The organism is Leptospira andrefontaineae (genome assembly GCF_004770105.1).
Classification (GTDB): Bacteria; Spirochaetota; Leptospiria; order Leptospirales; family Leptospiraceae; genus Leptospira_B; species Leptospira_B andrefontaineae.
In genome coordinates, this window is sequence record NZ_RQEY01000008.1 from 1 (window position 1) to 54,893 (window position 54,893).

At 40.4% G+C, this 54,893-nt stretch carries 49 protein-coding genes; 31 read left to right on the plus strand and 18 right to left on the minus strand.

The genetic code is table 11. The annotated features are described in order from the left end of the window. On the plus strand, positions 1 to 1,666 hold a 1,666-nt coding region (locus EHO65_RS04580; protein ID WP_208743985.1), incomplete at its 5' end, for a TIGR04388 family protein. On the opposite strand, the gene EHO65_RS04585 is transcribed toward EHO65_RS04580, so the two are convergent. Continuing rightward, positions 1,557 to 2,318 carry an integrase core domain-containing protein gene (locus EHO65_RS04585; protein ID WP_208743987.1) on the minus strand — a complete coding sequence of 254 codons (762 nt, stop codon included), beginning with the start codon at positions 2,316 to 2,318 and terminating at the stop codon, positions 1,557 to 1,559. The two genes, EHO65_RS04580 and EHO65_RS04585, sit on opposite strands and share 110 nt — an antisense overlap. Positions 2,319 to 3,025: 707 nt before the next feature. Next, positions 3,026 to 3,865 (minus strand): rhomboid family intramembrane serine protease, encoded by an 840-nt coding sequence (locus tag EHO65_RS04590; RefSeq protein WP_135772999.1) that lies wholly within the window; start codon positions 3,863 to 3,865, stop codon positions 3,026 to 3,028. 97 nt (positions 3,866 to 3,962) lie between these two features. On the opposite strand from EHO65_RS04590, the gene EHO65_RS04595 reads away from it, so the two are divergent. From EHO65_RS04595 to EHO65_RS04640, 10 genes are all read left to right on the plus strand, one after another. Then, complete coding sequence (locus tag EHO65_RS04595) at positions 3,963 to 4,916, plus strand: MBL fold metallo-hydrolase (RefSeq protein ID WP_135773000.1); 954 nt, start codon at positions 3,963 to 3,965, stop codon at positions 4,914 to 4,916. After that, positions 4,913 to 7,369, plus strand: coding sequence for a penicillin-binding protein 1A (locus EHO65_RS04600; RefSeq protein ID WP_135773001.1), 2,457 nt, complete (start codon positions 4,913 to 4,915; stop codon positions 7,367 to 7,369). Before EHO65_RS04595 ends, EHO65_RS04600 begins: the two co-directional genes overlap by 4 nt. A 140-nt stretch (positions 7,370 to 7,509) precedes the next feature. After that, a complete protein-coding gene (gene odhB, locus EHO65_RS04605) occupies positions 7,510 to 8,763 on the plus strand; it encodes a 2-oxoglutarate dehydrogenase complex dihydrolipoyllysine-residue succinyltransferase (protein ID WP_135773002.1) in 1,254 nt (417 codons plus the stop codon). 15 nt (positions 8,764 to 8,778) lie between these two features. After that, complete coding sequence (gene lpdA, locus EHO65_RS04610; RefSeq protein ID WP_135773003.1) at positions 8,779 to 10,182, plus strand: dihydrolipoyl dehydrogenase; 1,404 nt, start codon at positions 8,779 to 8,781, stop codon at positions 10,180 to 10,182. An 18-nt stretch (positions 10,183 to 10,200) separates the two neighbouring features. Beyond that, entirely contained in the window at positions 10,201 to 12,978 is a 2,778-nt protein-coding gene (locus tag EHO65_RS04615; protein WP_135773004.1) for a 2-oxoglutarate dehydrogenase E1 component, read from the plus strand. Positions 12,979 to 12,997: 19 nt separating this feature from the next. Then, positions 12,998 to 13,390, plus strand: a complete 393-nt coding sequence (locus EHO65_RS04620) for a DUF6941 family protein (RefSeq protein WP_135773005.1) — start codon at positions 12,998 to 13,000, stop codon at positions 13,388 to 13,390. Between the two features lie 161 nt (positions 13,391 to 13,551). After that, positions 13,552 to 15,099 (plus strand): PAS domain S-box protein, encoded by a 1,548-nt coding sequence (locus tag EHO65_RS04625; RefSeq protein WP_135773006.1) that lies wholly within the window; start codon positions 13,552 to 13,554, stop codon positions 15,097 to 15,099. Between the two features lie 2 nt (positions 15,100 to 15,101). Beyond that, on the plus strand, positions 15,102 to 15,479 hold the full coding sequence (locus EHO65_RS04630) for a response regulator (RefSeq protein WP_135773007.1): 378 nt from the start codon (positions 15,102 to 15,104) through the stop codon (positions 15,477 to 15,479). A gap of 58 nt (positions 15,480 to 15,537) precedes the next feature. Next, positions 15,538 to 17,631, plus strand: coding sequence for an ATP-binding response regulator (locus EHO65_RS04635; protein ID WP_135773008.1), 2,094 nt, complete (start codon positions 15,538 to 15,540; stop codon positions 17,629 to 17,631). A gap of 136 nt (positions 17,632 to 17,767) precedes the next feature. Beyond that, entirely contained in the window at positions 17,768 to 19,990 is a 2,223-nt protein-coding gene (locus EHO65_RS04640) for a SpoIIE family protein phosphatase (RefSeq protein ID WP_135773009.1), read from the plus strand. 3 nt (positions 19,991 to 19,993) lie between these two features. On the opposite strand, the gene EHO65_RS04645 is transcribed toward EHO65_RS04640, so the two are convergent. Both EHO65_RS04645 and EHO65_RS04650 read right to left on the minus strand, forming a co-directional pair. Continuing rightward, positions 19,994 to 20,668 carry a hypothetical protein gene (locus tag EHO65_RS04645; RefSeq protein ID WP_135773010.1) on the minus strand — a complete coding sequence of 225 codons (675 nt, stop codon included), beginning with the start codon at positions 20,666 to 20,668 and terminating at the stop codon, positions 19,994 to 19,996. Next, positions 20,665 to 22,221, minus strand: a complete 1,557-nt coding sequence (locus tag EHO65_RS04650) for a Ppx/GppA phosphatase family protein (protein WP_135773011.1) — start codon at positions 22,219 to 22,221, stop codon at positions 20,665 to 20,667. Before EHO65_RS04650 ends, EHO65_RS04645 begins: the two co-directional genes overlap by 4 nt. A gap of 188 nt (positions 22,222 to 22,409) precedes the next feature. Here EHO65_RS04650 and EHO65_RS04655 point away from each other — a divergent pair, with 188 nt between their 5' ends. The 10 genes from EHO65_RS04655 to EHO65_RS04700 all read left to right on the plus strand — a co-directional run bounded on the left by EHO65_RS04655 (position 22,410) and on the right by EHO65_RS04700 (position 31,863). After that, positions 22,410 to 23,432 carry a rod shape-determining protein gene (locus EHO65_RS04655; protein ID WP_008595388.1) on the plus strand — a complete coding sequence of 341 codons (1,023 nt, stop codon included), beginning with the start codon at positions 22,410 to 22,412 and terminating at the stop codon, positions 23,430 to 23,432. A gap of 51 nt (positions 23,433 to 23,483) precedes the next feature. Continuing rightward, entirely contained in the window at positions 23,484 to 24,587 is a 1,104-nt protein-coding gene (gene mreC / locus EHO65_RS04660) for a rod shape-determining protein MreC (RefSeq protein ID WP_135773012.1), read from the plus strand. After that, a complete protein-coding gene (mreD, locus tag EHO65_RS04665) occupies positions 24,587 to 25,090 on the plus strand; it encodes a rod shape-determining protein MreD (protein WP_100708168.1) in 504 nt (167 codons plus the stop codon). The genes mreC and mreD overlap by 1 nt, the downstream gene beginning before the upstream one ends. Position 25,091: 1 nt before the next feature. Then, positions 25,092 to 27,032 carry a penicillin-binding protein 2 gene (mrdA, locus tag EHO65_RS04670; protein ID WP_135773013.1) on the plus strand — a complete coding sequence of 647 codons (1,941 nt, stop codon included), beginning with the start codon at positions 25,092 to 25,094 and terminating at the stop codon, positions 27,030 to 27,032. Continuing rightward, positions 27,029 to 28,549: a rod shape-determining protein RodA gene (gene rodA / locus EHO65_RS04675; RefSeq protein ID WP_135773014.1), complete on the plus strand. Its 1,521-nt coding sequence runs from the start codon at positions 27,029 to 27,031 to the stop codon at positions 28,547 to 28,549. Before mrdA ends, rodA begins: the two co-directional genes overlap by 4 nt. A gap of 63 nt (positions 28,550 to 28,612) precedes the next feature. Next, entirely contained in the window at positions 28,613 to 29,404 is a 792-nt protein-coding gene (locus EHO65_RS04680) for a hypothetical protein (RefSeq protein WP_135773015.1), read from the plus strand. A 12-nt stretch (positions 29,405 to 29,416) separates the two neighbouring features. Next, complete coding sequence (locus tag EHO65_RS04685) at positions 29,417 to 29,764, plus strand: DUF4180 domain-containing protein (RefSeq protein WP_135773016.1); 348 nt, start codon at positions 29,417 to 29,419, stop codon at positions 29,762 to 29,764. A gap of 16 nt (positions 29,765 to 29,780) precedes the next feature. Further along, complete coding sequence (locus EHO65_RS04690) at positions 29,781 to 30,329, plus strand: hypothetical protein (RefSeq protein ID WP_135773017.1); 549 nt, start codon at positions 29,781 to 29,783, stop codon at positions 30,327 to 30,329. A 172-nt stretch (positions 30,330 to 30,501) separates the two neighbouring features. Next, positions 30,502 to 31,587, plus strand: a complete 1,086-nt coding sequence (locus EHO65_RS04695; protein WP_135773040.1) for a hypothetical protein — start codon at positions 30,502 to 30,504, stop codon at positions 31,585 to 31,587. A 57-nt stretch (positions 31,588 to 31,644) separates the two neighbouring features. Next, positions 31,645 to 31,863 carry a hypothetical protein gene (locus EHO65_RS04700; RefSeq protein ID WP_135773018.1) on the plus strand — a complete coding sequence of 73 codons (219 nt, stop codon included), beginning with the start codon at positions 31,645 to 31,647 and terminating at the stop codon, positions 31,861 to 31,863. A 15-nt stretch (positions 31,864 to 31,878) separates the two neighbouring features. On the opposite strand, the gene EHO65_RS04705 is transcribed toward EHO65_RS04700, so the two are convergent. Then, positions 31,879 to 32,103, minus strand: a complete 225-nt coding sequence (locus EHO65_RS04705; RefSeq protein WP_008593840.1) for a DUF1858 domain-containing protein — start codon at positions 32,101 to 32,103, stop codon at positions 31,879 to 31,881. 66 nt (positions 32,104 to 32,169) lie between these two features. Here EHO65_RS04705 and EHO65_RS04710 point away from each other — a divergent pair, with 66 nt between their 5' ends. Beyond that, positions 32,170 to 32,571 carry a 6-carboxytetrahydropterin synthase gene (locus EHO65_RS04710; RefSeq protein WP_135773019.1) on the plus strand — a complete coding sequence of 134 codons (402 nt, stop codon included), beginning with the start codon at positions 32,170 to 32,172 and terminating at the stop codon, positions 32,569 to 32,571. On the opposite strand, the gene EHO65_RS04715 is transcribed toward EHO65_RS04710, so the two are convergent. Continuing rightward, a complete protein-coding gene (locus EHO65_RS04715; RefSeq protein WP_020768959.1) occupies positions 32,568 to 32,978 on the minus strand; it encodes a hypothetical protein in 411 nt (136 codons plus the stop codon). The two genes, EHO65_RS04710 and EHO65_RS04715, sit on opposite strands and share 4 nt — an antisense overlap. Positions 32,979 to 33,090: 112 nt before the next feature. Between EHO65_RS04715 and EHO65_RS04720 the strand changes: the two genes are divergently transcribed. Then, positions 33,091 to 35,055, plus strand: a complete 1,965-nt coding sequence (locus tag EHO65_RS04720; RefSeq protein WP_135773020.1) for an acetoacetate--CoA ligase — start codon at positions 33,091 to 33,093, stop codon at positions 35,053 to 35,055. A gap of 75 nt (positions 35,056 to 35,130) precedes the next feature. Here EHO65_RS04720 and EHO65_RS04725 read toward each other — a convergent pair whose 3' ends face one another. Genes EHO65_RS04725 through EHO65_RS04740 form a run of 4 tightly spaced genes read right to left on the minus strand, consistent with a single transcriptional unit; the run spans position 35,131 to position 37,400 of the window. Continuing rightward, positions 35,131 to 35,466 carry a hypothetical protein gene (locus tag EHO65_RS04725; protein ID WP_135773021.1) on the minus strand — a complete coding sequence of 112 codons (336 nt, stop codon included), beginning with the start codon at positions 35,464 to 35,466 and terminating at the stop codon, positions 35,131 to 35,133. Continuing rightward, on the minus strand, positions 35,463 to 35,996 hold the full coding sequence (locus EHO65_RS04730) for an RNA polymerase sigma factor (protein ID WP_135773022.1): 534 nt from the start codon (positions 35,994 to 35,996) through the stop codon (positions 35,463 to 35,465). The genes EHO65_RS04725 and EHO65_RS04730 overlap by 4 nt, the downstream gene beginning before the upstream one ends. Positions 35,997 to 36,001: 5 nt before the next feature. Beyond that, a complete protein-coding gene (locus EHO65_RS04735) occupies positions 36,002 to 36,631 on the minus strand; it encodes a Spy/CpxP family protein refolding chaperone (protein WP_135773023.1) in 630 nt (209 codons plus the stop codon). A gap of 31 nt (positions 36,632 to 36,662) precedes the next feature. Continuing rightward, entirely contained in the window at positions 36,663 to 37,400 is a 738-nt protein-coding gene (locus tag EHO65_RS04740) for an LIC10920 family plasminogen-binding lipoprotein (protein ID WP_135773024.1), read from the minus strand. 158 nt (positions 37,401 to 37,558) lie between these two features. On the opposite strand from EHO65_RS04740, the gene EHO65_RS04745 reads away from it, so the two are divergent. Beyond that, positions 37,559 to 38,398, plus strand: a complete 840-nt coding sequence (locus EHO65_RS04745; protein ID WP_135773025.1) for a substrate-binding periplasmic protein — start codon at positions 37,559 to 37,561, stop codon at positions 38,396 to 38,398. A gap of 18 nt (positions 38,399 to 38,416) precedes the next feature. Continuing rightward, positions 38,417 to 39,283 carry an MBL fold metallo-hydrolase gene (locus tag EHO65_RS04750; RefSeq protein WP_135773026.1) on the plus strand — a complete coding sequence of 289 codons (867 nt, stop codon included), beginning with the start codon at positions 38,417 to 38,419 and terminating at the stop codon, positions 39,281 to 39,283. On the opposite strand, the gene EHO65_RS04755 is transcribed toward EHO65_RS04750, so the two are convergent. Then, the gene (locus EHO65_RS04755) at positions 39,280 to 39,909 is read right to left on the minus strand and encodes a lytic transglycosylase domain-containing protein (RefSeq protein WP_135773027.1); all 630 of its coding nucleotides are present in this window, start codon (positions 39,907 to 39,909) and stop codon (positions 39,280 to 39,282) included. The two genes, EHO65_RS04750 and EHO65_RS04755, sit on opposite strands and share 4 nt — an antisense overlap. 716 nt (positions 39,910 to 40,625) lie before the next feature. Here EHO65_RS04755 and EHO65_RS04760 point away from each other — a divergent pair. Then, a complete protein-coding gene (locus tag EHO65_RS04760; protein ID WP_244243441.1) occupies positions 40,626 to 41,357 on the plus strand; it encodes a matrixin family metalloprotease in 732 nt (243 codons plus the stop codon). Between the two features lie 60 nt (positions 41,358 to 41,417). Here EHO65_RS04760 and EHO65_RS04765 read toward each other — a convergent pair whose 3' ends face one another. After that, on the minus strand, positions 41,418 to 42,911 hold the full coding sequence (locus EHO65_RS04765) for a leucyl aminopeptidase (RefSeq protein WP_135773028.1): 1,494 nt from the start codon (positions 42,909 to 42,911) through the stop codon (positions 41,418 to 41,420). After that, entirely contained in the window at positions 42,908 to 43,387 is a 480-nt protein-coding gene (gene bcp / locus EHO65_RS04770) for a thioredoxin-dependent thiol peroxidase (RefSeq protein WP_135773029.1), read from the minus strand. Before bcp ends, EHO65_RS04765 begins: the two co-directional genes overlap by 4 nt. 122 nt (positions 43,388 to 43,509) lie before the next feature. Here bcp and EHO65_RS04775 point away from each other — a divergent pair, with 122 nt between their 5' ends. Further along, complete coding sequence (locus EHO65_RS04775) at positions 43,510 to 43,884, plus strand: hypothetical protein (RefSeq protein WP_135773030.1); 375 nt, start codon at positions 43,510 to 43,512, stop codon at positions 43,882 to 43,884. 6 nt (positions 43,885 to 43,890) lie between these two features. On the opposite strand, the gene EHO65_RS04780 is transcribed toward EHO65_RS04775, so the two are convergent. Next, positions 43,891 to 44,715, minus strand: coding sequence for an SDR family NAD(P)-dependent oxidoreductase (locus EHO65_RS04780; protein WP_135773031.1), 825 nt, complete (start codon positions 44,713 to 44,715; stop codon positions 43,891 to 43,893). A 280-nt stretch (positions 44,716 to 44,995) separates the two neighbouring features. Here EHO65_RS04780 and EHO65_RS04785 point away from each other — a divergent pair, with 280 nt between their 5' ends. Beyond that, the gene (locus tag EHO65_RS04785; RefSeq protein WP_425269326.1) at positions 44,996 to 46,093 is read left to right on the plus strand and encodes a glycosyl hydrolase family 18 protein; all 1,098 of its coding nucleotides are present in this window, start codon (positions 44,996 to 44,998) and stop codon (positions 46,091 to 46,093) included. Here the strand turns inward: EHO65_RS04785 and EHO65_RS04790 are convergent. Next, positions 46,090 to 47,262, minus strand: coding sequence for an acyl-CoA dehydrogenase family protein (locus EHO65_RS04790; RefSeq protein ID WP_135773033.1), 1,173 nt, complete (start codon positions 47,260 to 47,262; stop codon positions 46,090 to 46,092). The two genes, EHO65_RS04785 and EHO65_RS04790, sit on opposite strands and share 4 nt — an antisense overlap. 141 nt (positions 47,263 to 47,403) lie before the next feature. Beyond that, positions 47,404 to 48,198 carry a crotonase/enoyl-CoA hydratase family protein gene (locus EHO65_RS04795; protein ID WP_135773034.1) on the minus strand — a complete coding sequence of 265 codons (795 nt, stop codon included), beginning with the start codon at positions 48,196 to 48,198 and terminating at the stop codon, positions 47,404 to 47,406. A gap of 177 nt (positions 48,199 to 48,375) precedes the next feature. Here EHO65_RS04795 and EHO65_RS04800 point away from each other — a divergent pair, with 177 nt between their 5' ends. From EHO65_RS04800 to EHO65_RS04810, 3 genes are all read left to right on the plus strand, one after another. Beyond that, complete coding sequence (locus EHO65_RS04800) at positions 48,376 to 49,512, plus strand: helix-turn-helix domain-containing protein (protein WP_135773035.1); 1,137 nt, start codon at positions 48,376 to 48,378, stop codon at positions 49,510 to 49,512. A 114-nt stretch (positions 49,513 to 49,626) separates the two neighbouring features. Next, complete coding sequence (locus tag EHO65_RS04805; protein WP_208743989.1) at positions 49,627 to 50,694, plus strand: fatty acid desaturase; 1,068 nt, start codon at positions 49,627 to 49,629, stop codon at positions 50,692 to 50,694. 21 nt (positions 50,695 to 50,715) lie between these two features. Beyond that, positions 50,716 to 51,993, plus strand: a complete 1,278-nt coding sequence (locus EHO65_RS04810; protein WP_135773037.1) for a phthiocerol/phthiodiolone dimycocerosyl transferase family protein — start codon at positions 50,716 to 50,718, stop codon at positions 51,991 to 51,993. 29 nt (positions 51,994 to 52,022) lie between these two features. Here the strand turns inward: EHO65_RS04810 and EHO65_RS04815 are convergent, their stop codons facing one another. Together EHO65_RS04815 and EHO65_RS04820 are read right to left on the minus strand one after the other, a co-directional pair. Then, positions 52,023 to 52,430 carry a hypothetical protein gene (locus EHO65_RS04815; protein ID WP_135773038.1) on the minus strand — a complete coding sequence of 136 codons (408 nt, stop codon included), beginning with the start codon at positions 52,428 to 52,430 and terminating at the stop codon, positions 52,023 to 52,025. Between the two features lie 9 nt (positions 52,431 to 52,439). Then, entirely contained in the window at positions 52,440 to 53,897 is a 1,458-nt protein-coding gene (locus tag EHO65_RS04820) for an APC family permease (RefSeq protein ID WP_135773039.1), read from the minus strand. Between the last annotated feature and the right edge of the window lie 996 nt (positions 53,898 to 54,893).

Consider the following 54,893-nt stretch of genomic DNA (forward strand, 5'->3'; position numbering starts at 1 on the left):
TTCTTGCAAAGTCCAAAACATGGATGCAACTTTGTTATATGCATCCAATCAGATGATGAATTTCTTAAATAACGAGTTAGGTGTTGTTCAAGATGCGTTGCAAGATCTGATCAATGGAGGGAATGGAGGCGGTACATATCTTTATGGAGATGCCGATGATGACAGATCTTATGGAAATACGAACTGCCTTTCCAGTGGGAATTTATGTGGAGAGGATCATCCGGAAGCTAATATAACTTCTCCGAACTATGTTTCCATTAGTGATTTATTAAACGGTAATTCAGGTAATTCTCAGATTGGAAACGCAATCATGGCGTATTTGGATTCCTTGGTGAACCAAGACGGCAAGTTTACAATGATGGATCTGGTCAATTCGATTACGAATGCTTACTCGGACAGTTTACTTGCAACAAATGATCCGCTCAGATTATTAAATTTATCCACAGGGTCAACGATCACCGGTATTTCAGATATGGATTTAGTTGCTTTCAATCCGGAGATAGCACAAGTCTTAGGTATTACAGCTTATTGTCCGGATTGGGCAGGGTGTTATAGCGGGAATCTTTTAAATCCTGGTACAGGGATTTATGGAGCTAACCAAAGTTATTATGATTTTATCGTAGCAAACGGAAGTGGAGATTTTTACGATTATATCGCTCGGGAAGCAGGAGGTTGGACAGGGATCCCTCTTCTTCTTAACGTTCCTTTAGAACAATCTGCAGCATGGGTGCAATTTTCTTATTCTACTCAAAACAATAATACAAGCGCAAACGCAACAACTTACCAGGACATGGTCATCCAACTACAAGGATTCCAGTATAATTGGGTCCAGAACGTTATGCCTTCTATCACAAACTGGGTGGCACAAGTAGCGAATTACCAGGCACAATATGATAATTGGCAGATCGAAAAAGCAGAAGCAATTGCAGAAGCGCAAAGCACATATAGCCAAGGTGTGAGCGATCTTCAGGAGCAAGAAGCTGCATGGATGGCTTCTATGACTTCTACCCAGAATGCAGCGGAGAAGGCGTTTAACGCGGCAGAGAATGCTCTCAGGGATGCAAAAGGCCAAGGCAATTACGATTCTTTATACCAACAGATCATGGCAGGTTTGAACCAGGGTAAAGGGGGCTTAAATGCAAACTCGGAAGCTTCAGCTGATTTAGTTTCTTATACAGAGATCTTAGCGAATTTATCCAAAGGATTGAATGACAAGTCTACTAGTGCCATTCCGGACTCTACTCTTCTAAGCAATTTTGCGAATAACTTTTCGAATTTAGTTGCGGGAGTTTCTAATCTTTCTCTTCTTTCTGCTACGAATAATAGCGTAATGGATAGTACTGCGAATTATATGCTCAGCATCGCAGACTCGATGAAAAACGAGAAAACTTTCAAACAGAATGCAGTAGGAAAACTCTTAGAAGCGAATAAAATTGAGACCAAGGAAGTAGATGGGGAAACTTACGTCTTAGATTCTCATGGGAAAAGAATCGCAATTTTAGATGATAATAACGAACAAAAGAAAGACTGTCCCCTGCCAAATGCAATATACAACGTTATGCGGCCTCCTTCTTCCAGTCATAAAAGTGAATTAGTCCATTCAAAACCGGATGCGATTGAAGTGGAATTTCCGGAGAAGCTCTACTTGAAACAATTCTTCCGGTAGGAGTATCTCCGTCGAGTCCCTGGTGAGGTCGCATTTTATTGTAGTATTGAACATATTCTTTCAGAAGAGATCTCGCATGGTTCTCTCCGAAAACGATAATATGGTTCAGTAGATCTTTACGAACAGATCCAATCCATCTTTCTGCAAATGCGTTTTGCCATGGGGATTTAATAGAAGTTCGTATGGGGCTAATTCCCAGTTGGATCATGGAATTTAAAACAGCTTGGTTAAACATGGAATCGTTGTCTAAAATCAGATATTGAATATTTGACTGAAACGGGAATGTATCCTTTAGCTGTCGAATCATCCATTCCGCAGAAGGTTGAAAAGTAAGATTAAAATGCAGAACGCGTCTGGAGTGATGTTCTATAATAAAAAAGCAATATAAAGTGGTAAAGCCAAAACATTTGATTGTAAGGAAATCCATCGCTGCGATATGAGCAGTTTGGTTTTTCAGGAATGTTTTCCAACGTTTCCTTAAAATTTCGATTTTAGGAGGTAAAGGTTTTATTCTTAGGATAATTCTTCGAAGAGTAGTTAACGGAATATCAATACCAAGGTATTGTAATTCGGATTGTATCCATTGGTATCCCCAATTCGGATTTTCTAATGTAAGCCGATTTATTATCGGCAAGATCTTTTTGTATTTCAAAAGACGTCGTTCTTTCTTTTTGCCTTTTATGAATTTCCCAAATTTCGACTTAAGGGTGTGAATTAAATTCCATATGGATTCGTGCCATCGAACAAGAGTTTGGGGCTGGACGATAAAAAGGAAATTGCTCCATAATTTTCTGGGAAGAAATCTTGTAATAATCAACAGAGAGAATCTTTCTCTTTGTTTCGTTTTGATTTCTTTTACCCTTCTTTTGTAAATCTGCAATTGTAAGTATTGGAAAATGATAATTAAGATTAGGGACTTATTTGAAACTTTTCTGATCTTTTTATATAATCTGGAGTTTTGGATCATCATTCTAAAGCAATTTTATGGAGAATGTATTCATTTGACGAATGGAATTCGAATTTATACGGACAAACCCTACCGTCCGTGTCTTTGTGCCTCTGTGTGAGAAAAAACAAAGAGGAGCTAAGGAAAGACGGGAGACATTGATCTACAATCGCGACAGCGATCGCAGCATAAATCCGGCGATGCACCATCGTAGAGGATGAAGGTTGTGAATTAGAAAACCATAATGGTGCTTCGCCGATTGAAGCGTAGAGCGCGACCCGAGTGTAACGAGGGGGTCGCCCCCACTATCGTCCTCCGAATAAAAACAAGCTGAGAACAACAGAAACAATACAATCGTAGACATGGAAATCTACTTCGTTGAAAAGAGGATATGAAAGGGATCTTAAAAAATCCTAATCCTTCGCTTCGTAATATTTGGTCGAAGCTTCTTTCAAGAATTTTTTCTCTTTTTTATTCAGAGAATTCATTCCTTCTTTAGAAATTTTTTCTAAAAGACGATCTACTTCCTCTTTCGCCTCTTCTCTGGTTTTCATCTCTTCTTGCCAACGAACCATCTTTCTTTTTTGTCTCCATCTGGAAAAAGAGAAACTTGGTAATTTGAACCCGAATTTATATTTTACTTTAGTATAATATAGAAAGTAAAGTCCGCCAGCAGCGAAGCCTCCGAGCCCGTTCGCGATTGGAGTTCCGGATTGTAATCCTAAAAGTACTAAAACGACTAGGATTAAAGCTGCCAGATACTTTGCTTTGATAGGAAAAATCCCCCAAAATAAAAGTTCTCTATTTGGCCAGATCAATGCGTAAGCAGTGATTAATCCGTATAGGACTGCGGAAATCCCGAGCACCGTCCCTTGTTGGAATCCAAAAAGGGAGGCAAGCACCGTAGCAACTCCGCCTCCGAAGATACAGAACATAAAATAACGTAAAAAATTCCTGGTTCCCCAATGAGACTCTAACGCAGACCCGAACATCCAAAATGCGAACATCTCGAATAGGAAGCCGATCAGCATATTAGGGGAATGGAGGAAGCTGTAAGTCAATAACTGCCAGCCGAAAAACTTTTCTAGGACTAGGCCGGGAGTCAGTCCGAATAGCCCAAGGATGGCTAAAAGTATGGGTTGGGCTACCAGGCTTAGAATAAACTCTATCCCGAAAATCGCTATATTTAAGATCAAAAGTTTACGAACGAGGGGAGAGGTCGAGACACCGAATCCGCTAGAGAAAGACGCCATTGCCTTCCTAGTTTTCTTTTTTCCTTTCGAACGACAACCTAAATCCGGATTTTGTTTCCTTTGACAGTTTGGGGGAAATATAGTAAATGTTCCTAAGATGGAAATCTTCTTGTACGGAGTCCGGGGCTCAATTCCTGCCCCCTTATCGAATGAGGAATACAGGGAGAAAGTAATTTCCATATTGAGACTGGTTGCCAAGTCGGAGGGAAAAGCTTTCTCTTCTCCCGAAGAATGGTTCGATCAGTTGCCAGAACCTCTGAATTATGTGGTAGGCGGAAATACTACCTGCGTTCGGATCATTGGTTCTTCCGGGGTGGAGCTGGTTGTGGATCTAGGAACTGGAGCCAGAGTTTTGGGAGAAGACTTGGTCCGAGAAAAATTCGGGCAAGGCAAGGGAGAAGCTTCCGTCTTTTTTACTCATACCCACTGGGATCATATCCATGGGATCCCTTTTTTCAAACCGATGTACATTCCCGGAAACAAGTTCACCTTCTATTCTCCCTTAGAAGATCTTCCGGAAAGATTAAAATACCAACAAGAACCCAGATTTTTCCCGATCCATTTCGACCATTTCGGTTCAGAAAGAAATTTCCATAAGCTCCAAAAGGGAGAAGTCCTGGAAATTGGCGGTGTAAAAATAGAATGGCTCGCTCTCAAACATCCCGGAGGCTCCATCGCTTACAAATTCACCGAAAATGGGAAAAGTTTTATTTTTGCCACTGATGCCGAATACAATGGCGAGGATTTTCCTCTCATCCAGGAGCAAAAACCATTCTTTAAAGGCGCAGATCTTTTGGTTTTGGACGCCCAGTACACTCTGGACGAATCCTTTCAAAAATTTGATTGGGGCCATACTGCTTACACTATGGCAGTCAATTGTGCTTCTTCCTGGGAGGTCAAAAAACTGGCTTTGACCCACCATGAACCCGCCTATTCCGACGAAATTTTAGCCATCATCTTGGATGACGCCAGAACCCATGCTGAAAATCTTGGAGCTAAGGACCTATCCATTGTACTGGCTAGAGAAGGAATGAAATTCAAACTCGTATGAATCTATTTAGCGAAGGAATTCACAGAGCTACAAAAACACTTTTGATCTTTGCCTTGCTGGGCGGTCTGTTTTTCGGATACATTATCGCGGAAGTGGATGAGGGGGGAGAGCTTGCGATCTTAGCTTCTTACCAACCTACCACACCAACTCGTCTATACGATATCAATGGTGTAGTGTATGCGGAGTTATATCGCCATAAACAACAACTTCTGAAATACCAAGATATTCCTCCTCATGTGGTCCAAGCATTCCTTTCCGTAGAGGATAATAATTTTTTCAACCACTTTGGGATAGATTTCTCAGCAATCCTTCGCGCGGCGGCAGTCAACGTTATCTCGGGTAGGATCAAACAAGGTGGATCCACTCTTACTCAACAGCTAGCTAAAACAGTTTTGAATAATAGGAAAAAATCCTTTATTCGTAAATTCGTAGAAGCACTGTTTACTCTTCAGATAGAACAAGAATATTCTAAAGAAGAAATATTAGAAATTTATTTTAACTTAATATACCTGGGTCATGGAACAACGGGTCTTGCTTCTGCGGCAGATGTGTATTTCCATAAGGATGTTTCCGACTTAGATGTTGCGGAAGCAGCACTTCTTGCAAGACTTCCTAAGGCACCGGTGGATTATTCTCCTTATAAAAATCCTGCTGCTTCTAAAAGAGCTCATTTGGAAGTCCTAAAACTTATGGCTTCTCAAGGATTTGTTCCAAACGATAAGGTCCAGACCATTCACGACGAATTCTGGGAAAAATACTGGCCTATCGTAATCACTCAATCTCCTTCTCAATCTACTTGGGGAACTAAGCTGAACAGGGCTCCTCATTTTACGGAATTCGTAAGGCAAAGATTATTAAAAGAATTGGGAGAAGATAGGATCTACAGTGGTGGCCTAAAAATTTATACCACTCTGGATATCCGCAAGCAGGAGATCGCTCAAGACGAACTTCGTAAGGCTCTCAAAAAACATGATGATCTGGTTTCAGGTGTTACGGTAAATTATGCTGGTGGCGCTGATCGAGGTCTTGTAGGACTTTATAATTTTATAGGTTCCTTATTCCCTGTGGCTCCTCCTTTTGTAAGCCGTTTAGATGATAAGGCAAACTTCAGAGTTGCGCTCGAAAAAGAACTTATCGATTCGGCGGATGTTCTCAGTTTACTTCTTCCTGCGGATAATGAGTCCGCCGCATTTACTGAATTCCAGAAAAGATCTGCGGTATTCGGTAAAAACCTTCACGTAGAAGGAGCCGCTATCACAATAGATCATACCAACGGCTATATAGAAACAATGGTCGGAGGATATGAATTCACTCCTAAAAACCAATTCAATCGCGCGGTTCAGGCGAGAAGACAGACTGGATCTTCTTTCAAACCTTTTGTGTATGGGGCTGCGATCGCAGAACGTATCGTAGGTTCCGGAACTGGGATCATGGATGCACCTTTAACCACCTTAACGGAAGAAGGAGAAGGTTGGTCTCCTCAGGATTTTGACGGGGATTTCCAAGGGATGGTCCCACTTTCTAGAGCACTTTCCATGTCCTTGAATATTGTTTCTGTGCAGGTGTTCCTACGCACGGGCGCGGATGCAGTCATAGATTTCGCTTCTCGTTTAACAAAGGCTGATAAGAGCAGATTTATGCCAAGTCCTGCGCTTGCATTGGGGATTGCTGAACTTTCTCCGTATGAAATGGCAGTGGGATATTCTATTATTGCAAATAAGGGAAGAAATGTGATCCCACTTTCTGTTCGATATGTGATCGATCAGTCAGGAAATGTAATTTATAACGAAGAACTAAAAGTCAGGGAAGAATTAGATAAAGAAGCAGAAGACGGTTCTATTCAGATCATCAGCGAAGGTACAGCATATATTCTTCGCAAAATGTTGACCATGGTTGCCATGGGCGGAACTGCTGCAAACGGACTCCATTCTCCTGACCAAGGAAATTACAGAGGGATTGCTGCCGGAAAAACTGGATCCACTTCTTCTTTTACAAATGCTTGGTACTGCGGATTCGATCCTAAATTGACCACTGTCATTTGGCTTGGATTTGATAAGAGTTCTATTTCACTCGGAAGAGGCCAGGCTGCTGGAGTCCTTGCAGTTCCTATTTGGGGAAAAATGTACCGTCGTTTCTATAACGGTGAGAATTATCCGACTTTCGAGAATGAACACGGTTTGGATCCGCAACCCGAAGAAGTACAAGGCGGGGGAACCTGCGCGTATAATGGATTGTCTCCTAAACCCGGAGTATGTCCTGTTACCCAGAACTTGACCTTAAAACCGATTACTGTAGCAGGTGTGACAAAATCCGTCCAAGCAAACCGCCAATGCGACGGAGACCGGGACCATCATAAGTCGATAGATTTTAGAGAATTCCTGCAATTGGAATACCAGATCAGCGACGAAGAGATCGGAAAAACGGAACGTAAGTTTAAACCGCAAGCGGACTAGAAATTTCCAGTCGCTTGCGCGAAAATTCGTCCAAAACACCGTTTTGACAAGAACGACTTTACAGAATTTTTCAGCTTTCCGAAAGTGAAATGGAGGCGGTCCCGGAACGGGACGTATACACCGACCTCCGTAGGATCAAGATGTCGATAGAGATCAAGGTTCCCGAAATGGGTGAATCCATTACGGAAGCAACAATAGCAAACTGGGTAAAAAAAGAAGGCGAACGAGTAGAACAGGACGAGGTCCTGGTGGAATTGGAAACCGATAAGGTGACCATGGAGGTACCGGCCCCCTCGGCGGGAGTTCTCCAAAAAATTAACAAGAAGCCGGGGGAGACGGTCAAGATCAAAGAAGTGATCGGAATCATTGACCCTTCTGCCTCCGCAAAAAGCACTCCTACTTCAAGCACTCCTTCCTCAACAAATACTGCACAAACTAACACGACTAACGCAACGCAGAATGATACACTTCCTCCTGCAGTTCGTAAATTGATAGATGATAACGGATTAAATCCTGCTTCTATCTCTGGTTCCGGTAAGAACGGACAGATCACCAAAGAAGACGTGTTAAACGCAATTGCAAATAAACAGTCAGCACAACCCGCTGCTGCGGTTTCCGCGGCTCCAGCACCGGCTAAGTCTGCTCCTTCTCCTGAAATTCCTAAAGCGGTTCCTGCTGCTTCTCGTAGTAATCTTCCGAGAGAAAACGTTGTTCCGATGACTAAACTTCGCCAGACGATCGCAAATCGTTTGGTTGCAGCTCAGCATAACGCAGCATTACTCACTACTTTTAACGAAGTGGATATGGGTGCTGTGATGGACCTTCGTGCTAAATACAAGGACAAGTTCAAAGACGCGCATAATATTAATTTAGGTTTTATGAGCTTCTTCACTAAGGCAGTGATCGGAGCTTTAAAATTTGTTCCTGCAATCAACGCAGAAATTCGTGGTACTGATCTAGTTTATAAAAACTACTTCGATATCGGTGTGGCTGTTGGAGGTCCAAAGGGTCTGGTAGTTCCGATTGTTCGTGACGCGGATCTTTTAAGCTTCGCTCAGGTTGAATCCGAAATTGCTCGCCTCGCTAATAAGGTGAAGGATGGAAAAATCGATCTTTCCGATATGGAAGGTGGAACATTCACCATCTCCAACGGAGGGATCTACGGCTCCATGATGTCCACTCCTATATTGAATCCACCTCAAAGTGGAATTTTAGGACTTCATAATATTGTAAAACGTGCGGTAGTGGTTAACGACCAGATCGTTATACGACCTATGATGTATGTTGCCCTTTCTTATGACCATAGGGTTGTAGATGGAAAAGAAGCAGTAACCTTCCTCGTAAAAGTAAAAGAAGCGATCGAAGATCCGACCCGCCTTCTTTTAGAAGTCTAAGGAATAGAAGGAATCATGGCGGAACAATACGACGTATTAGTTATCGGATCGGGACCCGGAGGTTATGTGGGCGCGATCCGAGCGGCCCAACTCGGGTTCAAAACAGGGATCATCGAAAAAAGAAAAACTTTGGGAGGAACCTGCTTGAACGTAGGTTGTATCCCTTCCAAAGCACTTTTGGATTCTTCTGAAGAATATCATAAAGTTTTACATAAGACTGATATCCATGGGATCGGAGTTGGTAAGGTCACTCTGGACCTAAACAAACTCATGGAGCGTAAGAACACTATCGTCAAAGAAGTCACAGACGGTGTAGACTACTTGATGAAAAAGAACAAGATCACTCGTTATGAGGGTTTTGGGAAATTGCTCGGAGGGGGCGAGGTAGAAGTCGCTCTCACTGACGGCAAAAAAGAAGTCCTAAGCGCAAAACATATCGTTCTGGCAACAGGTTCTGTTCCGATAGATATTCCAGGTCTGCCAGTGGACGGAAAGTCTATCATCACTTCCGACCATGCAATCGATCTAAGAACCGTTCCTAAAAAACTGGTGGTGATCGGCGCAGGTGTTATCGGTTTAGAGTTAGGTTCCGTTTGGGGAAGACTTGGGGCAGAGGTTACAGTGGTGGAACTCCTACCAGGGCTTTTACCTACAGTAGACAGATCCTTCGGTAGCTTATTACAGAGAAGTTTAGAGTCCCAAGGTTTTAATTTCTTATTCGAACATAAGGTATTAGGAGCGACTGCTTCTAAATCGGGTGCTAAAGTAAAGATTGCGGCACCGGATGGAAAAGAATCCGAACTGGATGCGGACGTTGTTCTTGTGGCAGTCGGTCGTAAACCATTTATCGATGGGATCGGATTAGAAGCTGCCGGGGTCCAATTAACAGAGAGAAAAAGGATCAAGGTAGATTCTCATTTCCAAACCAGCGCAGCCGGTATCTATGCGATCGGTGACGTAATCGACGGACCTATGCTTGCTCATAAGGCAGAAGAAGAAGGTGTTGCACTTGCAGAATTACTCGCAGGTCAATCCGGACACGTTAATTACGCTGCGGTTCCGAGCATTATCTATACTTGGCCTGAAATGGCTTGGGTTGGAAAAGGTGAAGAAGAACTTAAAAGCGCCGGTGTAGAATACAAAGTAGGTAAGTCATTATTCAAGCCGAATGCAAGAGCTAAGGCTATGAACGAAGCGGAAGGCCAAGTCAAAATTTTAGCAGATAAAAAAACGGATAAGGTATTGGGAGCGTTTGTGTTCGGGCCTAGAGCTTCGGATATGATCGCTGAACTTGCGGTTGCAGTAGAGTTCGGTGCTTCTTCGGAAGATATAGCACGTTCTTTCCACGCACATCCTACATTGTCCGAAGTCGTAAAAGAGGCCGCTATGGCCGTAGACAAGTGGGCAATTCACGCTTAAGTAGGGGAGAATCCGATCATGAAAATCGAACAATTGATGGCATTATACGGAGAGAACGGAGCATTACTCGAAGAACTTTACGAAAAGTTTAAGAAGGATCCGAACTCTTTGGACAAAGAATGGTCCCTGTTCTTTCAAGAAGTAGAGACTAACGGAGTATATCCTCAGAATGGATCTAACGGAAACGGGAATGGTAACGGAAAATCAGCCGTTGCCACTTCTTTTACCGATGCTCAGGCAGGATCCATCCGAGAGATGGGGATTATAAACCTGTTAAATGCGTATCGCAGACAGGGACACTTAGCTGCTAATGTAGATCCACTTGGAATTTCTCAGCCAAATAGAAAGTTCATCGAATCTAAATTGGGAAATCTAACCGCTGCAGATCTAGATACGGTAGTCGACACACAGAATCCTTCTTTAGGTCGTGCAAAACTGAAAGATGTTGTAGCTTGGTTTGAAAAAGCATATTGCAGCACAGTCGGTTACGAGCAATATTATCTAGTAAATGATGAAGAAAGAGAGTGGCTCCAACATCAGATCGAGTCTGCAGAATATCACGCACCTCTTCCTAAGAGCATACGCTTGAGACTGTTCGAAAAATTATTCCAAGCGGACCATTTAGAGACATTCTTAGCTAAAAAATACGTAGGTAAAAAACGTTTCTCCTTAGAAGGGGGAGAAAGTATGATCCCTATGCTCGATACGATCGTCGAAGAGGCTGGACGTTTCAAAATGGACGGACTAGTGATCGGTATGGCGCATAGAGGACGTTTGAACGTACTCGTGAACGTGATCGAAAAACCCGCTTCTTTAGTATTCGCAGAATTCGAAGAGAAGGCGGACAAAAGCGCTGGAAGTTATGCGGACGTTAAGTATCACTTAGGATATTCCAATAGCAAAATGACTTCAAGTGGGAAAGAAGTTAAACTTTCTCTTGCTTTCAACCCAAGTCACTTAGAAGCAGTGAATCCAGTTGTTACCGGTTCTGTTCGTGCTCGCCAAGAGCAATACGGTGATGCGGATCGTTCTAAATTTATGCCGATCACCATCCACGGAGATGCTGCATTTGCAGGTCAGGGTGTGGTGGCAGAAACCATCAACTTAATGAATCTAGATGGTTATACTACCGGTGGAACTTTCCATATTGTGATCAATAACCAGATCGGATTCACCACTTTACCTAATGAGTCCAGATCCACGTTATACGCAACTGATCTTGCTAAAGGTTACCAAATCCCGATCGTTCACGTAAACGGTGACGATCCGGAAGCTGTATATCGAGTGACCAAGCTCGGAATGGAATATCGCCAAAAGTTCAAAAAAGACTTTATCATAGATTTGATCTGTTACCGCAGATTAGGCCATAACGAAACGGACGAACCTGCATTCACTCAGCCTAAGATGTATTCCATCATCAAAAATCATCTTCCTACTGCTCAACTATATGAGAAAAAACTGATAAACGACGGTGATATTACCGGAGAAGAGTTGGACTTCATTAAAAACGGTTCCGCTCAAGGTTTAGAAGATTCTTTCCAAAGAGCAAAAGAACAAGATATCAAGATGAAAGTCGATACTATGCAAGGTGTTTGGGCGAAATATTCCAAAGAACCTCTGGATAGTGGTACTGCTACTTCTTTACTTGCGGAACAAATCGATCGTATCGTAAAAGCGATCACTACAGTTCCTGAGGGTTTCACTCCGAATCCTAAACTAGTAAAACTTCTACAAAGCCGTAAGGAAATGGCGGAAGGAAAAGCTTCTTTGGATTACGGAATGGCTGAGGCTCTTTCTTTCGGTTCGATCTTGGAAAACGGATTTAGAGTTCGTCTTTCCGGTCAGGATAGCCAACGTGGAACATTCTCTCATAGACATGCCGTTCTTGTGGATATCAACTCGGGAGCGAAATACGTAGGTCTAAATCATATTTCCGAAAAACAAGCTAGGGCAGAAGTTGTTAACTCTTCCTTATCTGAATTTTCCGTTTTAGGTTTTGAATACGGTTATTCCCTTTCTGATCCAAGTGCATTAGTTCTTTGGGAAGCTCAGTTCGGTGACTTTGCAAATAATACTCAGGTGATCTTTGACCAATTCCTATCCAGCTCGGAAGTGAAATGGCAAAGGATGTCCGGTCTTGTGATACTTCTTCCTCACGGATACGAAGGACAAGGACCAGAACATAGTTCCGGTAGGGTCGAAAGATTTTTACAACTATGTGCGGACAATAATATGCAAGTAGCGAACTGTACGAATGCTGCTCAGTATTTCCACTTGCTTCGTAGGCAGATTCTTCGAAATTTCCGTAAACCTCTGATCATCTTCACTCCTAAGTCTTTGTTACGTTTCCCTGGAGCACTTTCTCCTATAGACGATTTATTAAAAGGTGCGTTTAGAGAAGTCCTTCCAGACCAGGCTGATATCAAAGCGGATAAGGTGGAAAAGGTAGTTTTCAGTTTCGGAAAAGTATATTATGATCTTCTAAAATATAGAGAAGAGAATAAGGTGCAGAGCACTGCACTTATCCGAGTGGAACAGGTTTATCCTTTTCCTGCGAAAGAGATCCAAGAAGTACTTAAAACTTACAAAAACGCTAAAACTTTTGTTTGGTGCCAAGAAGAACCTAAGAACCAAGGTGCTTGGACATTTGTAAGGGATAGATTCGAGGATCTTCTTCCTAATGGAACTAAACTAAAATACGCTGGAAGAAAAGAATCGGCGAGCCCTGCTGCAGGACATATGAAAGTTCATACAAAAGAGCAGGAACAACTAGTTTCAGACGCATATACGGTCTAAAACTTAGGTGTCGAATAACGTGGGAGAACCCGTTCTATTAGCATTAGTATTTGCGGATCGGGTCATCTCGGAAGATAACGGGAAAAAAGGTATTATAGGGACTTTTACTAAGTTCTTTACCGGACAATTTCCCGTAGTCTTTCCTCCCTGGGGAATATACGTATGTGTCACAAATCTTTCCCCAGGAGACCATGAATTTTCTCTAGAATTGGAACACGCAGATTCTGGCGAAAAAGTAATAGGAGTCGGAGGAAATATCCGGGTCAATAACGGCTCCGAACCTGTTGAAATCGGTATCCCAATTCCTCATGCAGTTTTTCCAAAAGAAGGAAGATACATTCTACTTTTTAAAGTGGGGACAGAAATTGTAGGAAGCCGTCCTCTTTGGGTTGATAAATTAAATCCCGCTTAATTTTGCCTTTTATAAAATCTTAAATCTTTTACGACTTCCTTCGTTTTCTTGTACGAGGGCATAATAATTTTTTTCCAATATTAATCTTTTGAAATACGCTTGATTTGGAAATTTTTTTCAAGTATTCTACCCGTCTCTAATATACGAATTTATTATATATTATGGCGACGCCTGCAGAAAAAGATATCACATTAGAAAAGGCTTTGAAGGATGCGAAGCTGATAGAGGCCAAATTTAAAGGCCTTCTGGAATCATTACCTGATTCAATCGTAATGGTAAACGATTCCGGAAGTATCGTGTTTGTGAATGAACAGGCTCTTAGAATGTTCGATTACAAATTAGAGGAACTTTTGGGACAGCCTATAGAGATCTTACTACCTGATAGGTTCAGAAAAAATCACATTTCTCATCGTGATCATTATTTCACACAACCAAGAACAAGATCCATGGGTGCAGGTTCCGAACTTTTTGGTAGGAAATCCAACGGAGCAGAATTCCCGGTAGAGATCAGCTTAAGTCCTTATCGAACAGAAGAGACAACATTAGTACTAAGTGCTATCAGAGATATTAGGGAAAGGATCAAGGCAGAGGCAAAGTTCAGAGGACTTTTAGAATCCGCACCGGATGCAGTTGTGATTGTAAATCGAGACGGCAATATAGTCCTAATCAATTCCCAAGCAGAAAAATTATTCGGATACCCGAGAGAAGAATTATTACATAAACCGGTAGAAGTTTTAGTGCCTGAAAGATTCAGAGCAAAACATCCACAAAACAGGATCGGCTTTTTTAATGATCCGAAAGTCAGAGGAATGGGAAGTGGACTGGAATTATACGGACTTAAAAAGAACGGATTAGAATTTCCAGTAGAGATCAGTTTAAGTCCTTTAGAAACGGAAGAAGGTATGCTGGTTTCCAGTTCAATCCGTGATATCACGGAAAGAAAACTACAAGAGGAATTTAGAAGAGCTGCATTAGAAGAACAGAATGAAAGAATGAAGGAAACAGCCAGATTAAAAAGTGAATTTCTGGCGAACATGTCCCATGAGTTAAGGACTCCTTTGAACGGTATTATAGGTTTTTCCGAATTACTTTCCGACGAAAGACCTGGATCCTTAAACGGAAAACAAAAAGAATACTTAACGGATATCTTAAATAGTGCGAATCACCTTTTGAAATTGATAAATGATGTTCTTGATCTTGCAAAAGTAGAATCCGGAAAGATGGAATTGTTTTTGGAAACATTTTCCTTATCCACTGCGATCAAAGAAGTTTCATCGATCATTCGTCCATTAGCAAGAAAGAAGAGGATTAATTTTTTAGTAAAAGTGGATGAGTCTGTAGATTCAGTGATATTAGATCCTCAAAAAATTAAACAAATATTGTATAATCTATTATCTAATGCCGTCAAGTTCAGCCATGAAGGCGGAAATATCAGAGTGAATATGGAAGGGGAGGGTAAAGATTTTATCCGGATGAAATTTGAGGATGAAGGGATAGGTATAGATGAGAAAGATCTTACTAGGATTTTTGAGGAATTCCAACAAATAGATAGTGGAGCAAATAGACAATTTCAAGGAACAGGGTTAGGGCTTGCTTTAACCAAAAGGATCGTGGAGTTGATGAACGGGACAATAAATGTAGAAAGTGAGTTGGGAAAAGGATCGGTTTTTACTATAATACTTCCTAGAAAGATCTTGAATGGTAAATAGATATGGCTCCTAAGGTTTTGGTAGTAGATGACAATATCGTAAATCTTAAATTGATTTGTGAATTATTGGAGTTGGACGAATACGAAGTTTTAAAAGCAGGAAATGCAGAAGAGGCGCTTCAGGTCATCGAAAGTTTTCCTTTAGATCTTATTCTCATGGACATCGAGTTACCTGGAATAGATGGACTTACTCTCACTAGACAATTAAAAGAAAGGGAAAATACGAAAAATATTCCTATCATAGCCGTTACTGCCTTTGCAATGAAGGGAGACGCACAAAAAGCTTATGGAGCGGGTTGCGATGGATATATTACAAAACCAATTGATACAAGGAAATTTACGGAACAAATTAACGGTTTTATTAAGGGTTTAAACCCATGATCCAAGGGATTTTTTTCGTCTCTTATCAATACACGGTCTTTTTTTAGACTTAATTTTTATGCTCATTCTAGTCGTAGACGACAGTTACCAAAATAGGAAATTAATTTCTGCCCAGTTGGAAAATGGATCTAGGAAAATTTACACTGCTTCTAACGGGTTGGAAGCCTTGGAGATCCTGGAAAACACTGTAGTAGATTTGATCATTTCCGATATCCTAATGCCTCAAATGGATGGATATCAATTTTGTTCTAGAGTAAGACAAAATGACAAGTTCAAACATATTCCAATTATTATATATACTGCAACATATACTTCTGATTCGGATGAAAAACTTTCCTTTGATCTGGGCGCAGACGCTTTTTTAAAAAAACCTGCAGGACTAAAGTTACTTGAGGAAACTGTAACTAAACTTCTCCAAAACCCTAGATCCAAACGTAATGTGAAAGAACTGGTCTTAGATTCTGCACCACTACGCCAATACAATCACAGACTTGTAGAAAAGTTAGAAGAGAAAAATTTCGAACTTTTAAGAAGAAGTGAAGAGTTGGGTTATGAGATAGAAGAAAGAAGAAGGGCCGAAAGGCTGAACAGAGAGGGTGAAGAATTATTCAAGGAGCTCACAGACGCGATCCATGAAGTGTTTTGGATGACCAGTCTTTCTAAAAATGAGATCGTTTATATCAGCCAAGGATATGAACAGATCTGGGGAAGATCCAGGCAAAGCCTTTTAGAAAATCCAATCTCTTGGATGGAATGTATTCATCCGGATGATCGAGATAGAGTGATGAATAGCGCAAGGACGAGACAAGTAACCGGCGAATACAGAGAGGAATATAGGATCATTCGTCCCGACGGAGAGATTAGATGGATCAGAGATAAGGCATTTCCAGTTAAGAATGAAAAAGGGGATACAATCCGAGTTGCAGGAGTTGCGGAAGATATCACAGAACATAAATTGAAAGAATTTCAATTAAAAGATGTAGAAAGAAGAAAAGCGGAGTTAGAAGAACAACTTATCCAAGCACAGAAACTGGAAAGTTTAGGCACCTTAGCAAGCGGTATTGCTCACGACTTTAATAATATACTTTCTATCATTATGGGTCACACCTCAGTGATAGAAAATAACAGGAATAATCCTGAAAAATTTTCCCAACATGTTTCGGCATTACATATGGCTACTCAAAGGGGAGCGTCCTTGGTTAAGCAACTTCTCACCTTTGCCAGAAAAACAGAATTTAATCTGGAACCTGCACAGATAAACGATATTATATTAGAGATCAGTAAATTGATCTCTCAAACATTTCCAAAAAATGTCCGATTACTTACAGACTTCCAAGAGGATCTTCCTCTGGTTCATGTGGATACCAATCAGATCCATCAAGTTTTATTAAACCTATGTGTGAACGCTCGGGATGCTATGCAAGACGGCGGGCTCTTGACTATAGAAACTTTTCTCGCTGAATCGGAAAATCTAAAGATGGGATATTCCAAAAGTTTAGCTGAAAAATATGTAATACTTCGGATCTCAGATTCCGGAAGTGGTATGAGTGAAAAAACAAAACAAAGAATTTTTGAACCATTCTTCACTACTAAGGATATAGGGAAAGGAACGGGACTTGGGCTCGCATTAGCATATAGTGTGATCGATAATCACAAGGGTTGGATCGAAGTAGATTCTGAATTAGGAAAAGGAACTACGTTCTTCGTATATCTACCTGTGCCTAAAGAAAAACCGAAAGTGAATATAAAACCTAGTTATTCTGAATCGGAAACTTTAGGAGGTGAGGAAAGTATACTTGTTATTGAGGACGAAGAACTTCTACGGAATATGTTGGCGGATCTTTTGGAGTCCAAGGGCTATAAGGTGTATTTGGCTAGGGATGGAGAAGATGGTGTGGAACAATTTCTCTTAAAACATTCTGAGATCCAATTGGTGCTGACTGATCTCGGTCTCCCAAAGTTTGGAGGAGGAGAAGTTATTAAAAGGATCAGAGCTATTCATAGTTCGGTCAAAATACTTTTAGCAAGTGGATTTATGGAGCCTGAGTTAAAACTTTCTTTAAAGGATTATGGAGTGAGTTATTTTATCCAAAAGCCTTATTTGGGTGCCGACATCCTTTCCTGTATTCGATCCGCTTTGGATCAAAAATAAAGTTTTTACAAGTTCGTTAGGCGCTTTTCTTTAAAATAAGATTTCACTTAATTTTATCTTATATTAGAAATAAAATATTGATCTGTGTAGCAATCGCTACAGTGTTGGTTTTAATAAGTGAAAAAGAGAAACGAAAATGAGCCATGCACGTCTTTTGCCGGTCTTAACCTGGAGGCTGGAACTATTTACTCATACTGTTCCTGTTCCATTCGCAGTATATTTTTCTGCGGTAACAGGTTCCTTATACTCCTTAGAAGAATATCTTTCTATGGGAGTTGCTGCAACGATAGCCGCAACAGCTATGCTTTTAGGAGCCTTCTATCTTAGATATATAAGATTAAAGAAAGCCTCTTATTTAGAGGATAGAAGTTCAGTTGAGCCGAATCTTTTATCTTCTGCAAAATCAATTTATATTACTCAACCCATCTATGAATCTTTTGTGATCGCGGGTCGTTGGTTTTTTGGCGTACTACTCGCTCATCTTATTGTGTATTTGATTGTGGGTTATAGGCCCAATCTGATTGCCACAATTCCAGCATTGTACCTGGGAATTATCCCAATTTCCTTTATTAGTTATTTGTTTATTACTGAGTATTCCGTTCGACCTGCATTGAGTAAGAATAAGTTCAGAGAAGTCGAAGCAAAGACCAGGTTATTTTTTCCTTATTCCAAACGCTTATTGGTAGTTGTTATGGCAATGATCTCTATGCCATTCAGTCTTTTAGGTTACATGTTGTACGCAACTGTGGATGGAAGGATCCGTCTGGAAAATCCACTTCTACACTTGGCGATTATGGCATTCTTATTTTCAGTTCCTTTGATCTTCACTGCTTGGATAGTGACTGAGGCAATACGATCTAGACTTTCCTCTGTAACTGGATTTTTGGAAGAAGTAGGAGAAGGTAATTTCGGACTGAAAATTTCTCCTTCTTCCTTGGACGAATTCGGCAAGCAGGAACAAAGGATAGGCAAGGTTGTAGAAAGATTAAGAGGTCTCTACGAGGAAATCCAATCTTTGAATGAGGGTTTGGAATCTAAAGTAGAAGAGAGGACTAAACAGTTAAAGGAAACCGCAGACGAGCTTGGAAAAAGTTTAGAAGAGATCCAAAAGTTGAAACTCAGTCAGGACGGGGATTATTTTCTAACTTCTCTTTTGACAGAACCTCTTCATTCTATTCAGTTGCAAGATTCCGAATATTCTTTTCGTTCTTTGACTGTTCAAAAGAAAAAATTCAGTTATAAGCAGAAAGAAAGACAGATCGGTGGAGATATTTCACTCGCACATTCTATTCGATTAAGAGGAAAACCGTATATCGCATTCGTAAATGCGGATGCAATGGGTAAATCTTTACAGGGTGCTGTAGGGGCAATCATTCTGGGTTCTATTTCCAGATCTATGATAGAAAGAACTCCTGCTTTGTATCGAAATGTTTGGCCGGAGAGATGGTTAAAAAACTGGTTTATAGAATTACAAAAAGTTTTTGAAGCATTCGACGGTTCCTTAATGGCCTCCGCATTTTTGGGATTATTAGATGAGTCCAGAGGAGTTCTATATTATATAAATTGTGAACATCCTTCTCCCGTCCTGTATCGTGATGAGACTACTATGTTTCTGGAGCCTAAGGAAAAATATTTTAAAATAGGCCATTCAGGTATAGGACGTAATGTTCATATAGAAGTATTTCAGTTAAGATCGGGAGATGTTTTATTCTCCGGATCGGATGGAAGAGACGATCTTTTGATCCAATCGGAGATCGACCCTGATGATTCCAGATTCTTAGAAATTGTAGGAAAAGCAAACGGGGACTTGGATCGCACTTACGAAATGATCCTTCAAGAAGGAGAAATTACAGATGATCTTTCTCTTCTCCGAATAGAAGCGCCAAAGAAAAGTTTAACGTCTTCTGAAATTCTACTCAAAGAATCCAATCATGAAAAAAAGAACGAGATCCAAAGGACGATCTCAGTTCAAGAATGTAGAAGGCTTGCATTGGAATATTCTTCCGGCAAAAAATATACAAAGGCAGGAGAACTTGGGCTGAAGTATGTGCAAAGAAGACCGACGGATACTGAATTTCTTTTTACCGTAAGTAAACTTCTTCGTAAGTCAGGTAAAATCGTCTTGTCTATCGACTTAGGAGAAAGATACAGAATGAGAAATCCTGTAGATTCGGATAATCTACTTCATCTTGCGGAGATGTATGCTTCTAAAAGTAGATTAGAAAGATCGTTTCAACTTTTGGCAGAAGCGACCGCGATTACCCCGGAACATCCAAGAGCGAAAAAACTTTCAGAATTTCTAATAGAAAAAACAGGGCAAATCTCTGAGTCTAGCGAGGATAGAAGGATACTTAGATAGGGTTTATCTCAATTTCATCTTACGGATCTCTTCCGCTACCGGGATGTTTTGGTATTCTATCCTTTCTTTTCCGTAATAGAGTAGCGCCTCGATAGAATTTGTTTTTGGAAAAAATTTACGGATCTCAGTAAGAGGAATACGGATCGTATCTGAATTCGGGTTTTTGTTAAAGAACTCGGTATTCTCTGCTCTTAATATAAGCTCGAGATCTTTGGGATCGAAAATTTTTGTCTTTTCGGATTTTATAATATTCTCTGATATTGTTTCTTCTTCTTTCTTTCTGGAAATCGTTCGAAAGGGGATTGTTGTCCATTCGAATAGTGCACCGATATCGGCAAACATTCCTAGGATATATCTGTTCCAAGGTTTATCATCGTTATCCAGTTGTCTGTATCCGTCTGTCTTCCTATAATCGTAATGAACGATCTTTGTCTCTAAGGTTTTCCTTTTTTCTAACGTTTCTTGGAAGGAGGCGGCTTCTATTTTTAAGACAAGTTCGAAATTTTGGAATTCATAATCTATCCTTCCTTTATTAGAAAGGATCACTTCTTCTTTTTTATCCAATAAACGAGAATCGATCGTTTCTTGTTTATAAGGAAAAACCGTAAAACAGTTTAGGAAACTATAATGGATTAAAACGAAGGCTGCAAAATAGCAGAAAGATCGAAATCTATTCACTGAAATAAAGGCACCATTCCGTAAGCGGACTCGAATGCATTTGCCTGCTCTTCACATGCCCAAAGCTCCAGACTTTTATCGTAGTTCTGGTTTGTGACCAAGGTGAAAATTGCCTGATTTTTTCGGACCTGGCATTTTACAGTTTCGATCAATCCCTGTCTGTTCCGATTGCATGCACTCGCGATCCTTAAAATTGCGGAAAGTTTTTCGACTGTTTCCTGTTCTCTTGGGCCGACTCTTTGGAATTCTCTATGTTTAGATTTTGGAGAACTCTTGCGGTGGTATCTTGCAGTGAGTGCTATGATCTCTATTTCTCCCCAGGTAAAGCCAAGCATCGCTTCCGAATTTCGGATCAGATAATAACTATGTTTATGATAGGCAGAATGTGAAATGAATAGTCCTACCTCATGCAGCAAAGAAGAAGCTTCCAAATATTCTCTTTCTTCTTTCCCGAGTCTATGTATGGACTGTATTTGATCGAATATATCCAAAGCAAGTTTGGAAACATGGCGGGCATATTCTTGGTCCCTTGTGTAAGAAACTAGAAGGTTCAGGATGGACTTTTGGCGGATATCATCTAAGTGTTTGGAATGTTCTAAGTCCTGGAAGTGTTCCCATTTTCTGATGGTATCGTAAATAATCCCTTCTCTAAGGGCGAACTCGGATACTGTCATATCCGGAAGGTCCAATAATTGGAATAATTCATCCAAGATCAGCATCCCGCCCACGATAATATCAGAACGTTTGGAATCAAAGCCCGGGATCTTACCTCTTTTTTTAGAAGTGTCCGCTTCTAAGATCATATTCCTTGCTCTTTTGAATTCTGAAGATTGGAATGTATAATGATTTAAAGGCCTCTCTTCGGTATCTTCTCCTTCGAATGCTCGAATGATACCTGCAGTTGCCTGAACCGTTCCGGACGAACCGATGATCATTTCCGGTTTTAGATCTCGGATGATCTTTCTGAAAGGAAGAATGATCTCTTCCACATAGAGTTTACATTTTCGTATCTGAGAAGAATCCAGGGTTTCTGATTTTAGGAATTTTTCCGTGAGTCGGATCGCTCCTAATTTGAAACTTTTGGAGAACAGAATGTCTCCTCTATAACCCACTAAAACTTCGGTACTTCCTCCGCCTATATCCACAAGTAGGACCTTTTTATCGAATACTGGAAGACCTTGTAGGACCCCGAAATAGATGAGTCGGGCTTCTTCATATCCGCTGATCACATCTATTTTAATTCCTGCTTCCTTTAAGGCTGCGGCCTGGAATTCGGCACGATTGGAAGCTTCTCTCATTGCAGATGTAGCAACTGCTCTGATCTCTGCCTTTGAATTATCAGCGAGCATCTTAAAACGCTTTAAACACTCGATTGCGCGCCTAAATGCGGGAGGGTCGATCTCTCCTCCTTCTTCCAAACCGCTTCCGAGACGAACGTTCTCCTTCTCTCGGGCGATTGCTTCAAAGGTCCCGTTTTCTCGGACCCGGACGATAATCATGTGAAAGGAGTTTGTGCCTAGATCGATGGCAGCTAGGGTGTTTTCCCGAACCATAAGTTCCCCAAGTTTATGGAGGTCGCAATGGGTTCCAATTTGTTTTTCGTTTTTTTTGTTTTGGAATTGCCCGTAAGGATCGGGCAGGAAATATTGAATTGGATCGCGCCCGTAAAATCCTAGAGATTTTCACCGATCTTGCAGATAATAAATAAGATCAACCAGCCTTCTGGCAGCAAAGGATAGAAATGATATTCGATAAGCTATACGGATTATTTTCCAACGATATGGGAATCGACCTCGGAACCGCAAACACTCTCGTCCATGTAAAAGGGCAAGGTATCGTTCTTTCCGAGCCTTCCGTAGTAGCGGTCCACGCAGCTACGGGCAAAGTGCTCGCAGTAGGCCAGGAAGCTAAGAGAATGTTGGGACGTACTCCCGGCGAGATCGTAGCAATCCGTCCTATGAAAGACGGGGTGATCGCGGACTTCGAAACAGTCGAAAAAATGATCCGCTACTTCATTGCAAAAGTCCATAATAGAACTACTTTCGTAAAACCTAGGATCGTTATTGGAGTTCCTTCCGGGATCACCGAGGTAGAAAGACGTGCGGTTCGTGAATCCGCAGAACAAGCAGGTGCGCGCGAGATCTTCTTGATCGACGAAGCATTGGCTGCTGCGATCGGTGCGAATATTCCGATCAATGAACCTGCTGGTAATATGATCGTGGATATCGGTGGTGGAACTACCGAGATCGCTGTTATCTCTCTTGGCGGTATGGTAATCGCTGAGTCCATCAGAACTGGTGGTGATGAGTTCGACGATGCAATCATCAAATATTTAAGAAACCAATACAACCTGGTTGTTGGGGAAAGAACTGCGGAAGATATCAAACTGACTATCGGTAACGCTTACCCTGAGAAAAAAACCGAGACCATGGAAGTAAAAGGTAGGGATGCAATTTCCGGATTACCTCGTACTCTCGAATTAGAATCCAATGAGATCCGTAAGGCTCTTAAAGAACCAACCGACGAAATTTTAGACGGGATCAAAAGAGTTCTGGAAAGAACTCCTCCGGAACTTGCTTCGGATATCGTAGAAAGAGGGATCGTTCTTACAGGAGGAGGATGTCTTCTTCGCGGATTAGAAACCTATCTTTCTAAAGAAACCGGTGTGCCTGTGTTCAGAGCGGAAAACCCTCTGACCTGCGTGGTACTTGGAACCGGAAAATTCTTGGACGAAGTTAAGTATCTAAAACCAGGGATCCGTTAATTCGGATCTCGGTCTCCGGTTTGACGACTGGAGTCCGATACGGAATTTTTTATGCTTTGGCTTCAAGTTAATAAAAGTAAGGAAACCGTTTCCCTTTTATTTTGTATTGTATTCTCTCTTCTATCCCTGACTTTCAAGAGTAATGTTTTAGTCAGAGGGATTGCAAGTTTTCAGAGAGTAGGGGATTCCGTTTCCGGTTCCATCGACGGAGTGGGTTCTTTTTTCAAAGGTGCTTATACTAAATTAGAATCTTTTGAAGCGGTTCGTCAGGAAAGAGATGCCTGCGTTGCTGCTATAGATGATTATAAACTTCTCCCTCAAGATCTGGAAAGAGTGAGTAGAGAAAACGAAAGTCTCAGAAGAGAATTACGTTTTAATACTAAACAAAAATATTCTACAGTCAAAGCGGAAGTTCTTTCCGTTCGTTTAAATTCCATCTATCGTACTATCATTATAGACAAAGGTACCGAAGCAGGCATCAAACCTTATATGCCCGTCACTGCAAGAGCGGTGAACCAAAAGGGTGAAATTATAGAAGCTTTAGTGGGAAAGGTGATCGCGGTTACAGGTGGATCCGCAGTGGTTCAGCCTATCATCAATTCCAATTATAATATGGGTGTTTCCATTCCGGAAAGTAATCTCTGGGCTACTCTTTCCGGAAACTCCGGGAGAGGAATGGAAGCATTGATGAATTATATTGATAGTGGTATCATCATTGATCCGAGGATTTTCGGAGATTACCCAATGGGTCCAAGTGAGATGATCCAGTACACCGAATCTTTAAGTAAGATCGGAAAACCTGTATATAGTTCTGGATCTTCCGGAATGTTCCCACCTGGAATTCCTGTGGGTATAATTACTGAAGAAGGTCCCCGCAACGGAAGTTTTAAGACTGCCTTCCTAAAACCTTTTGTTCGTTTCGATATGCTCGAGTCAGTCACCATCCTAATGAAACTTCCTGAAAAATGGGCGGAGACATGGCCGGAAGGACAGAATATCAATATAGAAAATCCTTACTTCGGTGAATTAAATTATCCTAAAGAAGATAGAGAACCGAAATCGCCGACTCCTAACGGGAACAAACCTGTGGAAACTCCTAAACCTCAAAAACCGGAAGGTAACGGTTCGGGATTCTCCGATGAGGAAACAAACTGATGATCTTAGAATATATAGTCATTGGTGCCGGGATTTTGATCTCCCACTTCTTAAATGGTACGAACTTATTCGAGATTTCCGGATTTAAACCGGACTTTATGGTGATTTTCGTTCTATTCTTTGCTCTCCGTAGAGGAACAATGGCCGGGATCTGGATCGGATTTTTTGGCGGATTACTTTCTGATTCAGGTTTGGGCGGAGAAATTGTGGGGAATGTTGTTACCTATAAAATAGGACTTCACTCTCTTACATTCTGTATCATGGGTTATATTGTAGGGAAGTTTGCAAGACCCGCTTACCATGAAAATCAGATTTCCATAATGTTGTATTCTCTGGTTGTGACTTTGATCTCAAGGATTGCTTCTTATTTCTTATTCTCTTTGTTCTTTCATGAAAATTTAAATTACTCCATCATCAGCACCTCAATCTTTAATGGGGCAATCGCTCCTATATTCTTCTGGGTGTTAGGTAAACTATACAGATTGGAGCAGGCGGAAGGCTAAAATGTTGGGGGGAGGAGGATCTTCTTCAGCCACAGAGTTTAGACTGGAGCGCAGTTTCAGGCTAAGGTTGTACATGTTCTCCGGGCTTGTTGCATTTGCGTTAATCGCATTCGTAATCCAGCTATTCAACCTTCAGATCGTACAAGGAACTGATAACTCTTTAAAGGCGGAGAAGTTCGTTCGAAAAAGTGAGACAATTCCTGCTGCCAGGGGAGAAATGTTCGATAGAAACTTTCTTACTCCTGAAACATCTATGGCTCTTGTTTCCAATTATTCCAGTTTGGATGCAGTATTAAACACTTCTTTACTCAAATACGATCCGACTAAGGTTAAAAATTTCTTACAGGAATTTGCGAGAACTCTTTCAATCCCTATGTCCTATTACGAAGAGGACTTACTCGAGCCGAAATTTTCGAAAAAGATCAAGACTAAAAAACCATTCGTACTTTTAGAAGCCATTTCAAAGGCTCAACAAGAGCGTATATCAGTTTTTGATAATATATCTAAATATGTGATTTTAGTTCCTTCTCCCAGAAGGATCTATAAAATGGGTCCCGCACTTGCGCATGTTACAGGATATATAGGTAAACCGAGTAAAACGGACCTTCTTACCCGTGAGATAAAATCTTACCAGTGGCTTGGGAAAGATGGTTTGGAACTCCAGTACGACTCAAGACTTAGAGGAACTGACGGATTTCGGATCCAAAAAAGAAGTTCCGAGGGAAATATCGAAGAAGAAAGGGTAGTGGAACATTCTACTCCCGGAAACAATCTAGTTCTTACTATAGACAAAGACATTCAGCTAGCCGCGTATAAGGCCCTAAAAGGTGCAAGAGGAACTGCGATTGCTATGCGTCCTTCTACCGGGGAAGTTTTGGCCATGGCTTCTAATCCAAGTTATGATCCGAATGTTCTCTCCGGAAAAAGTAGATCGGAAAGAACCGCACATTATAAGAGAGTCGATGCAAACGGTGGATTTTTAAATCTTGCGATCCAATCTAAATTCCCGCCTGCTTCCACTTATAAAACGTTAGTTGCACTTGCCGCATTGGAAAGTGGGCATAAGGTGGATTATACCCCTGAAACAAGCTATCAATGTAATGGTAGTTATACTTTAAAATCCACATTTGCCGGAGTTCCCGACCAAGTTTTCTATTGTTGGGAGAAAGGAGGACATGGTACGAATGACCTGGCTCATGCTCTTCAAAAATCATGCTCCGTGTATTTTTATAACCTAGGATATAAACTTGGTTCTGATCCTATCTTGACCTATTCTCGTTTATTTTTGTTGGATCAAAAATCCAAAGTGGATCTTCCGGGAGAAATTGCAGGTCAGGTCCCTTCTCCTGCATGGAAAAAAAGAATTTATGGAACCAGATGGTTCGATGGAGATACGATCAACCTTTCCATTGGACAGGGGTTCATGTCCGTTACTCCTCTTTCTATGACTTTGTTCTATGCAGGATTATTGAATAGAGGCCAGATCTATCAACCTTATATAGTCAACGAAATCCGAGATCCATTAGACAATTCCATTATCAATAGAACGGATCCTCAGAGACTAAGCGATATTCCGATCCAATCTTCCACGGTAGAAGCTATCAAAACAGGACTTAGATTGGTCGTGAAAAATGGAACTGCAGCATTCGTATTGAATAAACCTGGGCTTCCTGATATCGCAGGAAAAACGGGAACAGCCCAAACAAGAAGAAGAGGATCTTCCGGATCCAACCACGCTTGGTTCATAGGATATGCTCCTGCAAATGCACCTGTCAGCGAACAAGTATTAGTCGCTGTATTCGTAGAATACGGAGTGGGTGGAGCGGCCGGAGCAGCACCTGTCGCAAGAGAAATGTTTAGAGCTGCTTTCCCTCCTGGAAGTTTCAAAAGAACTGCAGAGATACCTGAAACTGCTCCTGTAGCACCGGAGAATATACAATGATGTCGGATCGTTCCATAGATAGGATTGACTACTTTTTAGTAGGCTCGGTCATCATTGTGGTGATCTGCAGTGTTCTTACATTATATTCACAAGAATATAATTTTGATGATCCGAGTGTCGGACTCATGAGCCATAAATGGTTCAAACAGTTTTTGTTTTTCCTACTCGGACTGATCATTATGTGGTTCCTCTCTCGGGTTAATTACCAATTGATCGGGGCTTATGCATTATTTATCTATGGGTTCGCTATTTTATTATTAGCACTCACTCTAGTAAAATGGATCGGTTATCTTCCTTCCAGTCGGGGTGCAAGATCTTGGATCAAGATTGGACCGTTCTTATTACAAGCTTCCGAATTTGCAAAACTTGCCACAGTGATCTTACTCGGTCAGTATCTAGTCTTAAAAGAAAAAGAAATGAAGAAGCTCGTGGTACTAGTCATTCCGTTCGGGATTGTTCTATTACCGATGGCTTTGATACTTTTACAGCCTGACTTCGGAACAGCTGTATCCTTCTTACCTATCTTATTCACAATGTTATTCTTGGGAGGAGCCGACTATTTCCACATCGGTTCCTTTATTACATTCGGAGGGATCTCACTTGTTCTTCCTATGTATGTGGAATATTCCAAACTTACATTGCTGAACGATATCCTCGCATTTCTACAAAGAACAGGAAAAACGGACCTTCTATCCGTAGTGAACCGATTGGGTGGAAAAACCTGGCAGGTATTGGACGGTAAGGATATAGCCGGAGCAAATCTCACACCCAAAACGATCGCTGCATTGAGAGAAGTATTCGATCAGGTGATCGACCTAGAAGGTAGTTTTATATTTAAGTTACTCTCTAACCAAGGATTACTCATCGGAGTAGGCGCAACACTTATTATATTCAGTATTATTATGATCTTGCTTAGGGTTGCCCGAGGAAGTAAAACATTACGTTCTTATTATATTCCTCTCGGGATCCTCGGGATCAGTTTGATCTCGGCTGTAGTCGTGATGAAAACTGTTCCTTTCCGAGAAAACCAGGTCATCCGATTGACTGCATTTTTAAATCCTGATGAGTTCAAACAAGACGCAGGATACCAACTCAGAGCATCTAAACCTGCAGTGGGTTCCGGAAAATTAGTAGGAAAAGGATTTTTAAACGCGGAAATGACGGAAGGAAAAATCCCTCATGTTCCTGAATCCAGCACAGACTTCATTTTCGCATCTTGGGCGGAGCAAACTGGTTTTATAGGTTCCGTATTCTTGCTTTTCTTTTTATTCTCTATTCCACTTAGAGGACTACAGATCAGTTACGAAAGTAAGGACAGATTCGGATCTTTACTCGCGTCAGGGATCGTTGCGATGTTATTCTATCATATGGCGATCAATATCGGGATTGTGCTTGGATTATTGCCGGTGACAGGGATCCCACTTTCCTTCATGAGTTACGGCGGTTCTCACTTGCTTATGTCCATGGCAGCGGTCGGGATCATTCTCTCCATCAAGATGAGAAAACACGCAAACTAAAATTTGGATCGGTAAAATGGCTGACTTTGCAAAAAAGCCTGCCGATATTCTATCTAAGCCGGCATGGAAAGAGTAAAAGATTCCAGATTTCTATTCGATCTGAAAAGAAAGTTCCGCTATATCTTGGAAGAAGTGGAGAAGAATACCTTCGACCAAGATTCGGAAGTCAGAGAATTAGAAACACTCTGGGAAGAAATGTTCGATGTCGCTTCCAGGAATGATACTCCATATTTCAAGGCCAGACTTTCCAATCTAAAAAGACAGTTGGATGGTTTTGTCAGAAACAAGGCCTACGAAAAGCAAGAATTCGATCGTATCTACAGACAATTAGAGAAGATCCGCAAAGATGATACAGTAGAATTTTTGGATGAGTCGATGCGCTCCACATTAGGAAGGATCGCAGAAAACACAAACAGAGTTGCAACTAATGTTTCCGGTTCAGGAATAGAGCCGGGCTCCTTGGGTGGAATTCCATTACTTCTCACTTTCAGATGTGGTACTGTTCATTTTATAGTTAAATCAGGACCTAAAAAGATATTCAGAAACGTACATAGAAACAAGGACAAGGTACTCTACGAAGGAAAAAAATATCCTATCTTCCCAAGCCGATCCATTTATTTTTCTTGGGAAGGAGAAGGTAGAGCCTGGGAAACCGAACCAGGTTCCTTACTCATGATCCGTTACCCGGAAGGGAATAGGTTTTTTAGATGTGACGCTTTAGGAGATACATTCCGTATTCCTGAAGATACTTTTAAAAGAAGATTACAACCCACTGATAAACAATCTTCCGAGATCCGTTATTATTTCCGCAAGGCAGGAATCCGATATTATTATATTCCCCAGAAGGGTGAGTGAATATCGGATCTTATGGTTTTCGAGGAATTAGATTCCGAAAAAGGTCCGATCTCCTTTTTAAAAGATAAGGACTATCTCATTCAAGATAGAGATTCATTCTTTGATCTGATATATTCTGCAGCCAGTGATACAGTTGCGGTCCATTCTTCTCATTTTCCTGAGCTTTTTTTTGATCTAAAGACAGGGTTTGCCGGAGAGATCTTTCAAAAGATCACCAATTATCAGAAACGATTTATAATAATAGGCGATTATTCTAATATTGCCTCTAAAAGTTTTAAAGATTTAATTTACGAAAGTAATAAAAACGGCAAAGTGATCTTTGTAGGGACTTTAGCGGAAGCCGTCCAACTACTTAAGTAACTGTTAAAGAGGAATTATGAAATATTCAAGAATTGCTATATTATTGGTTTTAATAAATTTATTGGGATGCTTTCCTTCGATTTCTGTAGGAGAGGGTTTTCAAGTTAAAGGAAAAAGATATTCAGATCTATCAGAGTTTAAATCTAAAAAGGTTTATTTGGATCTTACTTACGAATACGGAATTATTACGGAAGAAACAAAAACAAAGTCGGGCAAAATAGAGAAGAAAACAAATAAAGCAACTCCTGAGGTATATTTACAATTTAGAGATGCACTTTTTTATGAGTTAAAGGGAAAATATAAGTTAGATATTGAATATGGTCTGCCTAAAGCAAAGGATTCCTTATTCGTATCCGTAACCCCTAGAATGGACAAGCAATATACAACAGTAGAGAAGGCTAGTATCATCCTAAATAAAGGACAGGATCCTTTGTATAAATTAGACTTAGTAAATGCACCTAAGATCCAAACCTTAAAAATTGAATATGCAAAAACTGTGGAGCAACTTGCTGAGATTGCAGCCGAGAAGATCTACGATGCTATTCTAGGAAAATCAGAAGAATAATAAGTTTCCGCAAGCCGTTAAGAATTTGCTTTGGATTTCTTGAATTTTCCGGGAAGATCTTCCTTTCTTTGCGGCTTCGCATGAAACCTCGCTCGAAAACCCACCTAACATAAATATAACGTAATTTAGGTTGCAATTTTCCGTCTCAGTGCGAAAATCCAAAACCTTCACGATGCAATACAATACTTCTTTCTGGGACAATTGGACATTCGAAAGTCTATTCGATCTATATTCAAAGGGCCTTGATTTTTCGAATTCCAGAGAATTAAAAATAAATAAAGAGACAAATTCCTATGATTGGACGGAAGTTTCTACCGCTTGTGTCCAGATAGAAAGTCTATTTCATTTGATTAATGAACTTGTTCTAAGAGAAAAAATATTCTATGATCATAAGTTTTCCGCAGGTTGGAATTCCTTCGAAAGTCTAGATTCCTTGGATGGAAATCTACTTATTTCGGTAGATATACCGACTTATAACCCCGAAGTTGCCGATTCCAGAAACAAAGCCTTAGAATTATTATGTGTCACTGATCAGATGAAAAAACATCAGGAAGAAAATTTAGAAGGGTATAGAAAGAATAAACAATCTCCTCATGAGTATTTCGGTCAAGTGGTTTGGGGAGCTGCCGGGAATCTGGGGCGCAGTTCCTTCCTAGGAGCGCATTACGTGGCTCATCCAATTCGTGCTTCTTTACTCGAGCAAGTCCCTTTATTCGAACCTCATACTGATATAAATTCGGAAGTAAAAGAATGGATCGATAACGAGAGGATGAAGATGTTCACAAGTTTGACTCCTGTTGGAAAGATGAATAATTTCCAGTTAGTTCTTCCACCCATAGTTGCAGAAGTGATCGAATCGGCTTCTAAATTTTCAGAGATCATTCCTTCTGCGATGGAGACTAGAGAAAAATATACAAAGATCAGAGAATGGATCGGAGAATACCAAACTGCAGTAGAGCTAGAGAATCCTTCTTCACTTTCTAAGTTTAGAAAAACGTTGGATTCAGTGGCTCAAGATTTGGAAAAAATGAGAAAAGGAACAGATATGGGAAATACTAAAGTGGGGCTTTCTTTTATCAGCTTGGATTTTCCGTTACCAAAAATGCCCGATTACAGGAAGTATTGGGGGATTAGAGGTGCATTAAATAAACTTTCTCTTAGTCGAAAAGGGGATAAGTCTCTTACTAAACTTTTAAATTGGTTGGATTGCCCGGAGAGTGGAGAGTCCGAAAAAATCAGGAAATATTTTATTTTATGATTTCCTTTATAGGCGACTGCGCGTATTGTTTGCTGCCCTGGAGTTTGATTTTAGTAAATGAAGTATAACGTGTATCTTTTATCTTTATGTTCGGTTCTTGCTTCCTGCAGTGAGATCGATCCAGGTTATGATATCAATGATGGGAAACAAATGGGTTGTATTGCTATACTTGTTTCGTATAATGCCTGCACTGATGGCTCATCGGACCCGGCAAGACAGAATGCTTGCCTAACGGAATCACTGGTCGCTGGCGGAAGTTGCTTCGCTAATGATTAGAAGAAGACGGAGAGATTACTCTCCGTCCTCGAGTAGGTTATTCAAACTATCTAGTAAAACATCTACTTCTACACCATAGCCCATACAAACTTGCTCGATAGTTTCGAGTTCGTTGATGGAACAATGAGAGCATCCGCCTAAATGATAACTTGAAAATACCAATCCTGCTTCAGGATGAAGACCGATCGCTTCGCCTACTGTCATTTCTTTAAAAAATCTTGGCTTGACCGCTTCCGACATGGGGAAAATCTCCTAAGTACTGGTTTAAGTTCCAGTATATAGACTCCCTAGGCCAAAGTCAATTCCATGTTTTTTCAAGAAACCGGCAAATTCTATATTCGTATCGAAGAAAGGTTCGAATCTTCTCATTATCTTTATAAATACTTCCCTGATGGCTCGGATGAGCCAATTCATGGCCATTCCTTTAAGGTGGAAGTTTATCTCTCGGGCCAAAAGAATATTGGAGAAGACGGGATCAGTTTCGACTTTTTAACCTCTAAGCGTAAGCTTAAGGAGTTAGTGGCTGAGTTAGACCATATTCTGATTAATGATCACGCTGATTTTAAGAAGACCAATCCAACCTCTGAAAATATGGCTCGTTGGTTTTACTATGGCTTAAAGGACAGTGTGGCCGAGGCTAAGGGTAAAGTAGATCGGATCGTAATCCACGAAGGTCCGGAAAACTTAGCTTACTACGAACCAAATTAAATCTTACCGTACGTAAAAAGAAAAACTAAATTTGCCACTGCATAAGAGATCGTGAAATAAAAACCGATCCGTAAAGGGCGGGGAAGTTTCATTACTCCGCATAAAACAAAATGCACCGCTAAAAAACAAAGGGCCAAGGTATTGGTCCAAAGAACAGCCTTCACTGGTTCGGAATCAGCTCCGTATAAAAGAAGAAGGACCGTAGGCAATAGTCCCAGAAAACTCATGAACCCGCCGGTTGCGATCCAAACCATTAGGATCATTCTGGACTGTCTTTCGTCAGGATGTTGGAAGACTGAGATTGCGCCTCCCACTACTAACTGGTGCAAAAAACCGTGGAATGCGTAGACCAAACTTACGCATAAAAATAGGATCGTAGGCAGGTTGAGATGGTTCAGGTCAGACAACTGGAAAACTCCGGACTTCTTATCGACTCACAAATCTTACGGAATGCCTTTCGCTTCACAACTAATTTACTGTTGACCGTCGATTGAAAAAAACGAAGATAACAGGCCGGACATGAATCAAACCCTTTGGACTCCCAGTCCCGAACTCATTCAAAACTCAAGACTTACAGAATTTCAAAATTTTGCCGAACAAAAGATCGGTAAAAAATTCCTGAATTACTCAGAGTTACATTCTTGGTCGGCTGAATTCCCTGAAAAATTCTGGGGACTCATTTGGGAATTTACCCCAGTCATTCATTCCAAAACGTACGACGAAGTCATCAAACCCGGAAAAACTTTTAGAGAAGCTCAATTCTTTCCTGGAGCAAAGCTGAACTTTGCCCAAAACTTACTTCGGAAAAAAGACGATACAATTGCCATCTTTTATAGAGGAGAAAGTGGAGCGGAGAAGAGCCTGACCTATTTTGAACTTTATAAAAAAGTAGGAGCACTCGCCGCCTATTTTAAATCGGAAGGTGTAGTACCTGGAGATAGGATTGCAGGACTCATGCCGAATGTTCCTGATACGGTTCTTGCAATGTTAGCTGCTACAAGTATCGGAGCTGTTTGGACATCTTGTTCTCCTGATTTCGGAGTTAAAGGAGTATTGGATCGATTCGGTCAGATAAAACCAAAAATCCTGATCACCACAGATCGATACGAATTTAAAGGGAAATCACTTCCGCTTGCGACAATTGTCGAAGAGATCTCTGCCCAACTTCCGGATCTGAAAAAGATCTTAGTTTCTGAATATCCCAGTTTAGGATCAAATGATGGGAAAAATATCACAAATGGATTTCCTAAGAACTCTATTCCATTAGAAGAATCTTATAAATCTTTTCTGGGAAAGGACCCTGAATTTTACCAAACATCTTTTGATCATCCTGTATATATCATGTATTCTTCCGGGACAACAGGACTTCCAAAATGTATGGTCCAAGGCTCCGGAGTTTTTCTGAACCATTGGAAAGAACTCGCGCTACATACTGATTTGAGAGAAGGAGATGGGATCTTCTATTATACCACCTGTGGGTGGATGATGTGGAACTGGCTTGTAAGTTCTCTTTCTATAGGGGCTACAGTTCATCTATTCGATGGAAATCCGTTCCATCCTGATCCAGGGGTATTATTCCGTTATGTTTCGGATCGTAAGGTGAAAGTATTCGGTGTAGGAGCAAAATATATTCTTAGCTTGGAGAAGGAAAAATACAAACCAAGCGTGGATCTATCTTCCATCAAATCGGTATTATCTACAGGATCGCCGTTGCCAGGATACGGATTCGATTATGTTTACGAATCTTGGAAGAAGGACCTAAGGCTTTCTTCTATTTCAGGGGGAACCGACCTGAACGGATGTTTTGCATTAGGAAATCCTAATTTACCTGTTCACTCCGGAGAATTACAATCTTTAGGGCTTGGAATGTCCGTCCAAATTTTTGATGATTCCGGAAAATCAGTCCAAGGACAAAAAGGGGAGTTGGTTTGTACTAAACCATTCCCATCTATGCCATTGGAATTCTGGAATGACCCGGATGGAAAAAAATACCTAAGCGCATATTTTGATACGTATTCCGATATATGGAGACATGGTGATTTTGCAGAAATTCTTCCCAATGGTGGGATGGTAGTATACGGAAGATCGGATGCCACATTAAATCCGGGTGGAGTTCGTATTGGAACTGCGGATTTATATAGTTTGCTTGAAACTATTTCTGAAATTGCAGATTCGGTAGTGATCGGTCAAGAATGGAAGGATGATGTTAGAGTGATCCTATTCCTAAAGATGGCTCCGGGTGCAGTCTTGGATCCAACATTTGAATCTAAGATCAAAATGGAAATAAAGGATAAGGTTTCTCCTCGCCATGTTCCATCTAAGATCATCCAAGTAGCGGACATTCCTTACACCCGAAACATGAAGAAGGTGGAAATTGCGGTAAAAAAAACAGTGCAAGGGGAATCTGTAACGAACCAAGATGCTTTGATCAATCCTGAATCATTAGAATATTATAAAAATATTCCGCAGTTACAAACAGATTGATCTCAATATTGAGATTTAATTTAGTCTTGTGGAACTTCTTCTTAATATTAGGTGATTAGGAATGAGTTTGATCTTCTATCTTTCTGAAAAAGAAGTTTCTATGATCAGATCCGTATTTTCCCAAAGATATTCTGTTTCAATAGGAGAAGCCAAGAATTCCGCAGAGTTTTGCGAGTCAGAATAAGAATTTTCGGATTCTTTAACGTTACGGATATAGAATGTAGCAAGTCCTGCTAATCCTAAAAGTAGAATTGCTGCAATCGCTGCTTGCCATACGAATATATTATTAGAAACTTCTTGGATTTCTGCCTTGGCGATTACTTTGCCTGCAATCCTTTTTGCAAGATCGGGATCATTAAGTAGAGATCCGATTTTTTTGTCTAGATCGGAATCGATATAAGGTTCTTTCATTTTTCTTCTCTTCCCTTTTGATTCGACGCGAATCGGGATAGCCATTCTTTTGCTCTGGAAATCCTGGACTTGACTGTTCCTTCGGAGATATCCAGTTTTTTAGCGATCGATTCCATCTTCTCGCCACCCAACCTAAGTATCATAGTTTCTTTATATGGAGAAGGCAAGAGATTAATTTGGGATTCCATCCATTTACGTTTGTCCGGATCAGGCTCGATCGCTGCAATATCTTGTTCTTTTTTCGCGGAAACCTTTATCTCAGCCTGTAGTTTCAAATAAGCTCTTCCTTCTCTATTCCATTTTCGAATGGCTCTTCTGCATTCGTTTCTGGCAGCGACATATAACCAACGATTTGCATCTTGGGGATCCAAACTAGGCCTATTCTTGAATTTAAGATAATATCTTAAATATGTATCTTGGACCAAGTCCTCAACTAAGGAAGCCATCCCAGGCATAATATGTCGGCGGATGGACTTGAGAACAGTCTCCTTACTGGATTCTATGATTCGGATTAATTCTGGTTCCGTCATTCTATCTATCTATAGTCCGCACCAAAACTTAGGTTATTAATAAGAATTTGGTCTCGGGCTTCAAGAACCTGGCCATTTATGGACAGGTTCTTACAATCTCTATCTCCCGGAGGAGGCGGACCATGGCGATGGGGCGGAAAGTCCCTTCTTTCTTTTAGCCTATTTAATCTTTCCTTATGTAGTTGGTTTAGTTTTTGTTTTTGTTCCGGATTCAGGATCGCTTCAAATTCCAGTCTTCCTTGTATATGCAGAAATCTTAATTCGAGTTGAATATCGCTGATCTCTTTTAATTTGGATTTCACCGCCACTAGGTCCACTTTAGGAGATTCTAATAGTTTACGCAAAGATTCGTGGAGAGCGGGTAATTTCTCTCCCAAAGTTCGGCTGATATTCTGTCTTTTGTCAGTTGCCGCCTTTGATTTTTCGATCTGCTCCGGGGTTAAAGAAAGTTCTTTGGAGAATCTTTCAAAATTTTTATCTTCTCTTTCTCTCGGGCCAGGACCTCCTCCCGGTATGAAGAAGTCGAACGGTTCCGGGCTGAATGGAGGAGGGGGTGGAGGCTCTGCAAATAAGAAACTCCCCGATCCTAAAACCAGTAAAATAAGAACGAATAATTTAAGTTTATTAAAATCCAAGTGATCACCTACTATTTCTGACGAATTATTTTTATTGTGTGGTACTAGTGCTAGAAGAACTTCCTGAAGAAATTGTACTACTTGTACAATTCACTTCTCCTTTTATACTTACAGAAGGACCTGAAACATTCTGCGTATTATAGCAAGTTTCCCCATCTTGTGTATAACACATACTTGTAGAAGTTGCAGAAGTACAATTGATATTATCCACCGTATAACATTGAGTGAGAGAAAGAGCTACACTTCCGCTCGAGACTGCTGTGCCGACCAGATCTAAATCCACAGTGAGATAAGAAAGAGCCTGAGAACTGGAAACACTTGTATCCACAGGAACACCACTTCCTCCCCAATAAATTTTTCCATAGTTGGAAACCACTGCAGATGTGCCTATTCCTCCTGAATAAGAAAACCCTTGGGTGGAATCGATTGATCCTTGGTTCTGGGTAGCATCGTATAAGAACTTGAGATAGAGATATTCTCCGGTCTTAAAATATAATCTGGTGATCACTGTATATAAGTTCGTAGTGCTTGTGCTTGTCGTACTGGTTGTAGTCGTACTCGTGCTGGAAGAACTATAAGGAGTTGCAGTTCCGCAACTTGCGGTCTTGTCCATGTCCAATTCCCCATCGATATTGAATGCAACCCCGTCCCCAAAAACGGTTAAACTTACTTTATCCGCATCTCGATTCTCGCAGGATAAAAAACAAAATAAGAAAAATACTAGATAGGTTTGCGGACTATGTAAGCTCAAATGGATAGAAGGATTCAAAATAAGATTCCAGGATTCTGTTTGTATATATAAGTAAACCCGGAAGAGCAAAAACGTTCCCTGATTCTTTCTAAAATTATATAGTTATCTGATCGACTGGAGTATGATAGATACTTGTTTTTTCCCTTGATCCATAAGGGCTAAGAAAATATAAAAGAATGGTGTTTCGAATATTCGGACTTCTATTTTCTTTTTTGATCCTTTCTCCTGCGTTCGCTCAAGGTATCTCAAATTCCCGCTTGGATGAGATCCAAAAAAGGGGAGAATTGAGAGTCACTGGAAACCGTAACTTCGACCCTTTCTATATCTCCGATCCAAAGGAAGGATTTCCCGGATTCGATGCGGAACTCGGAAAAAAATACGCAGAGTTCTTGGGAGTAAAATACACATTCACAAACCGTCCGGAATTTGAGGATTACGCCGAAGCAATCAAGAGCGGAGAAGCAGATATTGCATTTTCCGGTTTAAGTTCTACATTAGAAAGATCTAAAAAAGGAAGTTTCAGTTCTCCTTATTTAGTTTCTACTACTGGTGCATTGGTGAATAAGAATGCACTTCCTCCTCCTCCGGAAGGAAATATTATCTCTACCGTATATTTCAGAAGTGTAAAAGACTTGGATAGCGTAAGCGGGCTTAGCTTTTCGGTTAGAGCATTTTCTGCCAGCCATGAATATCTCTTAAGTATTTTTCCTAATTCCAGAATATTCACTTACGGTTCTATGGAAAGCGCTTGGAATTCAGTGAAAGAAGGGCAAGCAAATTGTTTTGTGGGAGATTCTCTTTATATCAAGGGTTTGCTTCTCAAACAAAGAAGTATTTTATCCAATTTCAGAGCACTCATAGAACCTGTTCAGGAAAACCATGTGAGCGCTTTACTTCCTAAGGGTGATATTTACTTCTCCCGTAACTTTGAATTTTTTCTGTCGGAACTCAAACGTACAGGAGAATTAAAAAGTTTAGAGGATAAGTATTTTAACAGAAACGACTGGGTGAAATAAAGAAACAGTCTAATCCGTATGGCGACTTTGGCAAAAAGAAAAGCCCAAAATTCTCCCGGACAGATCTATGTGGATTCCAGTTGTATCGATTGTGAAACCTGTAGGATACTGGCTGGCGATATTTTTGGAGAAGACCAAACCGGTTCCTTCGTTAAAAAACAACCTGAATCAGAATCGGAAAAATTCCAAGCCTTACAAGCATTAGTTGCCTGTCCCACAGCCTCCATTGGAACGGAAGATCGGATTGATCTTACAGAAGCAAAATTATCTTTCCCAAGACGGATCCAAGACGAGGTCTATCATTGCGGTTTTCATTCTAAGGATTCATTCGGCGCCTTCTCCTACTTAATTGTCCGAGAAGAAGGTAACGTACTTGTAGATTCTCCTAGATATATTCCGTCACTTTCTGAAAAAATAAAAAATCTGGGCGGGATTAAATATCATTTTCTAACTCATAGAGATGATGTAGCAGATCACGAAAAATTTCACCAAGACTTTGGGACAGAAAGGATTATTCATGAAGGAGATCTATCCGCAGTTCCAAATGCGGAAATAGTGATCAAAGGGAAAGAGCCGTTTTCACTTAGCGAAGATCTATTGATAATTCCCGGCCCTGGACATACAAGAGGACATTCTACTCTATTATATAAACATAAATTTCTATTTTCCGGGGATCATTTAGCATTTGATCCTAAGAAAGAGAGACTGATCGCTTTTAAAGGTGCTTGTTGGTATTCTTGGGAAGAACAAACCAAGTCCATGAGGGACTTGGAGAATTATAATTTTGAGTGGCTTCTTCCAGGCCACGGGCACCCCGCTCATACGGATCGGAAGCGTATGAGCGAGATGCTTAGGTCCTGCGTTTTATGGATGCAAACGTGTTAGAATGATTCCCTGCTTCCTAAATATTCTTCCTGGCCTGAAAATACGCTCTCAGCGTAGGCAGGAACTCCTCCCCATTTTTTAACCGCCCCCGGTCCCGCATTATAAGCGAGAAGAGCTATGCGGATATTTCCCTCATGGGTTTCCAATAAATGGTTCAGATAAGAGACTCCTAGATGGATATTTGTTTCTGGCTCCAGTAGGTCTTGTTTCTTGATATGTTTTCCTTCCCAGGATGCGATCCAAGATCCGGTCCCCGGCATGATTTGCATGAGCCCCAGTGCATTCTTCTTGGATCTTGCTTTTCTATAGAATTCAGACTCTGTTTTTATGATCCCGAGAAGTAACCCTGCCTTCTCTCCTTTTTGGCAATAAACTCCACAGGCGCTGTCATTGATCCTTTCGGATTCTTTTTCTACGGTTAAAGAGAGAAGTTCAAGCTCTGGTTCAGTAAGGCTTGGCCTTTCGGAGCGAATGTATTCTTTGATTTGAGTGGATTCTGGGAGGGAGTTCCTACCAACCGCGCTCTTTCCTATTAGGGAACCCGCGATTGGGGCTACTAGAGATTGGTAAAGTAGCGGTAACGAGGCGATGAATATGTATCTTTTTCTAACTTTAGGCTGGAGCATTCTCCTTGCCTCCTCTTATGGTGCATCGCACCATCTATGACCAGCTTTTTTGCATCGCACTACGGGCCAAGTAAAAAACCGCCCGGTTTTTGGGGTTTTGGTAAAAAAGTCAGATTTTTGGGGATGAATCTGGCCCTTAAGAAATTGAAAACGAATCAGTGAAGAAGCACCGGAAACATTTTCCATTTTGGAAATATATTTCCGAAAGCGTAGCACTTATTCTTTCACTCTAGTTTTTGCTCTTCTATAAATCTATATTTGAATTACTTGCGAGGGCTTCTCAAAAAGAAGTAGTGGGAAAGAAATTTCCAAACGGAAAATAATTCTTTCGGTGTAAATAAATCCTAAAATATAGATCGGAACGTTTAGTGGAAGTTTGGAAATAAATTTACTAATCTAAAATATGTATTTTTATTTGCGTTCGCTTCTCAAAACGATTCTCAAACCTGAATAAATATAACATTCGATTTATTTAATATAATTTTCTAAAAATAAAATTTTTGATGCAAATTTCTGTAACTGCTTCGTCATAATGATTAGAACCGGGGATTTGTTGAACAAACAAGTCTGAATAAGAAAGAAAAAACTCACTCGCGATGATCGATCCCGCGGTAGAGAAAATTTAAAGATACATTACAAAAAGCTAAATCCATATTCGTCGGATCCGTTTTCTAAAAACAAAAACTTTGAAATCGGATATTTTCTGGGGAAAAATAATGAGGGTATCTTTAGCTCTATCCGTACTATGCCTTATTGCATTTTCACAATGTACCCAAATGGGAGATCCATCTAGTGATCTCACTTGGGAGGAAAAACAGCTTCTCTGGATAACATACGGAGAAGAAATGAAAGGCGGACTACAACTTACGAAAGCAGCCGCTCAGAAATGGGGCCTTGGGATAGACGTTTATCCTGCTAAGACCAGGGTGGATAGAATGAGAAATACTATAGCATTTACTGAATCCGGTAAATGTCATGTAGAAGGTATTTCTCAGAAGAATGCAAAAGACTGCCAACTATTCTCTTCTAATCCTTTTTATCTTGCGGCTTGTTCTATCTCCGCGGCTACCAAGATAGAAAATAGTGTAATTTTTATTTTTACAGATAGAATTAAGGCGACTGCAGATGCAATGAGAATGGAAGGAAGTACAATTGATGTAAAAGAATACATCATTGCGACTGTTGCTCATGAAGTAGGGCATTGCCTTGGATTACAACATTCTCAAGATCCAAAAGATCTGATGTTTCCTATGTTAACCGGAAATGTTTTCGAACCTAGCAGAACTGAAATGCATGCTGCACAAGCATTGTATGATACTTCTTTGCCACCAGGTTCGATTGATGATTCCAGTCTTTATACGAAACAATCCGAGTTTACTTACTTAAAACAATATACCGTACCTTCGTTTGCGGTATTCGGAAATATAAATATGGAAGAGGAAGACTGATAACCCCAGAACGGTAAAACCGGTCGGTCTTCCTTGGTGCGGATCGAAGATTGCCGGGGATTAAACTCCCCGGTTTTTTTCTAATTTTTCAGCTAAGTCTACAAGCAGTCTCACGCCGTATCCGCTTGGGCCGTTTCCAATTTGGGTTCCGGATGCTTTCTTTCTCCAAGCTGTTCCTGCGATATCAATATGGGCCCAGTCAATTCCTGAATCCACAAAACGTTCCAGGTATTTTGCAGCAGAAAGGCTTCCGCCAGGGCGCCCAGCAATATTACGTAAATCTGCTATATCACTCTTTAGATCTTCGCCGTATTCTTCCCATAAAGGTAGATTCCAGGTCCTTTCATCAGAAGAGGCTGAAGCCTCATCCAGAAGACCGCGCAGTTTGTCTGAATTACTCATCACTCCAGCGGCTTCATGGCCCAAGGAAATGATGATTGCCCCAGTTAAAGTTGCGAGATCTATCATATAATCCGGTTTGTATTTTTTTCCAATATAAGAAAGAACATCTCCTAATACGAGACGGCCTTCCGCGTCAGTGTTTTGGACTTCTACAGTGAGTCCGTTATGAGCAGTGTAAACGTCTCCCGGCTTCAGAGCTGCCGCATCCGGCATATTCTCCGCCACTCCAATCGCTGCGATTACAGGAACGGAAAGTCCTAATTCTGCAATTGCACCGATCGCATGGATCACCGCAGCGGCACCGCACATATCATATTTCATTTCATGCATATCTTGCGCAGGTTTGATGCTGATCCCACCGGAATCGAATGTAAGTCCTTTTCCGATCAGTGCTAATTTCTTTTTGGATTTTGCTTTAGGTGGGTTATATTCCAAAACGATCATCTTAGGTTTTTTGTCTGAACCTTGGGAAACTGCAAGAATTCCACCCATCTTTTCTTTTTTAAGTTGGGGTTCGTCCATTACAGTGATCTTTAATCCTGCTTCTTTTGCGATCTCTTTGGAACGAGAAACAAATTCTTCCGGAGTGAAATGATTTGCTGGAAGGTGAGCGATATATCTCGCACCGTTCACATATTTACTGACTGCTCTAGATTTATCCAAACCGGCTTTCGCTGATTTTTCTGCATTAGGATCCTCTAATACAAAACTTACATTTCCGAATTTGTTTTTTTTCTCTTTAAAATCTTTGGTAAGAACATTGATTGGAAATGCGCCTAGATCGATTGAATTTGCGATCTGGTAAACTAAAGAAGAAGGAGAAAGAGTTTTGGTCAAAAATCTAGTAAGTTTGATCTCTAATCCCACTGAATCCCATTTGCGAAGTTTTTCGCCGATGTTTAAGAAGATCTGGGCTACGGATCGAATGCTTACTTTGTTGGAATTCCCCAAACCTAGATAGATAATTCTTTCAGATTCATCAGTAAAACTTTGTCCGGATTCTGCGGAGAATATCCCAGAGCGGATCTGGTCGGAAAATTTGGTCTCCAATTCTTTAGGAAGATTGTCTTTTGTAACTGGGATTACTTTATAAATATTTTTGGAAGTGTTCTTCCCTATACTAAAATTGATTTTTGACTTTTCTATCTTCATTTTTTGTCCAACGCCTTGATATCTCCGAGTATCTCATCCACGTGACCTTTCACGCTTACCTTCGGATAAACTTTCAAAATTTTCAGATCTGTTCCGATCAGGAATGTGGTTCTGAGAATTCCCATAAATTCTCTTCCCATAAACTTTTTCAACTGCCAGACTCCATAAGCCTCGCAGATACTTCCGTCTTCATCCGAGAGTAAGGTAAAATTGAGTTCTTGTTTTTCTATAAATTTCTGGTGGGACTTAACTGAATCCTTGGAGACACCTACTACGTTGTAGCCTTCTTTTTTTAGTCTCGCAAAATTATCCCTAAAATCACAGGCCTCGGTCGTACAGCCTGGGGTTTGGTCCTTTGGATAAAAATATAATACTAAACCTTTTTTTCCGGCCATATCCTTAAGAGAGACCTTTTCCCCGTCTTGGTTCAGGGTCGTAAAACTAGGGGCCTTGGACCCCACTTTTAAAGTACTCATACAAAGACAAATGATGGGGAACTCGGCTTCTATACAAGATTTTTTGTTTCGTTTCCGTTTTCAGAAGGGAAGAAGAAGGTAAAAAGCCTTGCGAAATTAGAAAATCGGCCGACAGTAAATATATGGATCCTAAAGAAAGAATGGAACTGATCCGTCAGGGAAACCAGGCCTTCAACGAAGGTGATATCCGAAAAGCCAGGGAATGTTTTCTGAAAACGGAATACAAGGACGGGCTAATTCGTTTAGGAGACCATTTCATGTTCGAGAAAAAACTCCCGATCCTCGCTTACGGTTATTATAAGAAGGCGGGATATCAGAGAAGGATAGACGAAATTTTCCAAAGAATGATATGGGCGCTTTCCCAATGGATCGGGCCTGATAAGTTCAAAAATCCCGAACCCGAAAGAAAAGCTCCGGATCCGGAAGATTTTGTGGTCCATCCGATCTTAAGACAAACCGCCTTGGACATACTCAAGAAAAACGGAATGTCTATCTAAGCGGTTTTAAGATCTTCCTTTAAAATCTTCCATAGTTTTATAAACTCCGAAAATTTTATCCGCGATCCAGTCAAAAACTGAGATCGGAAGTATCCCTTTTAATGCGTTAGAAAGATATATAGTCCAAGGTAAAAGTAATCTAGGTTTTCCTTTTTTCATCGCCTGCCAGACTTTTGAAGTTACGTATTCCGGGGAAAGTATGGGAGTGAACAACATTCCCTTAACCCCCTCGAACATTCCTGTGGAAATATACGCGGGATTCACAGTAGTTACTTTTATATGTCCGAAACCGGCTTGGATCAATTCCAATCTCAAAGAATCGCTCCATCCTGTTTCGGCCCATTTCGAAGCACAATACACACTCATTTTGGGATTAGAGACCAACCCTGCCGCAGATGAAATGTTTACAATCCTGAAATCGCCCGATTTGTCTGATAACATCTTCGGAAGTAAAAATCTAGTAATATACATTGGGCCTAACGTATTAATTGCAATCGTGGCTTCTATATCCGATTTAGGATCGTGTTCCCAGAAATACTTTCCTCTCACAATGCCTGCGTTATTTATGATTATATCGATCCCACCTAGCTTGGACTCTATCTTGGAGGTGGCCTTTCGGATTTCTTCCCGATTTGAAACATCTACAATGTCGGTGATAATATTCGTTGTTGTCGATCTTAGTTCTTTAGCGGAGTTGAGTAACGCTTTCGAATTCACATCCCAAAGAACGAGCGCAGATGCATTTTCCTGGATGGAACGTTGGGCGTAAATTTTTCCCATCCCCATTGCGGCCCCGGTGATTAAAATTCTCTTTCCCTTTACGGTTTTCATATCATTCCCTCGGAAATCGTAAGACTAAACTGCCTTAAATTACTATTCTCACAAAAAGAAATTTTCTATCTCATTTCGGAGGATTCCTGATTTTGTCTTAAGGAATCCTTCCGAAATGTTTCCTAGTAAAATTGTATACCCATTCTTTCTTTTATTGATCTCTCTGGCTCTTCCCAATTGTTTTTTTTCCGGAAACGATACGAAGAATGATCTAAATCCCCAAAAACATCCGCCGGTTGAAAGACTTTATGCTTCTACCTGGTCCCAGGATTTTTATGCGATGATGAAGTATGTCCATCTTTATGATGAGATCCATCCATTTTTGTATAATTTGGAAGGTGGTCGTAGTAATACAGGCCGAATCCTTTCCGTTTGGAAGAAGGACGAGATAGACGAAAGGATCCGTTGGCTAAGACTAATGTCTCCTAGGACATTGATCATTCCTACAATTTTTCGTTGGGAAAATGATTTCGAAAAAGTTTCCGATGTGATAGGTCTGAATGGAAATACTAAGGTTAGAGATCTTCATATCCAAAATATTCTTAAAGAGATTGATACTTACGGATACGACGGAATCGATATAGACTATGAAGGGATGACTTGCGAGAAGAAGGAAGTATTTCAGGAATTTCTAATACTTCTGCGCGACGAGCTACATAAAAAGGGTAAAATCCTGTCGGTGGCAATTCATCCTAAGACCGTTGCAGAAAAACCTTCCGTCTATCCTTGTAAAGGTTTGAAATCTCCTATCCAAGTGGATTTTTACGAAGCCTATAGAGGGCAATTAACTCATGATTATGAGTTTTTGGGGAAGGTCGCAGATAAGGTCAAAATTATGGCCTATGAATTACATCCTCGTAAACAAGGTTTTCCAGGACCTGGACCTCAGGCACCGGATTGGTGGATTGATAAAATTTTAGAATATGCTGTCGCTCGTATTCCTAACGAAAAGTTATATATGGCAATTCCGACTTATGGATACGATTGGGCATTACATTGCCAAGCTGAAACAAAATCAGTCTATTATTCCAGGGCGAAATGGATCCGAGACAAAATGGCTCCCAGAAAAGAAGAGCCTACAGACGTATTAGAAATATTTAAAACACAACCTAAGGCGGCGGATTGGACTTATCTTAGGCCTTACTTATACAGACACCAAGGTCATGTCTATTCGGATCCTTCTCTCTGGTATAGAATGGGTGGCTGCGACCGTGTGGCATTCTATATGAACAGAAGTGCTTTCGAGAAGAAAATGAAAATACTGGACAAGTATAAGATCCGTGGATTTTCTTTCTGGCAATTAATAGAAGATAACGATCCTGAGATCAATAAATATCTGGAAGAAAAATTAGGCCCTGAACTTTCGGAAGTACATTAAGATTCTTTCATGATACTTCCGGAGATGATCAATTTCTGGATCTCGCTTGTTCCTCCGCCTATCTCTCCTAATCGAGTATCTCTGTAGAGGCGAGAAACTTTATACTCGTCCATATAACCTGCGCCTCCATGGATCTGGACCGCGAGATTTGTAACTTCTCTCGCTGCAGTAGTTGCAAATAATTTACATGCGGCACATTTTCCGGAAAGACTCATGCTCGGCTTTCCTTCCGATTCTATTTTTTCCATTTCCCAAGCGGTATTATAAGTAAGCCATTTTGCTGCTTCGTATTTGGAATAAATTTCTGCGAGCATGAACGCAACACCCTGATGTTGGTAAATGGATTTGCCGAAACTTTTGCGGGAAGCAGAGAAAGATTTAGATTCATCTAAACAAGCTTTCATAACTCCCAAGGAATAGGCGGCTAAAGAAAGTCTTTCTGCATTAAAGGTTTGCATTGTTTGTCTGAAACCTTTTCCTAATTTGCCTAAGATATTTTCTTCCGGGACTTCTACGTCTTCGAAAAATAATGCTCCGGTAGGGGATGCTTTTAACCCCATCTTGTCCATGGCGGCTGATCTGGAGATACCTTTGGATTTCAGATCTACTATAAAATGAGTGAGTCCTTTTTCTTTTCCAGACTCATCTTGGGTCCTTGCAAGTACCAAACAATAGTCTGCATTGGGTGCATTCGTTATAAAAGTTTTTTGACCAGAGAGAAGATAACGGTCTCTTCCTGATTTTTTAGCAAGAGAAGAAAGTCCTGAAACGTCGGAGCCTCCATCAGGCTCCGTAACTCCTAAGGAGCCGATTGTTTTGCCGGAGATAATATCGGGCAGATATTTTTTCTTTTGTTCAGGGGTTCCGAAATGTTTGATAGGAAGTCCGAATAGACCTGCAGAAGCCCCGGCACTGAAAAAAGTAGAACCGCAAAATTCTGAAATGATCTCCATCGCCAAAGTGCTCAAGAAAACTCCTGCACCTTGCCCGCCGAATTCTTCTTCATGCAGAAGACCTAGGTAGCCTGCTTCTCCCAGTTTTAAATAATGGGATCTGGGAAGTTCCTTCGTTTTATCCGCTTCTTCTGCAAAAGGATGGATCTCCTTTTTGCAAAAATTACGAAATGATTCTGTGAACTCTTGTTCATCTGAACTTAGGCTAAAATCCATTTATGATCCCTCGGATCTTGCTAAACTCGAAGAAACATAAGCAAAGGCAAGTAGAATTCCCTGCATCCGAATATTGTTTGTTAGGATTGCAAACTAAATACGGATTTTAGTTAAAGTAATATATTCTAAAAACTTAAAATACTATTTTCCTTTGAAAACCGCGGTCCTTTTTTCGAGTAAGGAGCGGATGCCTTCTTGTCCGTCTTCTGACTTTAAGCAGTCTGTCACCAACGGTACTAGGTCATCAATTGCTTCCAGATCTCCGACTTCGATTGCCTTTCTTGCGTTTGCTAAAACTGCATCAACTGCCTTAGGAGCCTGGGCGCAAATTTTTTCAGCAAGTTCTATTGCTCTTGTGATTAATTCTTTTTTAGGCAAAACTTCTTGCACGATCCCTATTCTATATGCTTCCGAAGCATCGAAAGTATCTCCTGTTAGGATATATTTCATTGCATTTCCCCAGCCGGAAGTTCTTACAAATCGTATTGTTGCTCCCCCGAAAGGTAAGATCCCTCTTTGTACTTCCATTTGAGCGAATACGGTTTTTTCTGCTGCGAGTGCAATGTCGGATGCTAACATCAATTCAATTCCTAAAGTTAGGCAAAATCCATGGACAGCAGTGATCAAAGGTTTTTTACGAACTCTTCCTGTTCCTCCCGTATCCCAAGGATTGATATTTCCTTTTTGGAAAAAATTTCTGCCTTGTTCGATGATTGATTTAGCAACGTCTTCCAATTCTAAGCCGAAAGTGAAATGAAGCCCGTTTGCATAAAGAACTGCACATCTGGAACTAGGATCATCTTCATAAACAGTAAGAGCATCGCTTAACTCCATGATCATTTGTGTATTCATCGCGTTTCTGGCATCAGGACGATTGAGTGCGATACAAAACACAGGACCTTTCTTTTCGATTTGAATATAAGTATACGATTTCATAAAATCCTCCGAGACAGGTAGACCATATAGTCTACTTTTTGGATCCTATGTCTTTTGTTTTTCTAAATTGGATGTCAAACTTTTATACTTTTTACAAAGAACTGATTTCGTTTCCCAACTAAAATAGAAGTCCTTCAGAAGGTTGACAACCTGCAAGGATAGTAGATAAAGCCTTGGATGCCTAATCTTCCGATTTTATTCCCGGAACAAGTTTCTCAATCTCCGGTTTTCTGGATTTTAGTTTCATTTGCGATTTTCGGAACGTATCTCGGGGCCTTATTATGTATAGGGCAGAATATTTTAGAAAGAAAAACCGCTCTTAACCGTTTGCTTTCTTTATTGTTCGTAGCCTTGGGTTTACTCCAAGGCACTTGTTTATTTTACGTATTCGGACTTTCTTCTTCTTATCCTTGGATTGTACTTCTTCATATTCCTGTTTTGGGCTCCATAGGTCCGATTCTATATGGCATTCATAAGATCATTCAAAATTCAGAATTCGAAAAATCAACATTGGGTTTAAGTCCTAAACATTCCATTTTGCCTGGGATCATTTGGATTTTATATTTTTTAAGTTTTATACCGGATACGGATAGAATACGAGAAGGTATTAGCACATTCTCCATAACAAGAAGTGCATTCGATCTGGCTTTTCTGGTCCCATTGCTCGTACTCGCAGCCTATATCGCCGGATTATTAAGAGGGAGCAGAATATTATTTAAACCGAATGTTTTGAAGGAAGAATGGACTGCAAGAGTTCTTCTATATATCATTCTTGCGACAATCGCAAACCATTCCGTAGGTGCGTTTTTCCTAATGGATAAGAATCCACTCTTTCTGTTGGTAAGTGCTTCTATGATGGGATTGAGTCTTTGTGTTTCTTATTTGATTGGTAGAAGATATCCTGCTTATTTCCAAAACCTGCAAGAGGTCGCAAGAGTTACCTTCCAAAAATACTCACGTTCCTTACTTCAAGGAATGGATCTAACAACGCTTAGGGAAAATTTACTAAAAGTGATGGAAGTCGAAAAACTATATAAAGACGAGGACTTGAGTTTGGCAAGTTTAGCAGATGAGTTAGGACTTTCTTCTCACCAACTTTCAGAATTAATTAACCAGGAAATGGGCAAAAATTTCTCAGCATTCGTGAATGAATATAGGATACGGGAGGCCTGCGAATTACTTACCAAAAACAAAGATTCTTCTATCCTGGATATCGCATATGAGGTGGGATTTAGGAGCAAAACCTCCTTCCATAGGGCGTTTCAGAAAGAAGTTGGAGTTCCTCCATCCGAATATAGGGAGAAAAATCCTTAAGTAACGGTCCCATCCTATCAATTGAAACCGATTCCGCAGTTTCGGTTTATAGAATGGAACGACGGATCTGAAATCCTGGATATAATTCCTTCCATCAGTTACATCGGAGTGGATATGAGTTCCTTAGCCCTTGAGCGAAAAAATATTTCGGATAGATTTACCGAAAAAGAAAAAACAAAACGTATCATCAAATGGATCCGCCGTTCGGATTCTAAGCTCAGAAAACGTTTCTCTTTTTTACAATATCAAAATGCGATTGGATTCGGGATCACAATGGGTTCCGCTTTCGGAATGATCCTACTCGGAAGTTTGTATGTAATGGATATAATTCCATTCTGGGCTTGTATTATTGGGAATGGGATCTTCGCTTCTTTTCTTCATGAGATGGAACATGACCTGATCCATAGTATTTATTTTAAAGAAAATCCAAAGGTGCAGAACTTTCTATTCTGGATGGTCTGGTTATTTCGTGCGAATACAGTTAATCCTTGGTTTAGGAAAGAAATCCATCTTCTTCATCATAAACTTTCCGGAAACATAGAAGATATAGAAGAAAGATTTATCAGCAACGGAATGCCTTGGGGAATCAGACGTATACTCGTAATGATAGATCCGATCATGGCAGTTGTTCTGCAAGGGCCTAAGATCAGAAAAGATGCAATACGTTATCTTGCGAAAATAAAAGCTAAGCCGATCAAGGGGCCTTATCGTTTAGCGTATCTTCTTCTTTGGTATTCATTCTTGATTTGGGGAATGATTTCTTTGATCAATTGGTCATTGGGAAGTCCTATACAAGAAACTGGAACTACAGCCTATATTCATAATTTCTTAAATACTGCTGCGGTAGTCTATTTGATCCCTTGCTGGCTTAGACAATCCGCTATACAGATAGTATCTTCTAATATGCATTATTACGGAGATGTGAAGAGTTTATACCAACAGACCCAAGTGTTGGATTCTTGGTGGATATTACCTTTACATTTGTTCTGCTTTAATTTTGGAGCCACACATGGTATACATCATTTTGTGGTAACACAGCCTTTCTATCTACGACAAGCAGTCGCACCTAAAGTAAAACCATTCTTAAAAAAATATGGAATTCGTTTTAACGACTTTGAAAGTATGACAAGGGCGAATCGTTACCAAAAAGAAGAAATGGATGGTATTGCGATTCCGGCCTAGTACTTTAAAGTCGGAAATGGCATGCAAAATTTAAAAGAATCTGAAAGACCCCAAGGTCAATTCATTCGATCCTTAGACCAAGCGGAGGCAAATTTCTGGTTATATGACCGTGCCTCCTCTATGAACTTCTGCGTAATGGCAGAAGGAGAGGGTTCTTTCTCTGAAGAAAGTTTACGCAAAGCTCTCGACATTATCCAAAACAAACATGCGTTAGCTAAGGTTCAGATCTTAAAACAAGTAGGACAAGATTCTCATTTATACTTTGCAACCTCGGACAAAAAAATCCCGATCCAAAAAGATTTCTATTCTCCCGATTGGAAATCCAAATTAGCCAAGGAAACCATTCGGCTTTTCGAATTAGGAGAGTCTCCTTTAATCAGGACTATATTTTATACATCCGGGAATTCTAAATTTGCGATAGGTGTTATCTTTCATCATAGTATTGGAGACGGAAGATCAGGATGCAGATTTCTTTTAGATGTACTCAGAGCGAGTACAGGAGAAGCTGACGATATCGAAGAAGATTCGGAATATTCTTCTCTAATGGAATTATATCCAGCAGAAGAATTGTATAAAGGAGGGCCTAAACCGGAAAAACCCCTTACCATTCCTCAGTTCTCTCGTAAAAAAGAAGAACAAGATCCGGAGATCATCAGTTTTTATTTGGAAGAGGAAGATGTAAATTCTCTCTTAAAAACTTCTAAACAAAAAAAGATCTCTTTTCATGGGATCTTAGGCGCTTCTCAAGTAACTGCACTTGCTGATTTTTTTGATAAAGGGCAAGAAGGAGTATTATATCTTTCTACTCCAGCGGATCTAAGGCCTCATTTAAGTCATCCTGTACCTGATTCTGCATTGGGACTTTATATTTCTCTATTCACTACTCCTGTAAATATCAGAGATCCTTTCGATATAAAAGCAAAAGCGATCATGAATGATGTAAGAGCTCGTATAGGAAAAAGGGAAGGCAGAGCATTTTATGAACTACTTCCTCCTTCGGAACAATTTTTGGAAAAAGAAGACGGACTAAAACTTTTCCAATTATTGATGAGTCGAAATCCTCAATCCAGTTTGTTGAGCAATGTAGGGATTATTCCTGTTTTGGCATCGGATGAAATAAAAGTAAAAGAACTTTCTTTTACGGTCCATCCTGCTTTAACCCAAACAATCTTTACGACTGTGACAACTTACGAGAATAGAATGGCAATCAATATAAACTATGATAAGAATCGCTGGAAAGAAGCGGATATTTCTCAGTTTGCATATTCTTTTCGAAAGAATATACTTTCAAATTCTTGAGAATTATAAGATTCTAATATATTTTGGGATCAAAAAGGAAGGATCCTTTTTCTATTAATAAAAACTCTTCTGCCCAGAATCCAGCCCCAGATAAGCATCCCGCAACCTAAGTAAGAGATCAGGTTCGGGATCAAAAGAATTTCCACTTCTGCAAGAACCGGAACTTGCATGGTCAGACCTGCGAGCATTATGATTGTATGGATTTCTGCAACTCTTGATTTCTTTTCATCTAGATATTTGCCCAATCCACCTCCACTAATAAACGCTAAAACTCCGAAGATAGCTCCAATTCTTCCTATATATGCGGAGAAGTATTCAAAATCCTGAATATCAGGAAATTGGAATAGAATGATAAACGGACGAGAGAAAAGAAAACCTAAGGAAACAATCCCTAAATATCTATGAAGCCTAAGCTTGTTTTTGGGAGAAAGTTCCAAGCTGGAAACTTAAGCGGGATCACCGCTGCCTACAGGGATAGGTTCATTTTCGGGAAGTAAACTTAAGCCACCGGTTTCCAATTCCGGTTCGGAAATTGTATCGATCTGGACTGGCTGAGATTTTTTAGAAAGTTTAAAATAATAATACAGAGGAACAGAGAATAGGGTAAATCCGAAACCCCAAAGAGCTTCCGCACTTTTATTGTAGAGTAATGTTGCGATAATTAGAATATTAGAAAGTATGTATAGGTAAGTAGAATAGGGATAACCTGGGATCTTAAATTCATTCTTTAAATGTCTTTTTTCGAAAATAACAGGCGTATAAGCTGTGATCGTTGCGAGTAGTAGGGTGGAGCAAGTGATCAGATATAAAAGCGATTCAATCTCTTTCACAAAACAAAAAAGACAAGCATACAGAAACTGAAAGATCAAAGATTTATAAGGACTATGATATTTAGAATGTAATTTTGCCATGCTTGGAAAAAAGAAACCGTCTCTCGCCATCGCAAAATAGATCCTGGAACCACCGATGATATAAGCGGAAATCCCTCCCAGGAATACCCAGCAAATAAACGCAGTGATCAAAATATTCACACCTTTTCCGAACAAAAACCCGGAAGCGGTTACTCCAATCTTCTCATCTCCCGCTAAAAATTGGATAGGAGCGGAGCTTAAATATAGAAAATTGATCAGAACATAAAGAAAAGTGACTAGAATACAGGAAACAATCACTGCCTTATAAATATTCTTTTCGGGATCTTTGACTTCTTCCGCAACGTAGGTGATCATATTCCAGCCCAAATAAGAAAAAGTGACTGGGATTGCTCCTGCAAGAAGAAGATTCCATCCATTCAGGTCGGAAGGGATTAACGAAAAAGATTCAAAATTCTGAATATTATAATTTCCTATAGTAAAGCCTAAGGTCACAAATGCGACTAAACCTAAAATTTTGAAAGTAGTGAAGAAGTTCTGGATTCGAGATGCAAATCCTATCCCGAAAAAGTTCACAATCGTAAAAAATAAGATCGTGGAAATCCCTATGATCTGGGCCACTCCTAAAGAAAATGTGATCCCTAAAAATTTGGACTCTAAGAAATAAATGTCCCAACTTGGATTGAACAAGGTTAAAAATGATTTAGAGAATGCGATCGCAGAAAGGGAGATCGACGCTGAGAAGTTCACCGATAAAGAAAGCCATCCGCTGGAAAAAGCAACAATAGGAGAGTAGGCCTCCTTTAAATAAACGTAATCTCCTCCTGCATACGGAAAGATACTTGCCGATTTCGCATAACTCATCGCACCTGCGATCGCCAAGAACCCACCTAAGATCCAACAAAGAAGCGTCCAGTTAGGATTGGCAGTCTGAGTCAGTATATAACCCGTAGTGATAAAAACTCCCGGTCCCACCATAGAGCTGAACATAAGAGAAATGGAATCGTAAAGATTAAGAGAACGGCGAAGTTTCATTTCGAGTTTTGGTCAAGATAGCCCCTTTACTTTCACTCACAAGACATTTTCAAGACCGCGTAAATCACTCAATGTAGGAGGTCCTACGAATGATTTGGGCGGCTCTCGCTTTGCGGGATCGGGCTACTACGGGTTTTTGAGCGACCCGTAGAGAACGAAAAACCCGTAGGGTTGCTGAATGTAATGAAGCAAAATCCTTATCGGACACCATTGCTTAAATTGGCACGAAATACATTCGCGTTCATCCAAGCATCGCGACCCGTGAGAACTCGAGGGGGCCGCCCCAATAAATTTCCTAAGGAAATTAAATGCAAAGTATGTTGGAGTTCCTACAGGGGTAAGAAGATCGCCCCCACCCGGGTTCGGGTGGAGGGGAGTGGCCCGTGGGAAGCGTGTCTGCCTCTGCCTTTATCACATTCCGTCGTTTTTTCAATCAGCATCCACGTTTTACGCGGAATTTTGATTCCGGGGCTCTCTAATTTAATCTGAATTTTAGTATCCTCAGGAATTATATTAAGATATTATAATAAACTAAATCTATGTCCCCAAGGCTTCCGAAATGGTAAAATCCCTTTGAATTCAGGTTTAGATTATGTCACATTAAAATCTTCAATTTCAAAATTTAGAAAAAATAGATTTGTAAAATTTCTATAAAAACAGTTTGACTGGCCGGGTCGATTTTGTATTTTGGTCTTCTGGCCGTTTTCCGGTCGGCAACCGAAATTTTCGGAGAGAACGGCATTTGCCCTTCGAACTGCAAAATTTAGGGAAGTAAAAGTTCTTTAACAACAAATATAACTGCGAATGAGAAATTAAAATTTTTTATTAGCTGAGATTAGGTCGTGGTGATGAGTTCGCCATGATATTAATAATCTCGAACACTAAGAAAACAAATTAGAGCTACTCTCATTCTACAATAATATATCGAAAGATGCAGCCCTTTCTAACGGCATTCCAAAGAAACTTTTGGAAGTTAGAGGGCTTGGCGTAGTTTAC

Coding starts and splice junctions, on each gene's coding strand:
- EHO65_RS04590 (WP_135772999.1), bottom strand. CDS start 3,865: ATGGCGTCTTTCTCTAGCGGATTCGGTGTCTCGACCTCTCCCCTCGTT.
- EHO65_RS04595 (WP_135773000.1), top strand. CDS start 3,963: ATGGAAATCTTCTTGTACGGAGTCCGGGGCTCAATTCCTGCCCCCTTA.
- EHO65_RS04600 (WP_135773001.1), top strand. CDS start 4,913: ATGAATCTATTTAGCGAAGGAATTCACAGAGCTACAAAAACACTTTTG.
- odhB (WP_135773002.1), top strand. CDS start 7,510: ATGTCGATAGAGATCAAGGTTCCCGAAATGGGTGAATCCATTACGGAA.
- lpdA (WP_135773003.1), top strand. CDS start 8,779: ATGGCGGAACAATACGACGTATTAGTTATCGGATCGGGACCCGGAGGT.
- EHO65_RS04615 (WP_135773004.1), top strand. CDS start 10,201: ATGAAAATCGAACAATTGATGGCATTATACGGAGAGAACGGAGCATTA.
- EHO65_RS04625 (WP_135773006.1), top strand. CDS start 13,552: ATGGCGACGCCTGCAGAAAAAGATATCACATTAGAAAAGGCTTTGAAG.
- EHO65_RS04630 (WP_135773007.1), top strand. CDS start 15,102: ATGGCTCCTAAGGTTTTGGTAGTAGATGACAATATCGTAAATCTTAAA.
- EHO65_RS04635 (WP_135773008.1), top strand. CDS start 15,538: ATGCTCATTCTAGTCGTAGACGACAGTTACCAAAATAGGAAATTAATT.
- EHO65_RS04640 (WP_135773009.1), top strand. CDS start 17,768: ATGAGCCATGCACGTCTTTTGCCGGTCTTAACCTGGAGGCTGGAACTA.
- EHO65_RS04650 (WP_135773011.1), bottom strand. CDS start 22,221: ATGGTTCGGGAAAACACCCTAGCTGCCATCGATCTAGGCACAAACTCC.
- EHO65_RS04655 (WP_008595388.1), top strand. CDS start 22,410: ATGATATTCGATAAGCTATACGGATTATTTTCCAACGATATGGGAATC.
- mreC (WP_135773012.1), top strand. CDS start 23,484: ATGCTTTGGCTTCAAGTTAATAAAAGTAAGGAAACCGTTTCCCTTTTA.
- mreD (WP_100708168.1), top strand. CDS start 24,587: ATGATCTTAGAATATATAGTCATTGGTGCCGGGATTTTGATCTCCCAC.
- mrdA (WP_135773013.1), top strand. CDS start 25,092: ATGTTGGGGGGAGGAGGATCTTCTTCAGCCACAGAGTTTAGACTGGAG.
- rodA (WP_135773014.1), top strand. CDS start 27,029: ATGATGTCGGATCGTTCCATAGATAGGATTGACTACTTTTTAGTAGGC.
- EHO65_RS04680 (WP_135773015.1), top strand. CDS start 28,613: ATGGAAAGAGTAAAAGATTCCAGATTTCTATTCGATCTGAAAAGAAAG.
- EHO65_RS04685 (WP_135773016.1), top strand. CDS start 29,417: ATGGTTTTCGAGGAATTAGATTCCGAAAAAGGTCCGATCTCCTTTTTA.
- EHO65_RS04690 (WP_135773017.1), top strand. CDS start 29,781: ATGAAATATTCAAGAATTGCTATATTATTGGTTTTAATAAATTTATTG.
- EHO65_RS04695 (WP_135773040.1), top strand. CDS start 30,502: ATGCAATACAATACTTCTTTCTGGGACAATTGGACATTCGAAAGTCTA.
- EHO65_RS04700 (WP_135773018.1), top strand. CDS start 31,645: ATGAAGTATAACGTGTATCTTTTATCTTTATGTTCGGTTCTTGCTTCC.
- EHO65_RS04705 (WP_008593840.1), bottom strand. CDS start 32,103: ATGTCGGAAGCGGTCAAGCCAAGATTTTTTAAAGAAATGACAGTAGGC.
- EHO65_RS04710 (WP_135773019.1), top strand. CDS start 32,170: ATGTTTTTTCAAGAAACCGGCAAATTCTATATTCGTATCGAAGAAAGG.
- EHO65_RS04720 (WP_135773020.1), top strand. CDS start 33,091: ATGAATCAAACCCTTTGGACTCCCAGTCCCGAACTCATTCAAAACTCA.
- EHO65_RS04725 (WP_135773021.1), bottom strand. CDS start 35,466: ATGAAAGAACCTTATATCGATTCCGATCTAGACAAAAAAATCGGATCT.
- EHO65_RS04730 (WP_135773022.1), bottom strand. CDS start 35,996: ATGACGGAACCAGAATTAATCCGAATCATAGAATCCAGTAAGGAGACT.
- EHO65_RS04745 (WP_135773025.1), top strand. CDS start 37,559: ATGGTGTTTCGAATATTCGGACTTCTATTTTCTTTTTTGATCCTTTCT.
- EHO65_RS04750 (WP_135773026.1), top strand. CDS start 38,417: ATGGCGACTTTGGCAAAAAGAAAAGCCCAAAATTCTCCCGGACAGATC.
- EHO65_RS04755 (WP_135773027.1), bottom strand. CDS start 39,909: ATGCTCCAGCCTAAAGTTAGAAAAAGATACATATTCATCGCCTCGTTA.
- EHO65_RS04760 (WP_244243441.1), top strand. CDS start 40,626: ATGAGGGTATCTTTAGCTCTATCCGTACTATGCCTTATTGCATTTTCA.
- EHO65_RS04765 (WP_135773028.1), bottom strand. CDS start 42,911: ATGAAGATAGAAAAGTCAAAAATCAATTTTAGTATAGGGAAGAACACT.
- bcp (WP_135773029.1), bottom strand. CDS start 43,387: ATGAGTACTTTAAAAGTGGGGTCCAAGGCCCCTAGTTTTACGACCCTG.
- EHO65_RS04775 (WP_135773030.1), top strand. CDS start 43,510: ATGGATCCTAAAGAAAGAATGGAACTGATCCGTCAGGGAAACCAGGCC.
- EHO65_RS04780 (WP_135773031.1), bottom strand. CDS start 44,715: ATGAAAACCGTAAAGGGAAAGAGAATTTTAATCACCGGGGCCGCAATG.
- EHO65_RS04785 (WP_425269326.1), top strand. CDS start 44,996: ATGATGAAGTATGTCCATCTTTATGATGAGATCCATCCATTTTTGTAT.
- EHO65_RS04790 (WP_135773033.1), bottom strand. CDS start 47,262: ATGGATTTTAGCCTAAGTTCAGATGAACAAGAGTTCACAGAATCATTT.
- EHO65_RS04795 (WP_135773034.1), bottom strand. CDS start 48,198: ATGAAATCGTATACTTATATTCAAATCGAAAAGAAAGGTCCTGTGTTT.
- EHO65_RS04800 (WP_135773035.1), top strand. CDS start 48,376: ATGCCTAATCTTCCGATTTTATTCCCGGAACAAGTTTCTCAATCTCCG.
- EHO65_RS04805 (WP_208743989.1), top strand. CDS start 49,627: ATGAGTTCCTTAGCCCTTGAGCGAAAAAATATTTCGGATAGATTTACC.
- EHO65_RS04810 (WP_135773037.1), top strand. CDS start 50,716: ATGCAAAATTTAAAAGAATCTGAAAGACCCCAAGGTCAATTCATTCGA.
- EHO65_RS04820 (WP_135773039.1), bottom strand. CDS start 53,897: ATGAAACTTCGCCGTTCTCTTAATCTTTACGATTCCATTTCTCTTATG.